Annotated in this window: 47 protein-coding genes and 1 tRNA gene (1 of these 48 running past the window's edge); 32 read left to right on the top strand and 16 right to left on the bottom strand. The window is 66.0% G+C overall.

Translation table 11 applies throughout. From position 1 onward, the window contains the following. Window positions 1–235, bottom strand: the 5' portion of a protein-coding gene (locus G9E11_RS21480) for a DUF3311 domain-containing protein (RefSeq protein ID WP_311764342.1). It extends 137 nt beyond the left edge of the window; the window shows 235 of its 372 coding nt (coding positions 1–235); its start codon is at window positions 233–235; its stop codon lies beyond the left edge, outside the window. 333 nt (window positions 236–568) lie between these two features. Here G9E11_RS21480 and G9E11_RS10575 point away from each other — a divergent pair, with 333 nt between their 5' ends. Continuing rightward, window positions 569–6,547 (top strand): Ig-like domain-containing protein, encoded by a 5,979-nt coding sequence (locus G9E11_RS10575; protein ID WP_190605394.1) that lies wholly within the window; start codon window positions 569–571, stop codon window positions 6,545–6,547. 373 nt (window positions 6,548–6,920) lie between these two features. Here G9E11_RS10575 and G9E11_RS10570 read toward each other — a convergent pair. Next, window positions 6,921–7,003: transfer RNA gene (locus G9E11_RS10570), tRNA-Leu, on the bottom strand. A 194-nt stretch (window positions 7,004–7,197) separates the two neighbouring features. Between G9E11_RS10570 and G9E11_RS10565 the strand changes: the two genes are divergently transcribed. Further along, window positions 7,198–8,502 (top strand): M20/M25/M40 family metallo-hydrolase, encoded by a 1,305-nt coding sequence (locus tag G9E11_RS10565; protein ID WP_190605392.1) that lies wholly within the window; start codon window positions 7,198–7,200, stop codon window positions 8,500–8,502. 26 nt (window positions 8,503–8,528) lie between these two features. Further along, window positions 8,529–9,689 carry an acyl-CoA dehydrogenase family protein gene (locus G9E11_RS10560; protein ID WP_190605995.1) on the top strand — a complete coding sequence of 387 codons (1,161 nt, stop codon included), beginning with the start codon at window positions 8,529–8,531 and terminating at the stop codon, window positions 9,687–9,689. A 90-nt stretch (window positions 9,690–9,779) separates the two neighbouring features. On the opposite strand, the gene G9E11_RS10555 is transcribed toward G9E11_RS10560, so the two are convergent. Then, the gene (locus G9E11_RS10555; RefSeq protein WP_102973612.1) at window positions 9,780–10,013 is read right to left on the bottom strand and encodes a DUF5703 family protein; all 234 of its coding nucleotides are present in this window, start codon (window positions 10,011–10,013) and stop codon (window positions 9,780–9,782) included. Between the two features lie 39 nt (window positions 10,014–10,052). Here G9E11_RS10555 and G9E11_RS10550 point away from each other — a divergent pair, with 39 nt between their 5' ends. After that, window positions 10,053–10,313, top strand: coding sequence for a hypothetical protein (locus G9E11_RS10550; protein WP_102973613.1), 261 nt, complete (start codon window positions 10,053–10,055; stop codon window positions 10,311–10,313). Between the two features lie 42 nt (window positions 10,314–10,355). On the opposite strand, the gene G9E11_RS10545 is transcribed toward G9E11_RS10550, so the two are convergent. After that, entirely contained in the window at window positions 10,356–11,294 is a 939-nt protein-coding gene (locus tag G9E11_RS10545) for an aldo/keto reductase (RefSeq protein ID WP_190605390.1), read from the bottom strand. Window positions 11,295–11,344: 50 nt separating this feature from the next. Here G9E11_RS10545 and G9E11_RS10540 point away from each other — a divergent pair, with 50 nt between their 5' ends. Both G9E11_RS10540 and mshC read left to right on the top strand, forming a co-directional pair. After that, window positions 11,345–12,178, top strand: coding sequence for an undecaprenyl-diphosphate phosphatase (locus tag G9E11_RS10540; RefSeq protein WP_190605388.1), 834 nt, complete (start codon window positions 11,345–11,347; stop codon window positions 12,176–12,178). Window positions 12,179–12,193: 15 nt separating this feature from the next. Beyond that, window positions 12,194–13,486, top strand: coding sequence for a cysteine--1-D-myo-inosityl 2-amino-2-deoxy-alpha-D-glucopyranoside ligase (mshC, locus tag G9E11_RS10535; protein WP_190605386.1), 1,293 nt, complete (start codon window positions 12,194–12,196; stop codon window positions 13,484–13,486). Window positions 13,487–13,580: 94 nt separating this feature from the next. Here mshC and G9E11_RS10530 read toward each other — a convergent pair whose 3' ends face one another. Further along, window positions 13,581–14,486, bottom strand: coding sequence for a PAC2 family protein (locus tag G9E11_RS10530; RefSeq protein WP_190605384.1), 906 nt, complete (start codon window positions 14,484–14,486; stop codon window positions 13,581–13,583). A 173-nt stretch (window positions 14,487–14,659) separates the two neighbouring features. Here G9E11_RS10530 and G9E11_RS10525 point away from each other — a divergent pair, with 173 nt between their 5' ends. The 18 genes from G9E11_RS10525 to G9E11_RS10440 all read left to right on the top strand — a co-directional run bounded on the left by G9E11_RS10525 (window position 14,660) and on the right by G9E11_RS10440 (window position 35,564). Further along, window positions 14,660–15,388: an HAD family hydrolase gene (locus G9E11_RS10525; RefSeq protein WP_190605381.1), complete on the top strand. Its 729-nt coding sequence runs from the start codon at window positions 14,660–14,662 to the stop codon at window positions 15,386–15,388. Between the two features lie 12 nt (window positions 15,389–15,400). Beyond that, entirely contained in the window at window positions 15,401–16,588 is a 1,188-nt protein-coding gene (locus tag G9E11_RS10520) for a site-2 protease family protein (RefSeq protein ID WP_414635187.1), read from the top strand. 130 nt (window positions 16,589–16,718) lie between these two features. Beyond that, window positions 16,719–17,786, top strand: a complete 1,068-nt coding sequence (locus G9E11_RS10515; protein ID WP_246468846.1) for a tRNA (adenine-N1)-methyltransferase — start codon at window positions 16,719–16,721, stop codon at window positions 17,784–17,786. An 82-nt stretch (window positions 17,787–17,868) separates the two neighbouring features. Next, on the top strand, window positions 17,869–19,614 hold the full coding sequence (arc, locus tag G9E11_RS10510) for a proteasome ATPase (protein ID WP_190605379.1): 1,746 nt from the start codon (window positions 17,869–17,871) through the stop codon (window positions 19,612–19,614). A 50-nt stretch (window positions 19,615–19,664) separates the two neighbouring features. Beyond that, window positions 19,665–21,284: a depupylase/deamidase Dop gene (gene dop, locus G9E11_RS10505; RefSeq protein ID WP_190605989.1), complete on the top strand. Its 1,620-nt coding sequence runs from the start codon at window positions 19,665–19,667 to the stop codon at window positions 21,282–21,284. A gap of 84 nt (window positions 21,285–21,368) precedes the next feature. Further along, window positions 21,369–21,569, top strand: coding sequence for a ubiquitin-like protein Pup (locus tag G9E11_RS10500; protein ID WP_076802936.1), 201 nt, complete (start codon window positions 21,369–21,371; stop codon window positions 21,567–21,569). A gap of 84 nt (window positions 21,570–21,653) precedes the next feature. Beyond that, window positions 21,654–22,475, top strand: coding sequence for a proteasome subunit beta (gene prcB, locus G9E11_RS10495; protein WP_190605377.1), 822 nt, complete (start codon window positions 21,654–21,656; stop codon window positions 22,473–22,475). Between the two features lies 1 nt (window position 22,476). Continuing rightward, window positions 22,477–23,184 (top strand): proteasome subunit alpha, encoded by a 708-nt coding sequence (gene prcA, locus G9E11_RS10490; RefSeq protein WP_190605376.1) that lies wholly within the window; start codon window positions 22,477–22,479, stop codon window positions 23,182–23,184. Between the two features lies 1 nt (window position 23,185). Further along, window positions 23,186–24,550: a Pup--protein ligase gene (pafA, locus tag G9E11_RS10485; protein WP_190605374.1), complete on the top strand. Its 1,365-nt coding sequence runs from the start codon at window positions 23,186–23,188 to the stop codon at window positions 24,548–24,550. Between the two features lie 113 nt (window positions 24,551–24,663). Continuing rightward, a complete protein-coding gene (locus G9E11_RS10480) occupies window positions 24,664–25,578 on the top strand; it encodes an FKBP-type peptidyl-prolyl cis-trans isomerase (RefSeq protein WP_190605372.1) in 915 nt (304 codons plus the stop codon). A 35-nt stretch (window positions 25,579–25,613) separates the two neighbouring features. After that, a complete protein-coding gene (locus G9E11_RS10475; RefSeq protein WP_190605370.1) occupies window positions 25,614–26,009 on the top strand; it encodes an FKBP-type peptidyl-prolyl cis-trans isomerase in 396 nt (131 codons plus the stop codon). A 189-nt stretch (window positions 26,010–26,198) separates the two neighbouring features. Then, window positions 26,199–28,196 (top strand): helix-turn-helix transcriptional regulator, encoded by a 1,998-nt coding sequence (locus tag G9E11_RS10470; RefSeq protein WP_190605368.1) that lies wholly within the window; start codon window positions 26,199–26,201, stop codon window positions 28,194–28,196. A gap of 42 nt (window positions 28,197–28,238) precedes the next feature. Next, a complete protein-coding gene (locus G9E11_RS10465) occupies window positions 28,239–28,598 on the top strand; it encodes a hypothetical protein (protein ID WP_190605366.1) in 360 nt (119 codons plus the stop codon). Window positions 28,599–28,632: 34 nt separating this feature from the next. Beyond that, a complete protein-coding gene (gene tatA / locus G9E11_RS10460; protein WP_111904819.1) occupies window positions 28,633–28,902 on the top strand; it encodes a Sec-independent protein translocase subunit TatA in 270 nt (89 codons plus the stop codon). 48 nt (window positions 28,903–28,950) lie between these two features. Further along, entirely contained in the window at window positions 28,951–29,745 is a 795-nt protein-coding gene (gene tatC, locus G9E11_RS10455) for a twin-arginine translocase subunit TatC (RefSeq protein ID WP_190605987.1), read from the top strand. 24 nt (window positions 29,746–29,769) lie between these two features. Beyond that, window positions 29,770–32,664 (top strand): DEAD/DEAH box helicase, encoded by a 2,895-nt coding sequence (locus tag G9E11_RS10450; protein WP_190605364.1) that lies wholly within the window; start codon window positions 29,770–29,772, stop codon window positions 32,662–32,664. 68 nt (window positions 32,665–32,732) lie between these two features. Then, window positions 32,733–34,394, top strand: a complete 1,662-nt coding sequence (locus G9E11_RS10445) for an amidohydrolase (RefSeq protein ID WP_190605362.1) — start codon at window positions 32,733–32,735, stop codon at window positions 34,392–34,394. 432 nt (window positions 34,395–34,826) lie between these two features. Next, complete coding sequence (locus G9E11_RS10440; protein WP_190605360.1) at window positions 34,827–35,564, top strand: polyprenol monophosphomannose synthase; 738 nt, start codon at window positions 34,827–34,829, stop codon at window positions 35,562–35,564. Window positions 35,565–35,665: 101 nt separating this feature from the next. On the opposite strand, the gene G9E11_RS10435 is transcribed toward G9E11_RS10440, so the two are convergent. From G9E11_RS10435 to G9E11_RS10420, 4 genes are all read right to left on the bottom strand, one after another. Further along, window positions 35,666–36,013 (bottom strand): RNA polymerase-binding protein RbpA, encoded by a 348-nt coding sequence (locus tag G9E11_RS10435; RefSeq protein ID WP_003802221.1) that lies wholly within the window; start codon window positions 36,011–36,013, stop codon window positions 35,666–35,668. Between the two features lie 306 nt (window positions 36,014–36,319). Then, window positions 36,320–37,318 (bottom strand): SPFH domain-containing protein, encoded by a 999-nt coding sequence (locus G9E11_RS10430; protein WP_190605358.1) that lies wholly within the window; start codon window positions 37,316–37,318, stop codon window positions 36,320–36,322. Between the two features lie 104 nt (window positions 37,319–37,422). Continuing rightward, window positions 37,423–37,884 (bottom strand): NfeD family protein, encoded by a 462-nt coding sequence (locus tag G9E11_RS10425; RefSeq protein WP_190605356.1) that lies wholly within the window; start codon window positions 37,882–37,884, stop codon window positions 37,423–37,425. Window positions 37,885–38,005: 121 nt separating this feature from the next. Continuing rightward, window positions 38,006–38,935: a putative RNA methyltransferase gene (locus tag G9E11_RS10420; protein ID WP_190605354.1), complete on the bottom strand. Its 930-nt coding sequence runs from the start codon at window positions 38,933–38,935 to the stop codon at window positions 38,006–38,008. 74 nt (window positions 38,936–39,009) lie between these two features. Between G9E11_RS10420 and G9E11_RS10415 the strand changes: the two genes are divergently transcribed. After that, window positions 39,010–41,112, top strand: a complete 2,103-nt coding sequence (locus tag G9E11_RS10415) for a S9 family peptidase (protein ID WP_190605352.1) — start codon at window positions 39,010–39,012, stop codon at window positions 41,110–41,112. Here the strand turns inward: G9E11_RS10415 and G9E11_RS10410 are convergent. The 4 genes from G9E11_RS10410 to G9E11_RS10395 form a co-directional block, all read right to left on the bottom strand. Beyond that, window positions 41,109–41,813 (bottom strand): peptide deformylase, encoded by a 705-nt coding sequence (locus G9E11_RS10410; RefSeq protein WP_190605351.1) that lies wholly within the window; start codon window positions 41,811–41,813, stop codon window positions 41,109–41,111. The genes G9E11_RS10415 and G9E11_RS10410 overlap by 4 nt on opposite strands. An 89-nt stretch (window positions 41,814–41,902) precedes the next feature. After that, a complete protein-coding gene (locus tag G9E11_RS10405; protein ID WP_190605349.1) occupies window positions 41,903–43,036 on the bottom strand; it encodes an FAD-dependent oxidoreductase in 1,134 nt (377 codons plus the stop codon). Next, a complete protein-coding gene (locus G9E11_RS10400; RefSeq protein WP_190605985.1) occupies window positions 43,033–43,704 on the bottom strand; it encodes a class I SAM-dependent methyltransferase in 672 nt (223 codons plus the stop codon). Before G9E11_RS10400 ends, G9E11_RS10405 begins: the two co-directional genes overlap by 4 nt. A gap of 68 nt (window positions 43,705–43,772) precedes the next feature. After that, complete coding sequence (locus G9E11_RS10395; protein WP_190605347.1) at window positions 43,773–44,954, bottom strand: type III polyketide synthase; 1,182 nt, start codon at window positions 44,952–44,954, stop codon at window positions 43,773–43,775. Window positions 44,955–45,076: 122 nt separating this feature from the next. On the opposite strand from G9E11_RS10395, the gene G9E11_RS10390 reads away from it, so the two are divergent. Genes G9E11_RS10390 through G9E11_RS10380 form a run of 3 tightly spaced genes read left to right on the top strand, consistent with a single transcriptional unit; the run spans window position 45,077 to window position 48,366 of the window. Further along, a complete protein-coding gene (locus tag G9E11_RS10390; RefSeq protein ID WP_190605346.1) occupies window positions 45,077–45,520 on the top strand; it encodes a helix-turn-helix transcriptional regulator in 444 nt (147 codons plus the stop codon). A 9-nt stretch (window positions 45,521–45,529) separates the two neighbouring features. Then, on the top strand, window positions 45,530–45,940 hold the full coding sequence (locus tag G9E11_RS10385; RefSeq protein WP_190605344.1) for a VOC family protein: 411 nt from the start codon (window positions 45,530–45,532) through the stop codon (window positions 45,938–45,940). Window positions 45,941–45,975: 35 nt separating this feature from the next. Continuing rightward, complete coding sequence (locus tag G9E11_RS10380) at window positions 45,976–48,366, top strand: ATP-binding cassette domain-containing protein (protein WP_190605342.1); 2,391 nt, start codon at window positions 45,976–45,978, stop codon at window positions 48,364–48,366. Window positions 48,367–50,444: 2,078 nt separating this feature from the next. Here the strand turns inward: G9E11_RS10380 and G9E11_RS10370 are convergent. Beyond that, a complete protein-coding gene (locus G9E11_RS10370; RefSeq protein WP_190605337.1) occupies window positions 50,445–51,263 on the bottom strand; it encodes an alpha/beta fold hydrolase in 819 nt (272 codons plus the stop codon). 45 nt (window positions 51,264–51,308) lie between these two features. Continuing rightward, window positions 51,309–51,941, bottom strand: a complete 633-nt coding sequence (locus G9E11_RS10365; RefSeq protein ID WP_190605336.1) for a dihydrofolate reductase family protein — start codon at window positions 51,939–51,941, stop codon at window positions 51,309–51,311. Between the two features lie 136 nt (window positions 51,942–52,077). Between G9E11_RS10365 and G9E11_RS10360 the strand changes: the two genes are divergently transcribed. After that, complete coding sequence (locus G9E11_RS10360) at window positions 52,078–52,677, top strand: MBL fold metallo-hydrolase (protein ID WP_311764341.1); 600 nt, start codon at window positions 52,078–52,080, stop codon at window positions 52,675–52,677. Between the two features lie 428 nt (window positions 52,678–53,105). Here the strand turns inward: G9E11_RS10360 and G9E11_RS10355 are convergent, their stop codons facing one another. Then, window positions 53,106–53,771, bottom strand: a complete 666-nt coding sequence (locus G9E11_RS10355; protein WP_190605334.1) for a cyclodeaminase/cyclohydrolase family protein — start codon at window positions 53,769–53,771, stop codon at window positions 53,106–53,108. Between the two features lie 191 nt (window positions 53,772–53,962). Here G9E11_RS10355 and G9E11_RS10350 point away from each other — a divergent pair, with 191 nt between their 5' ends. The 3 genes from G9E11_RS10350 to G9E11_RS10340 all read left to right on the top strand — a co-directional run. Next, window positions 53,963–55,561: a PucR family transcriptional regulator gene (locus tag G9E11_RS10350; RefSeq protein ID WP_190605332.1), complete on the top strand. Its 1,599-nt coding sequence runs from the start codon at window positions 53,963–53,965 to the stop codon at window positions 55,559–55,561. Further along, complete coding sequence (locus G9E11_RS10345; protein WP_190605331.1) at window positions 55,558–56,490, top strand: glutaminase; 933 nt, start codon at window positions 55,558–55,560, stop codon at window positions 56,488–56,490. Before G9E11_RS10350 ends, G9E11_RS10345 begins: the two co-directional genes overlap by 4 nt. 97 nt (window positions 56,491–56,587) lie before the next feature. Next, the coding region (locus G9E11_RS10340) for an amino acid permease (protein ID WP_190605981.1) at window positions 56,588–57,671 on the top strand (1,084 nt) is incomplete at its 3' end.

Raw genomic sequence — 57,671 nt, 5'->3', positions numbered from 1 at the left:
ATAGCAGCTGGTACCAGTAGAAGAACGGCATGCCGCCCAAGGTCGGCGCGTTAAAGGAATAAGTCTGCGGCATGAGCGGGAGCAGGATCGCAGCGGAAAGCAGTACGCCAGCGATGACATACCGCCCCCGCCGCGCCGGGCCGCGGGTTGCAGTGCTGCGGGTCGGCTGTCCACTCCCCGGGGGAACCCCTGGGATGGGGCGCTGCCTCGGGCCAGGACCATCTTGATGGGACACCCCACGACCTCCTTGTCAGCCCGTCTCCCGGACTCCGGGTCCCCGGAGGGCGGTGAGGCGGAGGTTACAAACGTTGCCCTCCAGTTCCTTTGTACGCCCGTCCGGCCCCCTCGGGAAGAGAGTGGTTCCTGCTGAGGCAGGCGGGGCAGGGACCGGCGCCGTTAGTGCTCCCGACGCCGGCGTTGGCTCGGGAACCGCCGGCATGTCCGCGTATATTAGCTTGGGGCTTATCACGAGACTGGGGGACGGATGCCGCTTCGTTTATTGACGCGTGCAAAACAACGCGCACTGGCGTCGGCAACGACGTTTTCCGCAATTGGACTGCTTGTGGCGGTGGCTGTCATCCATCCGGGATTCCGGACCACGCAGATCGACCTGAATGACGGCGGCGTCTGGGTAACCAATTCCGACATGAACCTCGTGGGGCACCTGAACTTCCAGTCGAAAACCTTGGACGGCGGCCTCACGGCAGCCAGCGCCGACTTCGACGTCCTCCAACACGGCAGCAGTGTGCTCATGTCCGACCGCGGCAACGCCTCCCTGGGCAGGGTCAAGGTCTCAGAGGTCACCCTTGAACCGCCGCAGCAGCTTCCGGGATCGGCGGTCCCGGCTTTCGGGGAAAAAGCGGTGGCGCTGGCTGATCCGAACTCCGGCCGTCTCTGGGTGACGCAGAGCAGCATGCTCGGCTCTGTCGACTTCGATTCACAGGAGCCCGTCCTGAGCGATGCCAAAGGCATCGTCGCGACGGTAGGAGCCGACGACGTCGTTTACGCCGCGGACCCTGCGCGCGGGGAGGTGACTTCCCTTCGTGTGAATGCGACCGGCGGAGTGGATTCCCGCAACACCGTTCAATACCAGTCGATCCGCAATAAGGAAAACGTCCAGGTCGCCGCCGTCGGGGATCGGCCCGTTATATTCGACGCCGACGCCGGGACCCTTCACCTTCCTTCCGGCCGGCTGGCGCAGTTGCCGGACGCGGCGGACGCCAAACTGCAGCAAAGCGGTCCCGCCTCGGACTTTGTCGCCGTCTCCACAAAGAAGGGCCTCATCAAGCAACCCCTGGACGGTTCGGCGGCGACGGTCGTGGAGCTCGGAACATCGGGAACACCTGCCACTCCGGTCCATGTCAACGGCTGCGTCTACGCAGCCTGGTCCGGGGCAGGCAAATATCTGCGGGATTGCGCCAACGCCTCTGATAGCCGGAGGGCTGACATTCCCGGTGCAGGCGCCCGCTCCAACCTGGTCTTTCGAGTCAACCGGGACATCGTTGTCCTTAACGACGTCACGTCCGGAAACGTCTGGCTGGTCACCGAGAACATGAGGCTCGTAGCCAACTGGGACGAGATCATTCCGCCTCCGAACAAGACCGAGGACCAGGACGACCCCGCCGCGGAAGACAACCTGGTGGACACTCTCCCGGACCGCACCAAAGAGAACCGGCCGCCCTCCGCCGCTGATGACCAGTTCGGAGTGCGGCCCGGCCGGACAACGCTCCTGCCAGTGCTGGACAACGACTCGGACCCCGACGGAGACGTCCTCACCGTCCAGCTTCAGGGCGACAACCCCGACGCCGGCAGCGTGCAGGCCGTCTACAACGGAACCGGCCTGCAAGTGAAGGTGCCGGCCAGTGCGACCGGAACGTCACAGTTCCGGTACCTGGCCAGTGACGGCCGTGGCGGCACCGCCGGAGCCACGGTCACCTTGACCGTAAGGGACCCCGCCAGCAACGGGGCGCCGACACAGAAACGTGTCCCCACGATCATCCTGGAGCAGGGCAAAAGCATCTCCCAGAACATCCTCAGCGACTGGACCGATCCCGACGGCGACGACCTGCTGCTTCTGGGAGCACGCACTTCCAGTGACGGCGACCAGGTGCGTACCCGGGCGGACGGTCTTTTGACCTTCAAGGACGTGGGATCAACCCTGGGCAAGAAGGACGTCGTGATCACTGTCTCCGACGGCCGGGACCAGGTCGAGGGCACGGTGGTGGTGGATGTCCGCGCCAAAGGCGACCTTCCGCCGAAGGCCAACGCGGACCACGTTTCGGGTACCGCCGGGCAGGACATTCTGGTTTCTCCGCTGAAGAATGACAGCGACCCCACCGGCGAAGGACTGCGGCTGACACGTGTGGCAGGCGCAAAGGATCAGGCGATCACCCCCGACTACCAGGCGGGAACCTTCACCTTCCGTGCACCCAACGCCGGAACGTATTACGTGACGTATCTGGTCACCAATGGACCGGACAGCTCTGAGGGACTTGTGCGGATCGATGTCAGTGCAGCCGGGGCCGGGCGGGGTGAACCGGTGGCCGTCGCTGATACAGCGCTGCTGCCGGTGGGCGGAGAAGTGCTGCTGGACGCGCTCGCCAACGACTCTGACCCGGCCGGGGGCGTTCTTGTCATCCAGTCCGTCGGGCTTCCCCGGAATACGGCAGTGGCCGTCGCCGTCGTCAATCACCAGATCCTGCGCATTACCGACGTCCGTGGCCTGACTGCGCCCACCAGCCTGACGTACACAGTGTCCAATGGCGTGGCCAGCGCATCCGGGCAGGTAACCATCCTGCCCATTCCGGCGCCCGCCAAACTGCTGCCGCCCGTCGCGGCCCCGGATGAAATCACAGTGCGGGCCAACGACGTCGCCACCATCGCCGTGCTGGCCAATGACGCCCACCCCAATGGCGCCAAGCTGAAGCTCAAGCCGGTGCTCGTTCAGGGAATCGGTCCCGCCCAAGGCCTCCTCGCCGTGTCGGGGGACGTGCTTCGCTTCAAGCCAGGCAGGGCGGGAGGAACGGTGCACGCGATCTACGCCGTTGCCGGCCCGGACGGGCAGGAAGACTCGGCGCAGGTGACCATTCACATTCGCGGCGAGGGCACGAACTCCAGGCCGCTTCCCCACAATGTCACCGGCCGGGTCGTCGCAGGCAACACGACCAGGATCGCCATTCCCCTGGACGGCATTGATCCCGACGGCGACTCTGTCACCTTGGTGGGGCTGGAGCAGGCCCCGCGCAAGGGAACAGTGGTGGTGGGTGCCCACTATGTCGAATACACGGCGCCAGCGCACGCCGCCGGACAGGACACCTTCACCTACGTGGTGGAGGACCGGTTCGGGGCACGTTCCACAGCCCGCGTGGCCGTAGGCATCGCACCCGCGCCTGGATCAAACCAGCGTCCGAGGGCCGTTGAGGACAGCATCACCGTTCTCCCGGGGCGGCACGTGGCAGTGGACGTGCTGGCCAATGATTCCGACCCCGACGGCGACAATGTCACCCTTGCAGCCAACCGGCTGGAAGCTGCCCCGGAACTGAAGGCCGAGGTCATCGACGGACGGGTGCAGCTCACCGCCCCATCGCCTTCCGAAGCCTCCGCCACAGCGATCGTCCGGTACGAGATCAGCGATGGCCGCGGCGGCACCGCCGTCGGTACCCTCAAGATCCAGGTGCGCAAGGACGCTGCCACGTTGGCGCCCGTCGCCCGGGATGACCGGGTGGCGTTCGCAGAGACCCTGGGCAAGGCCGTCGTCGAAGTCCCCGTCCTGAAGAACGACGAAGACCCGGACGGTGTGGCCGCGGAACTGAAGATAACCTTCCCCGAGGCGGCACCCACTGCCAGCATCCCGGCGCCCGGCAAGGTTTCGGTGCGGCTGGAGAGCCAGCCGCAGATCATCGCGTACACCATCACCGACGTGGACAAGCTCAGCTCGACGGCGTTCATCGTGGTACCTGGCCTGCAGGGGCAGGCTCCCGCCCTGCGCAGCTCCGCACCGCTGGAAGTGGTCAGCGGACAGCAGCTGACCATGAACCTGCGGGACCTGGTGGTGGTCCGTGACGGCAAGAGCCCCCGGATCACCCAGGACACCAAGGTCCAGGCGGTCGCCTCCAATGGAGCGCCGCTGGTGAAGGACGCGACCACCATCGTGTTCACTTCCGCCGACGACTACACAGGCCCGGCAGCAGTTTCCCTCGAGGTCACCGACGGCGTGAGCGTTGATGACCCTGATGGGCGGACGGCGGTCCTGACCATTGGCATCAGGGTCCTGCCCGACCCGGGGCGCAACCATCCTCCGACTTTCCCCTCCAGCACCGTGGACGCTGCGGTAGGCGAGGAATCCACCCTGGACCTGCGCCAGGTGGCCACCGACGTCGACAAGGCAGACAAGGACAAGCTCACCTTTGCGCTGCAAGGGACACCGCCCGCCGGGCTCAAGGCCTCCCTGGACGGCAGCCTCTTTAAAGCCACCGTGGGCAGCGCAGCCAAGGGGAGCACGCTGACCGTGCGCGTCACCGTCTCGGACGGCCGCAGCGCGCCGGTTGCAGGTGCCGTGGACGTCCGTGTGGTCGCGTCGAAGCGTCCGCTTGCCGCAGCGAATGACGACGTCATCGCCAGCGCCCGGGCCGGGCAATCACAGCCGGTACCGGTGCTGGACAACGACATCAACCCGTTCCCGGAATCACCGCTGAAAATCCTCAGCGCCGCCGTCGAAACCGGAAGGGGCACGGCCGCGGTGGAGGGCGGCGTCGTCGTCGTGACGCCCGCCGAGGAGTTCGTGGGCACAATGGTGGTCCGCTACCGGGTCCAGGACAAAACGCGGGACGCGGAACGCGAAGTTGACGGCCGTGTCCGGCTCACCGTCAAGGACAAGCCGGATGCTCCGTCGACGCCGACTGTCGGGGAGGTGCGTGACCGTACCGTCGTCCTGAACTGGTCGCCTCCGGCCAACAACGGAGCAGCGATCACCGGTTACAAGGTCAGCGGCAGCGGAGGGTTCTCGCAGCAGTGTCCTGCCACCACGTGCGCGCTCACGGGCCTGACCAACAACGTGGAGTACACCTTCACTGTGGTAGCCACGAACGAGCTGGGGGACTCGGCACCGTCTCCCGCTTCCGCACCTGCCCGTCCCGACGCGAAGCCGGATACCCCGGCAGCGCCTGGGCTGGTTTTTGGCGACAGATCCCTCACCGTGAACTGGGTACCTCCAAAGAGCAACGGCTCACCGGTGGAGAGCTACAACCTGGAGATCTCACCGGCACCTCCGGCAGGAAACATCAGGGCAAGCAAGGTCACGGGAACGTCCTACCGGTGGACGGGCCTCCAGAACGGGACGCCGTACCAGGTCAGGATCCAGGCTTCCAACAAGGCGCCGGAGCCGTCGGAGTGGAGCGCCTATTCAGCCAGCGCCATCCCGGCCGGCGCACCGGGTGCCCCCGGCAAGCCCAGCACTACCCGGACCACCTCCGGCGGGACGGAATCGATCATGGTGGTGTCGTGGACGCCCGCGGCGGACAACGGCGCCTCCATCGACACCTACACCGTCAATGCAATGCAGGGTGGGTCCACGGTGGCGAGCAGCACCGTGTCCGGCAGTCAGCTGAGCGTGCCTGTGACCGTCGGCAACTCCGCCACCGATTACACCTTCACGGTTGTGGCCAAAAATAAGGCAGGTACGTCAGCCGCCAGTGCGCCGTCGGACCCCCGCCGCGCTTTCGGCGCGCCTGGTGCCGTTCCAGGCGTCCGGGCCGAACCACTGGACAACGCGGTGCAGCTTTCCTTTGGTGCGGCCGCCGGCAACGGTGCGACACCGGGCTACCAGTACCAGGTCAACGGAAGCAGCTTCATGGCAGTGCCGTCTGACAGGGTCATCCGGTCCGGTGTCCCCAACAACGGCAACTACACCATCGGGGTGCGCGCCGTGAACAGCGCGGACGGTGCCACCTACGAAGGGCCGGTCACCAACTCCAACCCGGTGGCGCCGTACGGCAAACCGCATGCGGCGAGCATCAACCCCGTTACCGTGACCACGACGGTGAGGTTCGACGTCGGTGCCGTGGTCAACAACGGACGCCGGGTCGTGGCACTGGAGTACCAGTCAACGGACGGGAAGTCAGGCACGCTGAGTGCCGGGGGAGGATCCGTCACCACCGGCAACGGGTACGACCAATCCATCTCCATCACCGTGACAGTCGTGGATGACCTCGGCCAGCGCACAGCCGTCTCGGCGACCGGAAGGACAGCCCCGGCAAAGTACCTCGTGGTGGACAACGGTACGGCGAGTCCCGGCACCTGCGAATGGCCCACCAACGGCACTTCTTCTCCGGACACCGCGGCCAATTGTGCCGCCGGTGGCGGAACCTTCGTGGCGGAGGGCACGCGGGTGCAGGTCCAGTGCGTGACCACCGGGGCCGCGTACACCATCTACGACGGCGCCACGGGCCGCCCCACCGGGTCCACCAGCAACGTTTGGTACAAGGTGATCAACAACCTCTGGATCCGTCCGACCGACGGGCCTGTGGATTCGGGGGTTCCGGCCTGCTGACGCGGCCTTCGGTCCGTCCCCGGACTTTTCCCGTGAAGGCTGAACGTCCCGCCGCTTATGCGGCCGGGACGTTCAGCGTTTCGGGGCAGCATGACAATTACGGAGAGGTGCAGCCGGCGCTTACATTCGCAAACGAATGGCACGTCGAACATACCGAAGACGGAAGTCTGTATAAGCGCTGTTTGAGGTGCGGCAAGGATGACCACAGCGGCGGCGGCGGAACCGGCACTTTCGGCGCGTGGGCTGGACCGGCAGGAGGGTGAGGTCGCGAGTACAGAAAAGTGTCAGCGCGGTGAAGTTGGAAATGCATCCCGTAGTTCTGGAGAAACGAAAAAACCCCGGGAATCCAATAGATTCCCGGGGTTTCCCTTTGTGCGCGGAGGGGGACTTGAACCCCCACCCCCTTTCGAGGACTAGCACCTCAAGCTAGCGCGTCTGCCATTCCGCCACCCGCGCAGGTGGTATTTCGAAGGACTATCTCCGCCTTTCAGCGGTTCGCATCTCTCCGAAGCAGCGAGAAAAACTCTAACACGAACTTTCCGGAAAGATGGAATCGAGCCGACTGGGTAGGCTGAACCTGGGTGTTCCGGTGGCCAAAATCCGCCACAACCCGCATGAATCCGCGTTTTTCCCGCATATAGGAGTGATCAATGACACAGATCCGGCCAGAGGATGAAGTCGTCAGCATCTGCCAGGAGCTCATCCGCATCGATTCATCCAACTACGGGGACGGCTCAGGTCCCGGCGAACGTGCCGCGGCCGAATACACCGCCGGCCTGATCAGCGAGGTGGGGCTGGACGCGGAAATCTTCGAGTCGGAGCCGGGCCGGGCCAGCGTGATCACCCGCATGGCGGGGGAGGACCCCGCTGCAGGCGCCCTCGTGGTCCACGGCCACCTGGACGTGGTGCCCGCCCTACGTGAGCAGTGGTCTGTGGACCCCTTTGGCGCCGAACTCAAGGACGGGCTGATCTGGGGCCGCGGCGCGGTGGACATGAAGGACATGGACGCCATGATCCTGTCCGTCCTGAGGGACTTTGCCCGCACCGGCCGCAAGCCGAAGCGGGACATCATCTTCGCGTTCTTCGCCGACGAGGAAGCCGGCGGCGTGCACGGTTCCCAGTTCGCGGTGAAGCATCGGCCTGAGCTGTTCGAGGGTGCCACCGAGGCGATCTCGGAGGTGGGCGGATTCTCCGCCACCATCGGGGGCCAGCGCACATACCTCCTCCAGACGGCGGAGAAGGGCATCTCGTGGCTGCGCCTCGTGGCTCATGGCCGCGCCGGCCACGGGTCCCAGATCAGCACGGACAACGCCATTACGCGGCTCGCCGCCGCCGTGACCCGTATCGGCGAGTACGAGTGGCCGATCGAGCTGACGGCCACCACACGCCAGTTCCTCGACGGCGTAACTGAACTGACCGGCGTCGAGTTTGATCCCGACAACCCCGACAGGCTGCTGAAGGAACTGGGCACTGTGGCACGCTTCGTGGGCGCCACGCTGCAGAACACCTCCAACCCGACGCTCCTGAGGGGCGGCTACAAGCACAACGTCATTCCCGAATCGGCCGAAGCGCTGGTGGACTGCCGGACCCTGCCGGGGCAGCAGGAGCACGTCCTGGAGATCGTCCGTGAGCTGGCGGGAAGCGGCGTGGACGTCAGCTATGTCCATCAGGACGTCTCCCTGGAAGTGCCGTTCTCCGGCAACCTCGTTGACTCGATGATCGACGCCCTGCACTCCGAGGATCCCGGCGCGAAGGTCCTGCCCTACACGCTGTCCGGCGGCACCGACAACAAGGCGCTCAGCAAGCTCGGCATCACGGGCTATGGCTTCGCGCCGCTGCAGCTGCCGGACGACCTCGACTTCACCGGCATGTTCCACGGAGTTGACGAGCGCGTCCCGGCCCATTCGTTGAAGTTCGGGGCACGCGTCCTGAACACGCTGCTCACCAACTACTGAGGACGCGAGTGGACCTCCAAACACCCCTGGACCCCGAACGGCTGCTGCCTGACGACCTGCTCGAACGGATCCGGGGGAGAGCGGCGGGATACGACGAGCGGAACAGCTTCTTCACCGAGGACCTCGAGGAACTGGCAGCCGCCGGCTACCTGAAGCTATTCGTGCCGGAGGCCGACGGCGGGGCCGGCCTTGGTCTGGAGGCTGCGGTCCGCTGCCAGCGCCGGCTGGCGACGGCGGCCCCGGCCACCGCGCTGGCCGTCAACATGCACCTGGTGTGGACAGGGGTGGCGCGCGTCCTGGCCGAACGCGGCGACTCTTCCCTGGACTTCGTGCTGCAGGAGGCGGCGGCGGGGGAGATCTTCGCCTTCGGCAACTCCGAGCCCGGCAACGACTCCGTTCTTTTCGATTCGCTGACGGAGGCCAAGCCCCTGCCGGACGGCAGCTACTCTTTCACGGGCACCAAGATCTTCACGAGCCTCTCGCCGGCCTGGACGCGCCTGGGCATCTTCGGCAAGGACCCGGCTGCACGGGACGGTGAAGGTGAACTGGTGCACGGCTTCATCCGGCAGGACACCGCCGGTTACCGGATCATGGAGGACTGGAACACGCTGGGCATGCGCGCCAGCCAGTCCAACACCACCATTCTGGACGGCGCAGTTGTCCCGCCCGGCCGCATCTTCAGAACGCTTCCGGTGGGGCCCAACGCGGATCCGCTGATTTTCGCAATCTTCGCGTGCTTTGAAACGCTGCTTGCCGGCGTCTACGCGGGCATCGGGGAGCGGGCCCTGGTGCTGGCCGTTGAAGCCGCCAAGCGCAGGACATCATTCAAAAATGGAGGCCGGAGCCTGGCCCAGGACCCTGACATCCGCTGGAAGGTGGCCGAGGCCGCCCTCGCCATGGATGCCCTGTACCCCCAGCTTTCGGTGGTGGCCGGCGATGTGGACCACCTGGCGGATCACGGCAGCCAATGGTTTCCGAAGCTCGTGGGCGTCAAGATCCGGGCGACGGAAACGGCGCGGACGGTGGTGGACCTTGCCATCCGGGTCTCCGGGGGATCCAGCTACTTCAGGGGCTCGGAACTGGAACGCCTCTACCGTGACGTCCTGGCCGGCATGTTCCACCCCTCCGACGACGAGTCGGCGCACAACACCATTGCCAACGCCTGGCTGGGCCCGCTCGAAGAGTAACTGCGGAGGTCACCCGCACGGGCAACTGGAGCAGGCGGCAGGAAGTGGGCGCACGCCATCCGAGGCGCGCGCCCTCCCGACCGGGGCGGCCTAGACGGTGCGCTGCACCTGGGTGACCCGGCGACGTAGCCAGAAGCGCCTGCCGCCGCCCACGTAGAGCCTGCTGCGCTCGAGTTCCCACTTGCCGTATTCGGAGTGTTCCACGAGCCGGCGCCGGGCTTCGGGCAGGGAATCCTCAGGACCGACGGTCAATACGAGGTACTCGTATTGCCGGGCATAGTCCCGTTCCCGCAGGACCGAGCTGGTCAGAAAATGTTCCTTCATTGCTCTCCATTTTCGTCCTTTTCCCGCTAACGTGAAGGCATGAGCATCGATCCGCGTGTCGCGCTTCAGTCCCTGACTGCCGCCTTGGAAGAACATCTTGCAGCCGCCTCAGCCCGCCGCGGGGATGGTGACCCTTCAGTGGAGGCGGCGTTCTTTGCAGTTGCCGATGCCTTCGAAGTCTACGAGGACGCCCTCTATGAGGCCTACAACGAAGTTACGCCGCTCCAGGTGTTCGATGACGAGGAAGACGAGGAGGAAGACAGCGAAGTCGACGAGGATCTGGAAATCGTCGAGGAGTGACGCGGGCCGCGAAGTAACCCGCCCGGTGGGATCCGGGCCCGGCTAAGCCAGGCTGCTGGAGACATCTTCCAGGGCACGTGCTATTTCCGCCGGCAGCGGCGTGAGCTGGGCATCCAGAATTTCCTTGAGCTGGACCGGCGTTCGCGCGCCCACGATGGCCGTCGCCACCCCGTGCCGGGACAGCAGCCAGCTCAGCGCAACATCCAGGGATGACCGCCCCAGGCCGCGGGCGGCCATGGCAACAGCTTCAACCACCTGCGACGCGGGCTGCTCAAGGTAGGGCTCCACATACGTGGCCAGCCGTGTACCCGCTGCCCGGGAATCGGAAGGCACATGCCCGCGATACTTGCCCGTGAGCACGCCACGGCCCAGCGGCGCCCACGCCATGAGTCCCAAGCCCGCATCCTCGACGGCGGGAACCAGTTCCGCCTCGGGCTTGCGGCGCAGCAGTGAATACTCGGACTGGTTGGCGACGAGCGGGAACCCGGCGACCGCTGCCGCCTTGGCGGTCTGCCAGCCGTTGTAGTTGGCGATTCCCGCATAGCGCGCCCGTCCGCTGCGGACGGCGAAGTCAAGCGCGGACAACGTCTCCTCGAGCGGGACGTTGGGGTCCCACGCCTGTGCGAGCCAGAGGTCGACGTAGTCGGTGCCAAGGCGCGCCAGGCTGGCTTCCAGACCGGACAGCATCGCGTTGCGGGATGCGTCCACCCGCTGCCGCCCGTCCGACGGCGAAACCCCGGCTTTGGTGGAGATGACCACTTCCGTGCGGGAGACGACGTCCCCGAGCATCGACCCGAGCATGGCTTCGGCCTGGCCGTCGGCGTAGGAGGCCGCGGTGTCCACGAGGGTTCCGCCGGCGTCCACGAAGGCGCGCAGCAGCTCCGAGGCATCCTGTTCGTCCGTTTCACGCGACCACGACATTGTGCCCAGGGAGAGGGATGAGGCGCGGAGCCCGCTGTTGCCTATGTAACGCTGCTGCATAGCAGTTAGCTTACGGGGAAACCACCCGCATCATGACGTAGGGTCTTAGCGTGAACTGGATTGAAGCGGCCCTGCTGGGTCTTGTGCAGGGACTGACCGAATTCCTACCTATTTCATCGAGCGCCCACCTCCGGATCGTGGGCTCTTTCCTGCCAAACGCGGCTGACCCCGGCGCGGCGTTCACCGCCATCACGCAGCTCGGCACGGAGACCGCCGTGATCGTCTACTTCTGGCGGGACATCGTCCGGATCGTGAAGGCCTGGTTCGGCTCCCTGTCCGGACGGGTCTCCCGCCAGGACCCCGACGTCCGGATGGGCTGGCTGGTGATCCTGGGCAGCCTGCCCATCATCGTCCTGGGTCTCCTGTTCCAGGACCAGATCGAATCCGTCCTGCGCAGCCTCTGGATCGTGGCCACAATGCTCATCGTCTTCGGCCTCATCCTGGCCGTGGCCGACGCCGTCGGCAAGCAGGACCGCGACCTTTCCGGGCTCACCTACAAGCACGGCATCCTCTATGGCTTCGCGCAGGCCATGGCCCTGATTCCCGGGGTTTCCCGCTCCGGCGGCACCATCACCGCGGGACTCCTTATGGGGTACACCCGTGAAGCGGCAGCCCGGTACTCCTTCCTCCTCGCCATCCCCGCGGTCTTCGGCAGCGGCCTCTACCAGCTGTTCAAGGTGGTCGCCAAGGACGGAGCGAGCGGCCCGTTCGGGCTGGGGGAGACGGCCCTGGCTACTGTGATCGCCTTCGTCGTCGGCTACGTCATCATCGGGTGGTTCCTGAAGTTCATTTCAACGCGCAGCTACCGGCTGTTTGTCTGGTACCGCATCTTCCTTGGCCTGGCCCTGTACCTCCTGCTCGGTTTCAATGTCATCAGCGCCTAGCACTAGGCTTGGTCTGTGAAGTCCTGGATCTCCCGCCCCGTGCCTGTCCTGCCGGGGAAAATGCCCGCGCTCCGACTGTTCGACACAACCGCGCAGCGCGCTGTAACCCTGAATGCCGATGGCGAAAAGTCGATGTATGTCTGCGGGATCACCCCGTATGACGCCACCCATATGGGACACGCCGCCAGCTACGTAGCGTTCGACCTGCTGAACCGTGCGTGGCGCGACGGCGGCCAGCAGGTTGCGTACGTCCAGAACGTCACCGACGTCGATGACCCGCTGCTGGAACGTGCCAACGCTACCGGCGTTGACTGGCGCGAGCTGGCGGAGAGCCAAATCCAACTTTTCCGCACTGACATGGAGGCCCTCAACGTCATCGCCCCCGATCACTACGTGGGCGCCGTCGAAGCCATGCCGCTGATCGTCCCGGCGATTGAACGGCTCCTGCGCCAGGGCCTGGCCTACCGCGTTAACGGCACCCCGGGTGAGCCCGACGGCGATGTCTACTACGACGTCGAGGCAGCCGGCAAGCACGCCGTCGGAGTGGACGCCTGGACCCTCGGAGCCGTCTCGGGACTGCCGGAAGCCGAAATGCTGGAACTGTTCGCCGAACGGGGCGGCGACCCCGGCAGGGCCGGCAAGCGCCAGGCCCTCGACCCGCTGCTGTGGCGCGTGGCCCGCAACGGCGAGCCCAGCTGGCCCGGCGGTGAACTGGGGGAGGGCCGGCCCGGCTGGCACATTGAATGCACCGTCATCGCCCAGAAGTACCTGCCCGCGCCCTTCACCGTGCAGGGTGGCGGCTCGGACCTGGTTTTCCCGCACCACGAGATGGGCGCCGGGCACGCGTACTCGCTCTCCGGTGTCCCGCTCGCCGAGCACTTCGCCCACGCGGGCATGGTGGGACTGGACGGCGAAAAGATGTCCAAGTCCAAGGGCAACCTGGTCCTGGTCTCCAAGCTGCGCGCGGCGGGTGAAGAACCCGCGGCCATCCGCCTGGCCATCCTGGCGCACCACTACCGGTCCGACTGGTCCTGGACGGCGGAAGGCTTCGAGGAGGCCAAGGCACGCCTGGAACGGTGGCGCTCCGCACTCGCAGCGGCGCCGGCCGGAACCGCCACGGGACTGATCGGGCAGATGCGCGACGCCCTGGCCGATGACCTGGACGCGCCCGCAGCCCTTGCCGCCGTGGACAAGTGGGCAGACGCCGCCGTCAACAGTAGTGGCGTTAACAACACGGACAGCGCGTCTGAAGCAGACCAGGCCCTGGTGCGCGACGCCGTCAACGCTCTTCTCGGCGTCGAACTCTAAAGCCCGTTTCGACGGTTCCCCGCCCACTCGACGTTCCGCAACGTCTAGCCGGCAGGGAACCGTCGAAACGGCGGAGCACCCGGTGTACGAACCCCTAAGGCTTGTCCTTGCCCCGCCGCTTCAGGTAGCGCTCAAACTCCCGCGCAATGGATTCGCCGCTGGCCTCGGGCAGGTCGGCGGTGTCCTTCGCTTCCTCCAGCTGCCGCACATAGGCGGCAATTTCGGGATCCTCGGTGGCCAGCTCGTTGACGCCGCGCTCCCACGCCTCGGCCTCCTCAGCCAGCTCGTGCGTGTCCAGCGGAACCTGGAGCAGCTCCTCGATGCGGTGCAGGAGCGCCAGCTGCGCCTTGGGTGACGGAGCCTGCGCAACGTAATGCGGCACCGCCGCCCAGAGGGAGACCGTGGGAATGCCGGCAAGCAGGGATACCTCGGATAGCACGCCGACGATCCCCACGGGTCCCTCATACTGCGAGGCTTCGAGATTCAGCCGTTCCCGCAGCACGCTGTCGTCAGTGGATGTGCTGACCGGGATGGGACGGCTGTGCGGCACGTCCGCCAGCAGCGCACCGACGAGGACCACGTAATCCACATGAAGCGCCTCGGCGTGGACAAGCAGCTCCGCTGTATATGCACGCCACTTATAGGACGGTTCGGTGCCCTGGATGAAAATCACATCCACGTTGGTGCCGGGGGCGCTGGCCTTGTAGATCCGCGTGGACGGCCACTTGATCTTGCGTTCTCCGGAGGCCGTCCGGCGGACCGTAGGCCTGGTGAACTGGAAGTCGTAGTACTCGTCGGCATCTATGGAGGCGACTTTCTTCCCGCCCCACAGTTTGTTGAGGTAACGGAGCGCATCGCTGGCGGCTTCCCCCGCGTCATTCCAGCCCTCGAACGCAGCCAGCATCACAGTAATACGCTGGCCCTCAGGAACAGGCTGCAGCAGCTGCTCCGTCTCAGGCGCTGTGCCCGGTTCGTTGGTGTCTCCGTCGAAGCTATTCATCCCTTCACCCTACGTCCACAAGCGTTGCTGTTGCATAGAACGAACCGCCGCAGATCAGGACAAACCCTCGTCCCTGCTGATCATCCCTGCGGGTGCGGCGCGGATATTCGCCGACGGCGTACGGCCGGGGCCCGCGGCAGGGCGCCGCCGGGCGGCCCGGTACAGTGGAAAGCATGGAATCTGCCGCCACTCAGCCCTCGCTCAAAGCCGTTTTATGGGACATGGACGGCACCATCGTTGACACGGAACCGTACTGGATCGAAGCCGAACACAACCTTGTCGAGTCGTACGGGGGGACATGGTCGCACGAACAGGCCATGCAGCTCGTAGGGCAATCACTGGTCCACTCGGCCGGCATCCTCCAGCGGGCCGGCGTGCGCCTGGAAATCCGCGAGATCATCGATACGCTGACGGGCCAGGTCATCAGCCGCGTCCGGGAGAACGTGCCGTGGCGCCCGGGGGCCCGGGAACTGCTGGATGAACTTTTCACCGCCGGCGTGCGTTGTGCCCTTGTGACCATGTCAGAGGCACCGCTGGCCCGCGAGATTGTGGCGAGCCTTCCCCGGCCCTACTTCGAGTTCCTCGTTACCGGTGACACGGTAACGAAGGGCAAGCCGCACCCGGAGGCATACCTCAAGGCTGTGGACCTGCTGAAGCAGCAGGACCCTGAGCTCACCGTCGACCACTGCGTGGCGCTGGAGGACTCCGCCCCGGGCGCCGCGGCGGCCGTGGCTTCGGGTGCCGTGACCGTGGCCATTCCGCACCTCGTGCCGCTGCCGGACGACGCCCGCAGGACCACATGGGATACCCTCGCGGACCGCACCGTGGCCGAACTCGAGGAGCTGGTCAAGCTCCGCCTCGGCGCGCGCGAACCGGCGGCAACCTTCGAAAACGTCAACTAAGGAGCCCGGAACGTGTCTGATCCCGCGGGATCCGGTCAGCAGAACCCGAACCAGCCGCCGCCCACCAACGCGCAGACCAAGAACAGCCGCCGCGAGGGCATCCCGCTCGGCAGGATCGCCGGCATACCCATCGTGCTGGCCTACTCGTGGTTCATCATCGCCGCCTTCACGGTGATTGCGTACGGGCCGGTGCTGCAGCATGGCACCCCTTCTTTGGGCATCGGGGCGTACTACGTGGCATTTGCCTACGCGGTCCTGCTTCTGCTGTCGGTGCTCGTCCATGAGCTCGCGCATGCACTGACGGCCAAGATCTACGGCTGGCCCAGCGAGAAAATCGTACTCAATCTCTGGGGCGGCCACACCCAGTTTGAAAGCTTCACCGCCACACCCGGACGGTCCGTGCTGGTGGCCATGGCCGGGCCCGCCGCCAACTTCGTGCTGGCCGGGGCGGCCTGGCTGGTGATCTCCTCGGGCGGCTTGTCCGGCGTAGCGGACACCCTCCTGAACATCTTCTTCTGGGCGAACCTCGTGATCGGCATCTTCAACGTGCTGCCCGGGCTGCCGCTGGACGGCGGCCGCCTGGTGGAATCCGCTGTCTGGAAGGCCACCGGCAGCCACGCCAAAGGCACCATCGCGGCGGGCTGGGGCGGGCGCATCATCGTCATCGCCCTGGGCCTGTGGTTCATCGTCCGGCCACTGCTCAGCGGAGGCGTCCCGGACACCAGCATGCTGCTCATTACCGTCCTGGTCGGCGGTTTCCTCTGGATGGGCGCATCAGCGTCCATCCAGCAGGGGCGCCTGCGCAGCCGGCTCCACCTGGTGAGCGCCGCCGCACTGGCCGAACCCGCCGTCGGGCTTTCCGACGCGGGGAGCGTCAGCGACGTCCTCCGGGTATCAGCAGGCGGACCGACCGCCGTCGTGCTCTGCGATCCTGACGGCAGGCCCAGTGGCGTGGTTGACCCCACGGCCCTGGCTGCGGTACCCGCCGCCGTGGCGGGCACCACCCCCGCCGGAGCGGTGGCGTACCCGCTCGGTGCCGGCGCGTATGTGCCGGAATGGTCCAAGGGCCAGGAGCTGCTCCAGTACCTGGCACAGCTCGAGGGACACGACTACGCGGTGGTTGACCACAACGGCCGGGTCACCGGCCTGCTGCGGCAGTCCACCGTGGTGACCGCCATAACAGGCAAGGCCCCCCGCTAAAACACGCGCCGGCAGGGCCAGAACCGGTAGAGTTACGTGCCGGTCGTGAAATCGGCAGCGGGTGCACGGCGCCCTGCCGGACCGCCACGGTGCACGCCAAGACAGCTTTCACAGGAGCGAGGACACAGTCATGAGCAGCGAATCTGCCGCCAACGCAACCAGCACGGGCCTTTCCTCCGGCACTGCAGCCGGGATGGTGGACCAGCCGGTGGGCGCTGCCCGGCGGCGCGGCCCCTTCCGCGAAGGCGAACGGGTCCAGCTGACGGACGAGCGTGGGCGCATGAACACTATCAGCCTCGAGGCCGGCGGAGCCTTCCACACCCACCGCGGCTTCCTGAACCACGATGACATCATCGGCAAGGTGGACGGTTCGGTGGTGGTCAACAACGTCGGCCAGCAGTACCAGACGCTCCGCCCGCTGCTGTCCGACTTCGTCCTGTCCATGCCCCGCGGCGCCGCCGTGGTCTACCCGAAGGACGCCGGCCAGATCGTCACCATGGCTGACATCTTCCCCGGCGCCCGCGTGGTGGAGGCCGGTGTGGGCTCGGGCGCCCTCTCCATCTCGCTGCTCCGTGCGGTGGGGGACCAGGGCTACCTGCACTCCTTCGAACGGCGCGAGGAATTCGCCGCCATTGCCCGCGGCAACGTGGAAACCATCTTCGGCGGCCCGCACCCGGCCTGGCAGATCTCCCTCGGAGACTTCCAGGAGGAAGTGGTCCGTGCCGAAGAGCCCGGCTCCATCGACCGCGTGGTCCTCGACATGCTGGCGCCCTGGGAATGCCTCGACGCCGTGGCCACCGTCCTGGCCCCCGGCGGCGTCTGGATCAACTACGTCGCCACCGTCACCCAGCTCTCCCGCACGGCCGAAGCCATCCGCGCCGACGGCCGCTTCACCGAACCGGACGCCTGGGAATCAATGGTCCGCGGCTGGCACCTCGAAGGCCTCGCCGTGCGCCCCGACCACCGCATGGTCGCCCACACAGGCTTCCTGCTGGTCACCCGGCGGCTCGCCGACGGCGTCACCGGCATCTCCGTTAAGCGGCGGCCGTCCAAGACCGAGTTCAACGAAGAGGACGTCAACGCCTGGACACCGGGCGCCGTGGGGGAACGCGCGGTCTCGGACAAAAAGCTGCGCCGGGCGGCGCGGGACGCGATCGCCGGCACGAACGTGAAGGACGACCCGGAGATCACAAACTAGTCCGTATTTCGGATGTCGTCGGCTCTACCAGCCAACTTGGGGCTATCGTCTTAAGAAGAGCGCAGGAAGGGGCTGATGCATCATGGAGACGCCAAACAAGGACTCCGTGCCTACGCCGGCTGAACAGGCTGGCGCCAACGAACTGTCTGTCGCGGACCGGCAGGTCAATATCCTCAGGGACAAACTGAGGCATATCGACCGCCAGCTGGCAGCTGCCACGCAGAACAACACCAAGCTCGTGGCAATGCTGGAAACTGCCAAGGCCGAAATACTCCGGCTGAAGAACGCCCTGGACCAGGAGGGGCAGCCGCCGTACAGCTTCGGCACCGTCCTCCAGCTGAACCCGCGGCGGCAGGCTGCCGGCAGCGGCCAGGCGGCCACCGAGGAATCGGTGGACATCTTCAACGCCGGACGCAAAATGCGGGTTGGCATCAGCCCCCTGGTCAACATCAACCAGCTGGCCGTGGGCCAGGAGGTCCTCCTCAACGAGGCGCTCCTGGTGGTGGCGGGCCTCGGCTACGAGCGCGCGGGCGAGCTGGTCACGCTCAAGGAACTGCTCGGTCCGGACCGCGCACTGGTGCTGGGCCGTGCCGACGAGGAGCGCGTCATCAGGCTCTCCGGCCCGCTCCTGAGCGAAAAGCTGCGGGTGGGTGACGCCCTCTCCATCGATTCGCGCACCGGGTATGCCCTCGAGAAGGTCCCGCGGTCCGAAGTTGAGAACCTCGTCCTGGAGGAAGTCCCGGACATCACCTACGAGGACATCGGCGGCCTCGGCCCGCAGATCGAACAGATCCGCGACGCCATCGAGCTGCCGTTCCTGCATCCGGACCTGTACCGCGAGCACGGCCTGAAGGCTCCCAAGGGCATCCTGCTCTACGGCCCTCCGGGCTGCGGCAAGACCCTCATCGCCAAGGCGGTGGCCAACTCCCTGGCCGCGCGGGCCGCGGAACGCTCGGGCAATATCGACTTGAAGAGCTACTTCCTCAATATCAAGGGACCCGAACTCCTCGACAAGTACGTCGGCGAGACCGAACGCCACATCCGGCTGATCTTCTCGCGGGCCCGCGAAAAGGCCTCGGACGGCAGCCCCGTTGTGGTCTTCTTCGACGAGATGGATTCGCTCTTCCGCACCCGCGGCACGGGCATCTCCTCCGACGTCGAAACTACGATTGTGCCCCAGTTGCTGAGTGAGATCGACGGCGTGGAGCGGCTGGACAACGTGATTGTCATCGGCGCGTCCAACCGTGAAGACATGATCGACCCCGCCATCCTGCGCCCCGGCCGCCTGGACGTGAAGGTCAAGATCCAGCGTCCTGACGCCGAGGCCGCGGCGGACATCTTCAGGAAGTACATCACCACGGACCTGCCGTTCCACGAGGATGACCTGGTGGAGCACGACGGCGATGTCCAGGAGACTGTCGACGCCATGGTCCAGCGCACCGTGGAGTCGATGTACTCGACGGAGAAATCCAACGAGTTCCTGGAAGTCACCTACGCCAACGGCGACACCGAGATGCTGTACTTCAAGGACTTCAACTCCGGGGCCGTGGTCCAGAATGTCGTGGACCGTGCCAAGAAGTACGCCATCAAGGACCTCCTGACCACACAGCAGAAGGGCCTGCGCATCGACCACCTGCTGCGCGCCGTCGTCGATGAGTTCCGCGAGCACGAGGACATGCCCAACACCACCAACCCGGATGACTGGGCACGCATCTCCGGCAAGAAGGGTGAGCGCATCACCTACATCCGCACCATCGTGCAGGGCAAGGCCGGCCAGGAGCCCGGCAAATCCATCGAGACCATGCCCAGCACGGGCCAGTACCTGTGACGGCCGGCTCCGACCCAGTGCTGGGAGGTGGCCTGCCGGCTGGCGGCGCCATGCGGGTCATGGGTTCGGAAACCGAGTACGGTATTCACGCGCCGTCCGCTCCGGGGGCCAACGCCACCATGATGTCCGCCCGGGTGGTCCAGGCATACGCCCAGGTCACCCGGCTCCGGGCCGCGGGCGGCGCCGAGACCCGCTGGGACTACACGGACGAGGAGCCGCTGCACGACGCCCGCGGCTGGACGCTCGAGCGCGGACAGGCCCACCCGAGCCAGCTGACGGACCAGCCGCCTGTGCTGGACGCCGAGGCGGTGGCGCTTGCCTACGGCCGTGACGAGCTTGAGCTGGACGGCGAGGACGAATCGGGCTCGCTGCTGATGAACATGGTGCTCGGCAACGGGGCACGGCTCTACGTGGACCACGCCCATCCCGAGTACTCCAGCCCGGAGGTCACCAACCCCGCGGCTGCAGTGGCCTGGGACGCGGCCGGGGACCTCGTGGGCCTGGCCGCGGTGCGCAGGCTGGCCAGCGACACGGAACTGCCCGCCGTCAACCTCTACAAGAACAACACCGACAACAAGTCCGTGTCCTACGGCTCCCACGAAAACTACCTGATGCCGCGGTCGGTCCCGTTCGGCGACATAGTCCGCGGGCTGACCCCGTTTTTCGTGTCGAGGCAGATCATCTGCGGTTCGGGGCGGGTGGGCCGGGGCCAGGACAGTTCCCGGTCCGGTTATCAGATCAGCCAGCGGGCGGATTTCTTCGAGGCGGAGGTGGGACTCGAAACCACTATCCGGCGTCCCATCATCAATACCCGCGACGAGCCGCATGCAACGGCGGACAAGTACCGCCGGCTGCACGTCATCATCGGCGACGCGAACCTGAGCCAGGTGTCCAACTACCTGAAGTTCGGCACCACCGCCATGGTGCTGAGCCTGATCGAGGCGGGCCTCGCGCCGCGGATCGAGGTGCACGAGCCGGTGGCCGCGCTGCAGGCCATCAGCCACGACACCACCCTGACCGCCAAGGTCAGGCTGCAGGACGGCCGCCGGGTGACAGCGCTGGATCTGCAGTGGATGTACCACGAGGCCGCCGCCAAGCTGGCACAGGACACAGGAGTCTCGGACGCCGTGGACGGCGACGGCCACACGAACGCCGTGCTGGAGCGGTGGGCCACCACCCTGACGCAGCTGGACAGCGACCGGCCCGCCGCCGCCACGTCGGTGGAGTGGCTGGCCAAGCTGTCCATCCTGGAGGGCTACCGCCAGCGCGACGGGCTCCAGTGGGATGACGCCCGGCTGGGCCTGGTCGATCTGCAGTGGGCTGACCTCCGGCCCGAAAAAGGGCTCTACTACCGCATGCTCTCCCGGAACCGGATGCAGCGGATCGTGGACGACGCCGACATCGCCGCCGCGGTGACGGAACCGCCGTCGGACACCCGGGCGTACTTCCGGGGACGCTGCGTCAGCAGCTTCAGTAAGGACGTGGTGGGGGCCAGTTGGGACTCGGTGATCTTCGACGTACCGGGTTACGGAAGGCTCCAGCGCGTGCCCACCCGGGAGCCGCTGCGCGGCACGAAAGCGCTGACAGGAGGGCTGTTTGCCCGGCACCGCGAGGCGGGGTCGTTCCTTGCGGAACTCCTCGGAACGGCACCGGCTCCGCCACCGGCATAATGCACCCCGCAACGGCCCTTTGCGTGGCAATATGGGCATACAGGATGTCCCTCCGGAGTGGGGGACTGGATGAAGGAGAAGGACATGGCAGGCCAGGAGCAGCAGCAGCCGCAGCCACGCGACACCGAGGTCGAGGAAGAGGTCCCCGTACCGCCGGCGCCCGCAGAAGGACAGGCATCCGCCTCGACGCAGGGCGTTGACGATCTCCTCGACGAGATCGACGGCGTCCTGGAGTCCAACGCGGAGGAATTCGTCCGGGCATTCGTGCAAAAGGGCGGCCAGTAAACCGGCAGCCACGCCACCCGCACGGGGCACGGAAGCCACAGCTGCCGGACAGCCGCTGAATTTTGACGTTGAAGGAGTGCACCAGTGCAGGAGACAACAGCCAACAAGGTAGCCGCCCACGCGACGTCGTCGTTCACTGAGCATCTCCAACGAGACCGTCCGGAACTGCTTCCCCAATACACACCATTCACTGCGGGCACGTCCGCCGGGCAGCCGCTAGCCGTGCCCCACGCCACCACCATCGTGGCCATGACCTATGCCGGCGGCATCGTCATGGCCGGCGACCGCCGCGCCACCATGGGCAACATCATCGCCAGCCGGCACATCGAGAAGGTCTTCCCCGCCGACCAGTATTCAGTCCTCGGCATCGCCGGCACGGCAGGCATCGCAATCGACCTGACACGCCTGTTCCAGGTGGAACTCGAGCACTACGAGAAGATCGAAGGCACCCTGCTGAGTTTGGACGGCAAGGCGAACCGGCTCGGCGCCATGATCCGCGGCAACCTGCCAATGGCGCTGCAGGGTCTCGCAGTGGTCCCGCTGTTCGCGGGCTTCGACACCGCCGCCGGGGTTGGCCGGCTCTTCTCCTATGACGTGACCGGCGGCCGCTATGAGGAACAGGAACACCACGCTGTGGGCTCCGGATCAATGTTTGCCCGCGGCGCACTAAAGAAGCTTTGGCGGCCCAACCTGCCCGAGGACGAAGCCATCTCCGTCGCCGTGGAGTCCCTCTACGATGCCGCCGACGACGACTCCGCCACCGGCGGCCCCGACCCCGTGCGGCAACTGTGGCCGGTGGTGTATGCCGTCAACCGGGCCGGCGCCCGGCGGGTCTCGGAGCGCGAGCTCGCCGCCATGGCCGGAAACATCATCGAGTCACGGGCAGCTGCCCGGAGGGAGGCCTGATATGACACAGCAGTTCTATGTCTCTCCCGAACAGCTGATGAAGGACCGTGCGGATTTCGCACGGAAAGGCATCGCCCGCGGACGGTCCGTGATCGTGGTCAGCTGCGAGGACGGCATTGCCTTGGTGGCCGAGAACCCGTCACCCTCGCTGCACAAGATCGGCGAGATCTACGACAAGATCGCCTTCGCCGCGGTAGGCAAGTACAACGAGTTTGAGAGCCTCCGCCAGGCCGGGGTGCGCTATGCCGACGTCCGCGGCTATTCCTACGACCGCGATGACGTCACGGCCAGGGGGCTGGCCAGCGTCTACGCCCAGAGCCTGGGTGCCGTCTTCACCGCGGAACAGAAGCCGTTCGAGGTGGAACTGGCCGTGGCAGAGGTAGGAGCCAGCCAGGACCTCGACCACCTCTACCGCCTCACGTTTGACGGCTCGATCGCGGACGAGCACAACTTCATTGTGATGGGCGGCCAGGCGGACAAGGTGTCCGGGGCGATCGAGGGCGGCTGGCAGCGCGACCTTTCGTTCGCCGCAGCGATTCGGCTCGCCGTCAGGGGACTCGTGACGGACAACGAGGCACCCGACCTGCCGGCCAAGGCCTTGGAAGTGGCGGTGCTGGACCGCGGTTCGGAAAGCAACAGGGGGACGCGCAGGGCTTTCCGCAGATTGTCCGACCAGGACGTTGTGGAACTGCTGGCTGAGGAGAGCTGACATGGACAAGAGGATCTTCGGCATTGAAACCGAATTCGGGATTTCCTACTCGAGCCCGGATTCCCGGCCCCTCGCACCGGAGGAAGTGGCCCGCTACCTGTTCCGCAAGGTGGTCAGCTGGGGCCGGTCCTCCAACGTGTTCCTCACCAACGGGTCCCGGCTCTACCTCGACGTGGGCTCGCATCCTGAATACGCCACCGCCGAATGTGACGACCTCGCCCAACTAATCGCCCATGACCGCGCCGGGGAGCTCATCCTGGACGACCTCGTGGACGAGGCCCAGTCCAGGCTCGCCGCCGAGGGCTTCAACGGGACGGTGTACCTGTTTAAGAACAACACCGATTCCGCAGGCAACTCCTACGGGAGCCACGAGAACTACCTCATTCCGCGTCGCGGCGAGTTCACCCGGCTGGCCGAGATCCTGATCCCCTTCCTGGTGACGCGCCAGCTTATTGCCGGTGCCGGCAAGATCCTGAAGACGCCGCACGGGGCCACCTACGCGTTTTCGCAGCGGGCAGACCACATCTGGGAGGGCGTGTCCTCCGCCACCACCCGTTCCCGGCCCATCATCAACACCCGTGACGAGCCGCATGCGGATGCCGAGTTCTACCGGCGCCTGCACGTGATCGTCGGGGACTCCAACATGTCCGAGACCACGGCGCTGCTCAAGGTGGGCACCGTCGACCTCATTCTGCGGATGATCGAGGCCGGTGTGATCATGCGGGACATGCGGATGGAAAACCCCATCCGCAGCATCCGGGAGATCTCCCATGACCTGAGCGGCCGGGCTTTGGTCCGGCTCGCCAACGGCCGCCAGCTCACCGCGCTTGAAATTCAGCAGGAGTACCTGACCAAGGTCACCGCATTCGTCGAGGAGAACGGCGCCCACAACGCGCATGTGCCACTGATTTTGGACCTGTGGGGACGGACGCTGCGCGCGATCGAGAGCGGCGACACCAGCACCATTGACACCGAAATCGACTGGGCCATCAAGAAGAAGCTCATGGACAGTTACCGCAGGCGCCACGGCCTGGGCTTGGACGCCCCCAGGATCGCGCAGCTGGACCTCACTTATCACGACATCTCCCGTTCCCGCGGCCTGTACTACCTGCTCCAGTCCCGCGACGCCGTTCGCCGGGTGACCGAGGAGACCGCCATCAAGGACGCAGTGGACGCCCCGCCGCAGACCACCCGGGCCAAGTTGCGTGGCGATTTCGTCCGCAAGGCGCAGGAACTGGGCCGGGACTACACCGTGGACTGGGTCCACCTGAAGCTCAACGACCGCGCGCACCAGACCATTTTGTGCAAGGACCCGTTCCGGAGCGTTGACGAGCGGGTTGATGCGCTTCTGGACTCTATGGGCTGATACCCAGCTTTCCGCGTTACTCTGGAAGAGGCCGTTCTGCGGTCCTGACTGCCTTGCCGTGTGCGGCACCTCCACCGGCAGGGCATCCACCTTGCCCCGACGAAAGTTCTTACGTGCGCCGACTACTAGCAATCCTTCTTCCCGCACTGCTCCTGCTGACCGCCTGCGGTGGCCAGGAGCCAGCAGCCCCGGAACCGACCAGCCAGTCCGCGGGTGACACCGCCAAGTTCGACTCGCTCAAGCTGACTGACAACGGTGACAAGAAAGCCCCCAAGGTCGAGTTCACCAAGCCGCTGGAGGTTACCGAACCCACCGTCAAGGTTGTCACGGAAGGCGGCGGGGACCGCGTCAAGGCCAACCAGATTGCCGAGATTTCCGTCCTTGCCCTCAACGCCAAGGACGGTTCCACGCTGGACGACGGCTTCCCCAGGGAGCCTCAGTCCATCGAACTGACCGATGAAGTCAAGACGAGCAGCCCTGTTATCTACAACGCATTTGTCGGGGCGAAGGTCGGCTCTCAACTCGCCCTCGCCGCCCCCGCGCAGGCCGCCTCACAGGGTGCCGCCGCCCAGCCGGCCCAGCTTCTGATCATCAAGGTAATCTCGGCGAAGGATGCCCCGAAGGTCCTGGAGAAGCCTGAAGGCGATCCGGTCACCCCGCCGGCGGGCCTTCCGACCGTCACCGAGAAGGACGGCATCCCGGAGATCTCGGTCAAGGGAGTGGCCGCCCCCAAGAAGCTCATCGCCCAGGACCTGATCAGGGGCAAGGGCGCCGCCGTAAAGGCCACGGACACCCTGACGGTCAACTACGTGTTGTACTCGATGAAAGACAAAAAGCAGCTTGAATCGTCCTTCGAATCGGGAAAACCGCTGGAGCAGCCCTTGAGCGGACTGATCGAAGGCTGGAAGCAAGGGCTTGTGGGCAAGACAGTGGGTTCAAGGGTGCTGCTCGTCGTTCCAGCCAAACTTGCCTATGGTGACGCCAAAGGCGACCTCGTGTTCGTCGTCGATGTCCTCCGCGCCAAGTAAGCAACCCAAACACCCCACCATCAGAAGGAGCAACCATGTCATTTGGCCAGCGCAAAATCGACCGCGAAAAGCCGGAAATCGACTTTCCTGAAGGCCCGGTGCCCACGGAACTCGTCATCACGGACATCATTGAGGGCGACGGCCCCGAGGCCAAGGCCGGCGACACCGTGTCCACGCACTACGTCGGCGTGGCCTGGTCCACCGGCGAAGAGTTCGACGCATCCTGGGGCCGCGGCGCCCCGCTCGACTTCCGCGTCGGCGTCGGCCAGGTCATCCAGGGCTGGGACCAGGGGCTGCTCGGCATGAAGGTCGGCGGACGCCGCCGCCTTGAGATCCCCTCGGAGCTGGCTTACGGCTCACGCGGTGCCGGCGGAGCCATCGGCCCGAACGAGGCTCTGATCTTCGTCGTGGACCTGATGGGCGTCCGCTAGTCCCCACCGGCTCCCTGCCCTCGCAGGCTCGGGCTGGGGCCCTCGCCGGCGTGGGCCCATCCACCCGCCCCCTGCGGGCTTCCGCCGACGCGCGGTAACTGCGCAAGCGCGGTAACAATCGGAAGGATTTTCCGGATTGTTGCCGCGCTTTCGCGTTTTTGCCGGAGGGGCTTTAGTAACGTAACGAGAGTGTCCGCCCAACGTACTGAACGCCTGCTGAACCTCCTGATCGCCCTGCTGAACTCGCGGTATGGTCTCCGGCGCAGTGAGCTGCGGGAGAAAATCTATGCCGGCGGCGCGGCCAGCGACGCCGCCTTTGGCCGCATGTTCGAACGCGACAAGAACGACCTGCGCGACTTCGGCTTCGACGTCGAGACGGTCACGGACCTCGGCTGGAGTTCGGACGATCCCGGCACCACGCGATACCGGATCGGCAAGGAGTCCAACCGCCTGCCGGATGTGGAACTCACCCCGGACGAATGGGCGGTCCTGCTGCTGGCTTCGCAGCTGTGGGAGCAGGCGGCGCTGGGCACGGCGGCGGGCAACGCCCTGCGCAAGCTCCAGGCAGCAGGCGGCCTGGCCGACGTCGAACTTCCGGCCGGCGTGCAGCCGCGCATCAAGCCGGCGGGCCAGGCGTTTGAAGACCTTGTGGCCGCCATGCACGCCCAGCACGCCGTCCGCTTCCTCTACCTGGCCGGCAGCACGGGCCGGGAAGAGGAGCGCGTCGTTGAACCCTGGGGCCTGGGCAGCCGCTTCGGCCAGTGGTACCTCGTCGGCTTCGACCGGGGCCGCGGCGCCAAGCGCTTCTACCGGCTGTCGCGCTTCACGTCCGCCGTCACAATTCTGGAGCGGGAGGCCTTCACACCGCCCGCCGGCTTCAACGTGCGTGCCGAGCTGAACAGCCTTCCGGAGCTTCCGGTCAGGGCCGCCGTCGTGGACGTCCGCAGCGGCAAGCTTTTGGGGCTGCGCAAGCGGGCCGCCGACCCCACCGCGGACCGGGACGCCTCCCAGGATAAGGAGGCCGACGCCGGGTGGGACCGTCTGTCCGTCCCCTACCGTGACGCTGAGGTGCTCGGCGAGGAGCTGGCCTCCTACGGGCCGAACGTCAGGGTGGTGGGCCCCCCGGAACTGTCCGCCGCCGTGCAGCGCCGCCTGGCGAATGCCGCCGCCTTCATCGACACTCCGGTGCCCCCTTATTCGTTCGCGCATGCCGGGTCGGCAAAACGGACCCGCAAGCGCACGTCGGAAGACCAGCTCAAGCGGATGCTGCAGCTGGTCCCGTTCCTGGTCCGCAACCAGGGCCTGCCCATCGAGGAGGTCGCCGACCGGTTCGGGGTGACCCGCCAGGAACTGGAGAGCGATCTGCTGATTCTGATCTGTTCCGGCCTGCCGCAGGGATACCCGGACGAGCTGCTGGACATCCAGTGGGAGGAGGGGCACGTTTTCATCAGTCAGTCCATGGAGCTGAACCGGCCGGTCCGCTTCACCGTGGACGAGGCCTGCGCGCTGCTCACGGGCCTCGAGACCCTGAACGGCCTGCCGGAGCTGGCCGAAGGAAGCGCCCTGGAATCGGTGACGCTCAAGCTGATGGCGGCCGCGGGGGAGGAGGGGCTTCGTGCCGCTGCCCTCTCCGGGCCGGAGGTGGGACCCGGCAACTCGGCCAACCTCGAGGTTATCCGGGACGCGATTGAATCAGGGTCCCAATTGCACCTCGTCTACCTTTCCGCGCAGAAGGACACCCTGTCGGAGCGGGACGTGGATCCGCTCCGGCTCTACTCCATGGACAACACCTGGTACTTCGAGGCCTACTGCCATTCGGCGGCCGGCCTGCGGAATTTCCGGCTGGACCGGATCGAGGACCTCACTCCCACCGGAAAGCCGGTCTCGTCCGGGATGAAGCCCGACGGCGGGTTCCCGGCAAAGCTGTTCACCCCCAACGACGACGACACCCTGGTCACCGTGCAGCTCACCGCCCGCGGTGCCGGGCTCGCGGACGATTACTATGCCGAGCGGACAGCGCCGCTGCCGGACGGCGGCCTGGTGGCCGAGATCCGGTTCGGCAACACGGCATGGCTGCCCATGTTTGTGGCCCAGCACGGCGGCACGGCACGGATCCTGGAACCTGAGGCCCTTGCCCGCGCCTCGCGGGACTGGATCGGGGCGGCCCTGGCCCAGTACAAGGACTAGCCAGTACAAGGGCTGGCCTGTCCGGCAGTTAGACTACTCAGCATGCCTTGGTGGTCCTGGATCCTTATTTGGGTGGCGCTTGTGTCACTGTCGCTGCTGTTCTTCGTGCTCATGGGCGTCCGCCTGTTCCGCCAGTTCATGGCAACGGTCAAGGAGCTCGGCGAAGCGGGCGACAAACTCACCAGCCTTCCGGTGGCAGCGTCCGCGGGCGCCGCCGGCCCGGTGGCCCCGGACGTCGCCGGGGTTTCGCCCGGAATGGCGCCTTTTGCCTCGCCGCACCAGGTGCAGCATGATTACCATGCGTCCAAAGAGGCGCGCAGGGAGGCCCGGCGCCAGCGCCGGGTCCGCCGGAAGACCGAACGGGGCCAGCCCCAGTCGCTGCGCGACATCGAATTCAGATAAACGTAGGATGTAGCTAAACGAAAGGAACACCCACATGAGGCTTGAAGGCTGGCATCTCATCATCATCATCGTCCTGGCTTTGGTGCTCTTCGCTGCACCGAAACTTCCCGGCATGGCCCGGAGCCTCGGCCAGTCGATGCGCATTTTCAAGTCGGAAGTCCGCGAAATGAAGAAGGACGGTGCCCCTGAAGCCAAGGACGGCTCGGATCCCGTCGAAGGCACCGTCGTCAACCACCCGCGTTCCGCCGCGACGGACAACCGTCCCGCAGACGGGAACGACGTTCCGCCGCCCAACCGCGCCTAGGATTTCGTGGCACTGACCATGAGTCGTCAATCCAACCCTGAGGGACGGATGGCTCTGCTGGACCATCTGCGCGAACTCAGGAACAGGCTGTTCAAGTCCGCCATCGCCGTTGTGCTCGCCACGGTGGCCGGATTCCTGGTGTACCAGCCGATGCTCGCGGCCCTGATCAAACCGATCAAGGACCTCAACAACAGCGCGGGCCGGCAGGCGTCCCTCAACTTCGACGGCGTGGCGAGCTCCTTCGACCTCATGATCCAGGTCTCCGTCTTCCTGGGCGTCCTTCTGGCCAGCCCGGTCTGGCTGTACCAGCTGTGGGCGTTCATCGTCCCCGGCCTGCACAAGAAGGAACGCCGGCTGGCGCTGTCCTTCGTGGCGGCTGCGGTACCGCTCTTTATCGGCGGCGTGACGATGGCGTGGCTTGTCCTGCCCAATGCCGTAAGGGTCCTTACCGACTTCACGCCCTCCGGCGGTTCAAATTACATCAGCGCGCAGGTCTACCTGTCCTTCGTGCTGCGGCTGCTGCTCGCCTTTGGCATAGCTTTCCTGCTCCCGGTTGTACTGGTTGGGCTGAACCTCGCCGGTATCCTCCGCGGGGAGCAGCTCCTGAAGAGCTGGCGCATTACGGTGTTCCTCGTTTGCCTGTTTGCGGCAATGGCGGCCCCCGGCGGCGACGCGATGAGCATGTTCTATCTTGCCGGTCCCATGCTCGTGCTCTTCTTCGTGGCCATCGGGTTGTGTGTCCTGAACGACCGCCGTCGCGCGCGCCGGGCGGAGAAGCGGGCCGCTGAGACAGAGGCCACAGCCGATGTCGGGACTCCGAGCAGTGAGCTGAAGAATCTCTAGGCGCACCACCGCTAGGCTTGAGGAATGTCCACCACCACTCCGTCGCCCTCCGAACGGTACCGCGCCAGCGCCGAACGGGCCGCGGAAGCGAAGACCCACCTGGGCGCGTTTTCCCGCACACTGAGCTTTGAACTGGACGACTTCCAGCGGCAGGCGTGCAAGTCCCTCCAGGAAGGCCGCGGGGTACTTGTCGCTGCGCCCACCGGTGCCGGCAAGACCATCGTGGGCGAGTTCGCCGTCTACCTGGCACTCCAGCGCGGGCTGAAGGCCTTTTATACAACGCCCATCAAGGCGCTCAGCAACCAGAAATTCACTGAGCTGACGGAAAAATACGGCGAGGCGAACGTCGGACTCCTGACCGGCGACACCAGCATCAACGGCGACGCACCGGTGGTGGTCATGACCACCGAGGTCCTCCGCAACATGCTGTACGCCGACTCCGACACCCTGTTCGACCTGGGCTTTGTGGTCATGGACGAGGTCCACTACCTGGCCGACCGCTTCCGCGGGGCAGTCTGGGAGGAAGTGATCATCCACTTGCCCAGCGAGGTGCAGGTGGCCTCCCTTAGCGCCACAGTGTCCAACGCGGAGGAGTTCGGCGCCTGGCTGGACACCGTCCGCGGTGACACCGACGTGATCGTCTCCGAGCACCGTCCCGTGCCGCTCTGGCAGCACGTCATGGTGGGCCGGGACATTGTGGATCTTTTCGCGGGCGAGACCACCTTCGACGAAATCGCGCCCGCCGGCAGCACTGCGGCGGCGGCTGCCCTGCCGCTGGCGCCGACAACTGCCGACGCCGGACAGCGCGGTTTCGAGGTCAACCCGGAGCTGCTGACCCTGTCGAGGGCCGAAAGCCAGCTCAACTTCCAGGGCCGCTTCGGCCACGGCGGCCGGAGCCAGCGGCGGCAGCAGCGCCAGCGCTATGGTGACAAGCCCCAGCAGGAGACCCGGAGCGCCGTGCGGCGGGCCAGCCGGCCGCAGGTCATCGCCAGCCTTGACCGGCAGGACCTGCTGCCCGCCATCACCTTCATCTTTTCCCGGGCCGGCTGCGACGCCGCCGTCGCCCAGTGCGTAGCCTCCGGGCTGTGGCTCACCACGGAGCGGGAGCAGGGCATCATCGCCCAGCGGGTGGACGAGGCCGGCCAGGACATTCCGACCGACGACCTTGAAGTGCTCGGCTTCTGGAGCTGGCGCGAGGGGCTCCTGCGCGGCATCGCGGCCCACCACGCCGGCATGCTTCCCACGTTCAAGGAAGTGGTTGAGAAACTTTTTGCGGACGGCCTCGTGAAGGCGGTTTTTGCGACCGAGACACTGGCCCTCGGGGTCAATATGCCGGCCCGGTCCGTGGTGCTGGAGAAGCTGGACAAGTTCAACGGCGAAGCCCACGTGGACATCACGGCGGGGGAGTACACCCAGCTCACCGGCCGGGCTGGCCGGCGCGGGATCGACGTCGAAGGCCATGCCGTGGTCCTGTGGCAGCCGGGCACAGACCCAGCTGCCGTGGCCGGCCTTGCCTCCCGCCGGACGTATCCGCTGAATTCCAGCTTCCAGCCCACGTACAACATGAGCATCAATCTCCTGGCCCAGTTCGGCCGGCCGCGGGCCAGGGAGATCCTGGAGTCCTCCTTCGCCCAGTTCCAGGCTGACCGCTCGGTGGTCGGGCTGGCCCGGCAGGTCCGCAGCCGTGAGGAATCGCTGGCCGGCTACGCCAAGTCGATGACGTGCCATTTGGGCGACTTCACCGAATACGCGCGGCTGCGGCGGGAACTTTCCGACGCCGAGAATTTCACTTCGCGGAGCAAGACGAGGGCGCGCAAGTCCCTCAACGAGGATTCCCTGAGCCGGCTCCTGCCGGGTGATGTTGTGGATGTCCCGGCCGGCAGGGCCCCCGGTTTTGCCGTGGTGCTGAGTTCGGACCACAGCTCCCGCGAGCCCAGGCCCGCGATCCTGACGCTGGAAAGCCAGCTGCGCCGGATCGGCGTCGATGACCTTGAGGGGCCCATTGCGCCACTGACCCGGGTCAGGATCCCCAAGTCCTTCAACGCCAAGGTTCCGAAGTCGCGGCGGGACTTGGCCTCGTCCGTCCGGAACGCGCTGCGGGAGAACCGGCCGCCGGCCCGGGGAAGCAGCCGCAACACCGATTTCGGGCTGGGTTCTGCCATGCAGAACCAGGAAAAGAAGATCGCTGATCTGCGGCGTGCCCTGCGCGCCCACCCGTGCCACGGTTGCAGCGAACGCGAGGACCACGCCAGGTGGTCCGAACGCTGGTGGAAGCTGCGCAAGGAAACCGACGGCCTGGTCCGCCAGATCCAGGGTCGCACCAACACCATCGCCAAGACGTTTGACCGGGTCTGCGATGTCCTGTCGGCCTACGGCTACCTCGAGTCCACCGAGGACGGGCAGCACCGCATCAGCACTGACGGCCAGCGGCTCCGCCGGATCTACGGCGAGAAGGACCTGCTCATCTCCCAGGCACTGCGGCAGGGCGCGTTCGATGACCTCGACGCCGTGGAGGTGGCTGCCTTCGCCAGCGTGCTGGTGTACCAGGCCAAGCGCGAGGACCGCGGCCTGCGCCCGCGCATGCCCAGCGTCTCACTCGAGTCGGCGGTGGATATCGTGGTTCGTGAGTGGTCTGCACTCGAGGACGTGGAGGAACAGAACAAGCTGCCGCTCACCGGCGAGCCCGAACTTGGACTGTTCTGGCCCATGTACAAGTGGGCCCGCGGCCGGCATCTGCAGGAGGTACTCAGCGGCACCGACCTGGCCGCGGGCGACTTCGTCCGGTGGGTGAAGCAGGTGATCGACCTCCTCGACCAGCTTGCCAAGATTCCCGGGCTGGACCCCCGGCTGGCCCGGCTCTGCGCCGAGGCCATCAAGCTGATCAGGCGGGGCGTCGTCGCCTACTCCACGGTGGGCTGACGGCCCGACCTCCGTACTGAACACCCCCGCACCGAACACCAAGATTGCACACCCCAAGGAGCGCCCCCATGGCCGATGCCCCCGCCCACCCGCAGGAGGGAACCGGACCGTCAAAGGTCACGCTGTACCGCAACGGTTCCGTCTACACCGCGTCTGATCCCTTCGCCACGGCCATGCTCGTGGACGGCGACACCATCGCGTGGGTCGGTTCGGAGCAGGCCGCTGCTTCCATCGCAGACAGCTCCATGGAGATTATCGATCTGCGCGGCGCCCTCGTCGCCCCGGGTTTTGTCGATTCCCACGCCCACCTGACGGAGACAGGCATCGCCCTGGACTCACTGCAGCTGGGCGGTGTCCGGTCCGCCCGCGAACTGCTGGACGCCGTCGCGGCCTCGGGCGGCAACGGTGCAGTGCTGGGGCACGGCTGGGATGAGTCCCTCTGGGACAACCCCACGCTCCCGGATGCCGGAGAACTGGAGCGGGCCGCCGCTGGCCGTCCGGTATATCTTTCCCGCGTTGATGTGCACTCGGCCCTCGTCTCGCCGTCACTCGTGGCCAGTGCCGGGCTGGCGGGGCTGGACGGCTACGCGCCCGGCGGTCACGTCAAGCGCCAGGCCCACAGTGCTGCCCGGCAGGCTACCCGCCGCCTGTCATCCGCTGCGCTTCAGGAATACCAGCGGCGTGCGCTGGACGAGGCTGCGGCCAACGGATATGTGGCGCTGGCCGAGATGGGTGCACCAAAGATCAGCAGCATTGACGACCTGCGGCTGGCGGACGGATGGAATGGCGCGGCGGGCTCCCGTCCGGCGCCGGAGGTGCTCCCGTACTGGGGGCAACTGACGTCGACGGCGGCCGACGCTGAGGCGCTGCTTGCCGAGCTCGGCGTCCGGGTCCGCGGATTTGCCGGGGACCTGAACATCGACGGATCAATCGGCTCCCGCACGGCGTCCCTGCGGGAACCGTACGCCGACGCACCGGAGGAGAGCGGTACGGCCTACCTTTCCGTCGCTGAGGCGGCCGCGCATCTGGCGGCCTGTTCCGAGCTGGGAATCCAGGGCGGATTCCACGTCATTGGCGACGCCGGCCTCGATGCTGCCCTGCAGGCCCTCGAGGAGGCAGCCGCCGAGGTGGGGGAGCAGCAGGTCCGCGCCGCGGGGCACCGCTTCGAGCACGTCGAAATGGCCGACGCCGACGCCATCGCCCGTTTGGCGAAGTACTCCGTGACGGTCAGCACGCAGCCCGCCTTCGACGCCGCATGGGGCGGCCGGGGACGCCTCTATGAGCAGCGCCTCGGCACCCGCAGCCGGGGCATGAACCCGTTCGCCTCGTTCTACTCGGCGGGTGTCCCGATCTGCTTCGGCAGCGACACCCCGGTGACGCCGCTCCGTCCCTGGTCCAGCGTGCGGGCCTGCCTCGAACACCACGACGCCGACCAGCGGATCTCTGCCCGTGCAGCCTTCCTGGGCCACACACGGGCAGGCTGGCGCGCCGCCCGGTACGAAAACCCCATGGCCGGCCAGCTGGTACCGGGTGCACCCGCCACCTTCGCCGTCTGGGAAGTGGATGAGCTCATGGTCCAGGTGGCAGACGGCAGGGTCCAGTCCTGGAGCACGGATCCCCGTGCCCGCACGCCGCTGCTGCCGGCATTGGACACAGGCACGGATCCCCGGTGCCTGCAGACCGTGCGGAACGGGCTGGAGCTGTTCTCCGCAGGGGCCCTGCGCGCCTGACCAGCAGGCGGGCCTGACGTCGACATATTGCGCCATCCGTCCGCCATCTGACGACACATCATCCGTCGAGAAGTGCCACTGACCTGCGGCGATACATGAACTGGCAGGTCAGAGGGCTGTTGACACCCCCCAGCCAGTCCGTAGCATTGAGCTTCCGGGGCGGGTCCAAAGCGCAGCAGAAAACAGTTCCTCCATCCGCTTATCGCGGCATCAGCAACTGGCCCGTGGCGCGTGGACCCGCCCGTGGCGGAGTCGGCCCCGGCCACCCGTGCTGCTGATGAGCAAGCGCGAACGGGCACTTGCGGCCCCGATGCCGGCCATGCGGACGGAAGCCCTGTCCGGGGCCCGTATAATGGGGAGTTGCGCTTTGCGAGCCGGCGTTCCCGCCAGGCTCCCGCGTGCTGACCGCTCCCATCCAGGAAAGGCCTCCCTGTGCGTGTCCTCACCATCATCCCGACCTACAACGAGCTGGAGTCGCTTCCCAAGACTCTGGGACGCCTGCGCGCCGCCGTGCCGGCTTCCGACGTCCTCGTTGTGGACGACAACAGCCCTGACGGCACCGGACAACTTGCTGACAGCATCGCTGCCGGGGACAACCAGGTCCACGTCCTGCACCGGAAGGGCAAGGAAGGCCTGGGCGCCGCTTACATCGCGGGCTTCAAGTGGGGACTGGACGCCGGCTATGACGTCCTGGTGGAGATGGATGCCGACGGTTCGCACCAGCCCGAACAACTGCCGTCCCTGCTGGAGGCCGTGGACCAAGGTGCAGACCTCGCCATGGGTTCCCGCTGGGTGAAGGGCGGAAGCGTCGTGAACTGGCCGCTGTACCGCCAGGCCATCTCCCGGACCGGGAGCACCTATGCGCGCATCATGCTCGGCCTCAAGATCAAGGACGTGACCGGCGGGTACCGGGCGTTCCGCCGCACCACACTCGAGAAGCTGAACCTGGACCAGGTCGATTCCGTGGGTTACGGCTTCCAGGTGGACCTCGCGTGGCGCGTGGCGAAGATGGGGCTGAACATCGTGGAGCGCCCCATCACGTTCGTGGAGCGTGAACTGGGGGCTTCCAAGATGAGCGGCAATATCGTAGTTGAGGCCATGATCAACGTGACGAAGTGGGGCCTGACCGCCCGCTGGAAGAAGCTGACCCGCAAGACCCCGCGCGACTAGCGGCACAAAGCGGATACGCAAAAGGCCGGATCGGCTGCAACCAAGTGGTGCAGCGGATCCGGCCTTTTTGGCTGTAGCGCCTGCCTGCCGGCTAGCGGCGGTTAGGCTGAACGCCGTTCGCCGCGACGCTCACGCAGGATGGTGAGGCGGTCTTCGAGGATCTGCTCAAGCTCGGGAAGCGAGCGGCGCTCCAACAGCATGTCCCAGTGTGTACGGACTGCTTTTTCGTTGCTGGTGTCCGGGCGTTCGCCATCAACGAGCAGCGCTTCCTTGCCGGTCTTGGAAACCCAGACAGGGGGAATTTCGGCTTCGGAGGAAAAGGTTACGAAAACCTGTTCGCCGTCCTCGCACCGGTACTCAACCCGCTGACGCGGAGCCGGCTCCACGCCGGATTCGGTCTCCATGCTTTGGGCGCCAAGACGCATGCCTCGCAGGCTGCGATCGCTCATGATTTCTCCCTCTAATCGGTTCGCGGAGCGGACTCCGCGCTAGCCGGAGGCCCTGATAAGGGTGCCTCCGGACTACGGTGTGGTTCACGTAGCATCACTAGGTGAAACGCTTCGCCAAGCATTGTTGTTCCGCACGGACTGATCCGGCCGGACAAATATCCCATTATACGGATTCCGGCAGGGCGCAGCAATCCGGCGTAACGCAGTAACGGGCTGCAGCAACGCTCGGGCGCAGCGACGCGGCCTGCTGCGCAAGCAAAAGGGAGGCAGGCCAATCGGCCTGCCTCCCTTTGCTTGCCCCGAAGGCTACGCCTGGGTCCGGACCGGCGCCTCGCCGGGGTGGCCGCCGGACTGGTCGGACTGGCCGCCGGGCTGGCCGCCGTCCTGGCCCCCGAACAGGTCGCCGGACCGCGGATCCGGATTGGTTCCGCCCAAAGCACTGCCGATGCCTTTCAGTGCCTCGCCGACTTCGCTGGGAATGATCCACAGCTTGTTGGAGGAGCCTTCCGCGAGCTTCGGGAGTGTCTGCAGGTACTGGTAGGCCAGCAGCTTCTGGTCCGGGTTGCCCTTGTGGATGGCGTCGAACACCTTCTGGATGGCCTGCGACTCGCCGTCTGCACGCAGGATTGCAGCCTTGGCGTCACCCTCAGCCTTGAGGATGGCGGCCTGCCGCTGTCCTTCCGCTGTCAGGATCTGCGACTGCTTGGTTCCCTCGGCCGTCAGGATCGCGGCGCGGCGGTCACGTTCTGCCCGCATCTGCTTTTCCATCGAGTCCTGGATGGAGTGCGGCGGGTCGATGGCCTTAAGTTCCACCCGGGAGACGCGGATGCCCCAGCGGCCGGTGGCTTCGTCCAGGACTCCGCGGAGCTGGCCGTTGATCTGGTCGCGGGACGTGAGTGCCTCTTCCAGGTTCAGGCCGCCTACCACGTTACGCAGGGTGGTGGTGGTCAGCTGCTCCACGGCCTGGATGTAGTTGGCAATCTCGTAGGTGGCAGCGCGCGGATCGGTGACCTGGAAGTAGACCACGGTATCGATGGACACCACGAGGTTGTCCTCCGTGATTACGGGCTGCGGCGGAAAGGACACCACCTGCTCGCGCAGGTCCAGAAGAGGCAGGAGCCGGTCAACAAAGGGGATGAGGAGGGTCAGGCCCGGATTGAGGGTCCGCTGGTACTTTCCCAGCCGTTCCACGACGCCGGCGCGGGCCTGCGGCACGATCCGCACCGAGCGGACGAGCACGATGATGACGAAAATGATCAGAACCACCAGCACGAACGTGAGTGCGATTCCTCCTGGGCTATCCATACTTCTCCTTTGTCCCCAACTTTCAGTGAAGCTCTAACCTGGCGAAAACTCGCCGCAATCTGCTGCTCCGCCGAGGCGGGAGCAGAAACCCACGGGGGAGCCGCCTACTGGACGGCGGTCTCAGCCTGAGGCGACACGACCGCCGTCGCGCCTTCAATAGCCGAGACGATGACGCGCTGGCCTTCGGGCAGGACCCCGGACTGCGACCGGGCGCTCCAAATGTCGCCGCCGATCTTCACGCGTCCACCGGTGGCCGTAACTGCCTCCAGGACGAGCGCTGATTCGCCGATCAGGCGGTCGATGTTGGTGCGCTGTTCGGGCGGGCCCTTGTGCAGGTGCTTGAGTGTTACGGGGCGGACGAACGCGATCATCAGCAGCGAGACGACGCAGAACACCACGATCTGCAGCCAGAGGTCAGCGCCGGCGAAGTCGGCCACCAGGCCGGCCAGGGCGCCTCCGCCCAGCATGATGAAAAACAGGTCAAGGGTCAGCATCTCCACGGCGGCGAACACCAGGAAGAGGGTGAGCCACAGCGCCCACCAGTTTTGGCCAAGCCATTCGAACATCGCGTTCCCCCTTGATCCCGAGGGCTGCGGGGCAGACCCTCAGTAGCTTTCTTCCATCGTAGACCGAAGCCGGAGCGCCCGGCAGGGGAATGGCAGGCAGCGGAGGAACGTGGCCAAGCCGTTATGGAGCAGGGATTTCCGAGGGAACAAAGATACTGATCCGGAACCGGGCGGAGACCCTGGTGGTTTCCGGAAGGCCGGCCAGCCGTTCGGTCAGTGTGGCGCGGTCCGTGTGGTGGCCGGCAGGGCCCATGAGCGCCAGGTTGGCCACGTCCTCGGGCGAAAGCGACAGGTCCACGTCGATGTCCTGCGTCGACAGCGGCGAGAAGCGGCCTGCGAGCGCGTCGGCCAGGCGCTCGTCCTTGCCGGGGTCGATGCCCAGCATTCCTGCCCGGCTGGCGATTTCCCCGAGGTGGCCGGCCCGCGGCGTCACTACGATGAGCCTGCCCGTGGGTTTGAGTACGCGGGCGAACTCGGCCGCGTTGCGGGGCGCGAACACCACGGTGACGACGTCAACGGCGGCGTCCGGGAGCGGCAGTGGCTGCCAGACGTCACCCACCAGGTTGATGGCTTCCGGGTTGAGTTTGGCGGCCCGGCGCAGGGCGAACTTGGAGATGTCCAGCCCGACGGCGGCCACGCCCGCGGCTCCGTCCATGCCGCCGGCACCGTCCCCATGTTCCCTGTGCGTCAAGTGATCGCCCAGATAATCAAGGACCGCCCGCAGGTAGTGGCCCGTTCCTGTCCCCGAGTCGAGGACCGTTGGGGCGGGGCCGTTCAACGCCGGCTCGGCGGCCCGGGCCAGCGCCTGGGCCAGGGGCCGGTAATGGCCGGCGTCGAGGAAGGCTGACCGTGCCGCCACCATCTCGGCGGTATCCGCCTCGAAGGCGGTTCCCTTGCCCACCAGCATGTTGAAGTACCCCTGCCGGGCGGCGTCGAAGCTGTGCCGCTCCCGGCACGCCAGCGCCCGGACCCGGCCGGTGCCGCCATCGCCGACGGGTTGAAGGTCCTGGCGGCAGACGGGACAAAGCAGAACGGGCAGGCGGGAGAGCATGAGGTCAATCCTAGGGCAGGTGTTTTCCGCACTTGCCGTTCCGTGCCCTTGCCCGACCCGCTAGGCTCACGTGGATGAAGCCTGAACATCTGCCGCTGCTCAACTCCGTCTCCGCCCCCGCCGTGCACCCCGACGGCACCAGGGCCGTTGTGTCCGTCGTACGGCCGGACTTCGACTCAGATTCCTATGTCGGCCAGCTGTGGAGTGTGCCCCGGGACCCGGAAAGGCTTCCCCGCCGTGTGACCCGGGGCTTCCGCGACACCGCGCCGGCTTTTTCGCCCGATGGCCGCGTGCTGGCTTTCCTCCGTGCCGCCCCGGGCTCCCCGCCCCAGCTCCACGTGGTGGAGGCCGCCGGCGGGGAGCCGCAGGCCCTGACCGACAGAAAGATGGGTGTCAGCTCCTTCGCCTGGTCGCCGGATTCGAACCGCATCGTGTTCGGTTCAAGGGAACCGGAGGCGGGCCGTTATGGAACGCTCGACGGCGTGGGGTCCGGCGCCGAGGACGCCCGGTTCATCCAGGACTACAAGTACCGGATGAACGGTGAGGGCTACACCCGGGACAAGCCGCTGCAGCTTTTCCTGCTCGATGTTCCGGAGCTGGGCGGGGAACCCTGGGTCAAGCCAGTGGGGCGCGCCGCCAAGCGGAGCCACAGTGCGCGCAGCAAGAGCGACGGCGAGGGTGAGAGTACGGTGCAGCCCGGTGAGGATTCCGGCGGCTTCCCGGAGGCGCGGAAACTCACGACGTCGGCAACCGACCACAGCGGCGCAACCTTCAGCAGCGACGGCAGCGCCATTTACTTCGTCGCGGCGCTCCACGAGGATGCGGACCAGGACCTGGTATCCGGGATCTACCGCATAGCAGCCGACGGCGGCACCCCGGCTTTGGTGCCGGTCCCCAACGTGGGCGCCCAGACCGTTTCCGACGTCCGGGAGTCGGCGGACGGCCGCTGGCTGTTCTTCACTGGCCAGGACCTGGGCAGCACCCGCCAGGACTTCGTTGCCAAGAACACGGTCCTGTACGTCATGCCCACAGCCGGCGGCGACGCCACGGCCCTGAGCGACGCGGAGAACATGGACGTCGAAGCGCCCGGTGCCACCATCGGCCTCCGCGGCAAAGACAGTGCGCTGGTGCTCAACAATGCCCAGGGAACGGTGGAGCTGCTCGAATTCAGCGCCACGGGAGACCACTCCCTCCTCGTGCATGGTGACCTCGTGGTCGCCGGGGCCGGAGACGGTGCGGGCACGGTGTTCCTCAGCTACAGCGACGCCGCCACGGCGGGTGATGTGGGGGTCCTCGAAGACGGCCAGCTCCGCCTGCTCAGCGATTTCTCGGCCGCCCTGCGGACAGAAGCAGGCATTATCGAACCGCAGGAGCTGACCTTCCCGGCCCCTGACGGCTACCCGGTCCACGGCTGGCTGGTTCTGCCGCCGGGCAAGGGTCCCCACCCCGTGCTGCTGAACATCCACGGCGGACCGTTCGCGCAGTACACCACCGCGTTCTTTGATGAGGCGCAGGTCTATGCCGAGGCCGGATACGCCGTTTTGATGTGCAACCCGCGCGGCTCGGCCGGTTACGGCCAGGCCCACGGCCGGAGCATCAAGGAGCGGATGGGCACCGTGGACATGCAGGACGTGCTCGCCTTCCTGGACGGAAGCCTCGAGAAGTTCTCTTCCCTCGACGCCGGCGCCCTGGGAATCATGGGCGGTTCCTACGGCGGCTACCTCACGGCGTGGACCATCAGCCAGGACCACCGGTTCCAGGCAGCCATCGTGGAGCGGGGCTTCCTGGATCCCGTGAGCTTCACGGGCTCGTCAGACATCGGCTGGTTCTTTGGCGGTGAATATGTTGGCTCGGCGGCCGAGCAGGTGGCCGCACAAAGCCCCATGGCAACGGTAGCCGCGGTCCGGACACCCACGCTGGTAATCCACAGCGAAGATGACCTGCGCTGCCCGGTGGAGCAGGGCCAACGCTACTTCACGGCCCTCAAGCAGCAGGGAGTCGACTCCGCGTTTCTCGTGTTCCCGGGCGAGGACCACGAGTTGTCGCGCTCGGGAACACCGCATCACCGGCGGCAGCGGTTCGAACACATCCTGGCCTGGTGGGCGAAGTACCTGCCGACGGACAGCAACCGCATTGGCACCCTGGAGAACGAGTCCGCCAAATCCGCGTCCGCCTAAACCGCCTCTGCCTGATCCGCCTCGGCTTCCCGGCCGGCCTGCGCGCCGGCAGGGAAGCCGAGCTCCCGGCTGGCCAAACCAATGCCCGGTTCGGCCCAGCGCGCGGCGTACTCGCTGTTGGTGCTGAGCGACCGGAGCTCAGCCCGGTCGATGTAGAGCCTGCCGTGGAGGTGGTCGGTTTCGTGCTGCACGATCCGCGCCTGCCAGCCGCTGAAGTCTTTGGTGACCTGACCGCCGTCGGGCGTTACATACTCCAGCCGCACGCTTTCGGGACGCTCCACCACAGCCTGCAGTCCGGACAGCGACAGGCAGCCTTCGAAGAAGGCGGCGGTCCCGTTGCCAAGGCGGGAGTACGACGGATTCAGCATGGCGAAGAACTCCAGCGGCGTCCTGCCCCGGGCCGCGGCCGTGGCCTCGTCGATCTCGAACTGGTCCTCGAGGACAGCCAGCTGCAGCGGAACACCCAGCTGCGGCGCCGCCAGGCCGACACCGGGCGCGGCGTGCATGACCTTCCTCATCAGGACGATCAGCTGGCTGAGTTCGTCAGGCTCCAACTGGCCCTCGAAGGAAGCGGCATGCTGCCGCAGGACCGGGTGCCCGGCCTGCACGATGGGCGGCAAGTCCTCTCCGGCCAGCAGTTCCTGCACTGTTTCCCTGATGCGGGCGGGGCTGTAGGACGTGGGCGGCGAAGCGTGGGTCATGGGGACAGCCTAATGCTGTCCAGTCTTGTGCAGTGCTGTGCAGCGCCGTGCCGTCTTGTGCCGTGCCGTCCGGCGATGTGCAGCGCGCGCTACTGCATGGTAAAGCGCCGGGCCACGAGGGCATTGAAGGCCGGTATAGCGGCGGCACGGACAATCACCGCATTCCGGGGCCGCAACAGACCTACCGGAAGCGGCCGGCCAAGCGCCATGTTCACCTCGGCCTGGCGTTTGGCCGCGGCTGCCGCCCGGCGTCGTGACGCATCGTAACGCATCAGCGCTTCCGCGGAAGGTTCACCGCGCGCGATGGCGAGGATCCCCGGCAGCAGCGCTTCGGCATCCAGCCAGCCAAGGTTCATTCCCTGTCCGCCGATGGGGCTGATCTCGTGCGCCGCATCCCCGATCAGCGCCGTCCGGCCGGACACCATGCGCGCGGCCAAGCGCGAACGGACACTGAAGCTGCTGAGCATCGTGTTCGCACCGGGGTCCAGCGCCACACCGGTTCTGCGGGCAACGAGCGCGGCCAACTGCTCCGCGTTCGGGCTGGCCGGCGGGCTGCCCAGCCGTACCACCCAGCGGCGGACGCCGCCGGGGAGCGGGAAGGACTCGACGATGCCGTCGCTTTCCAGGAACAGCGCAGCATCGCAGCCATAGGGGCTGGACTCGGGATAGTCGCCCATCAGGTAGTGGTCCGGATACTGTTTCTCCGGCGCCGCGACCCCCAGAAGGGACCGCATTGCCGAGTAGGCGCCGTCGGCACCCACCGCGAACGCGGCGGAGTGGTTGGACACTGCCCGGGCAGTGGTGACGCTGAGCGTGACCCGGGCGCCGTCGTCGTGCATTCCCGTAACGCGCGTGTCCCGGAGCAGCGCGCAGCCGTCCAGCTCCCGGAGCCGCCGCTCCAGGACCTCCTCCGTCACGGGCTGCGGCACGGCGAGGACGAACGGGTAACGGTCGGAGACCGGGGCGAACGGCATGTGCGCAATCCTCCGGCCGTTGCTCACGGCGAAGCCCTGGCGGATTGGAACGCCCCGGCCGATCAGCTCCTGGGCGACGCCGATGCGTTCGAGGGCGGCGAGCGCCGGCGGATGGATCCCGATGGCCCTGGTGTGGGCATTCCGTCCGGTCCGCCTTTCCAGGACCCGCACCGCGACGCCGTGCTGCAGCAGCAGTGAACCCAGGAAGAGCCCAACCGGACCGCCGCCCACGATCAGCACATCGGTCATGCCTGGCGCTGCCGGTAAGTATCGTGCCGCCGGTAGGTGAGCAGGCAGTGGAAGGGGGAGTGCGGTTCCACCGTCCAGCCGGCTGGGACCACGGCGGCCAGCTCCGGCACGGTGTAGCTGCGCCTGATCGACGTCAGTCCGTCGCCGCGGATGTAGGAGCCGGTGAGCGGCAGGGCACCGGCACTGAACAGCGCATAGGCGGCTGCACTCCGGCTGAGATCGTTGTGCAGGGCCAGGCGGCGGGCCAGCCCGGCGGAATCGTCCAGGAATGACTGCAGCTCCAGCGCGGTCAGGTGGTGCAGCACGTGGTTGGAGATCACGACGTCGTAGGACCTGCCCTCGGCGAGCAGGTCGCCGCTGCTTGCCTGGCGGAATTCGACGCCGGGGACGGGCTTGCGGTTGGCCGCGAAATGAAAGGCCCTTTCGTCCGGGTCAATCCCCGTCACCTGGAGCTGAATCCCGTCCCGGGCCGCCCAGCGGGCGAGCATCACGGCGAGGTCGCCGCCGCCGCAGCCAACGTCCAGCAGCGTTGCCGGGCCCACGCCTGCCAGCTGCTCGCGGACTCTGGTGCGGTACAGCCGGCGCCAGCCGGAGACCACGCGGTTCACCAGTGCGAACTGCTCGTAGGTACGCTGCAGCCGTTCCGGATCGCAGTCCGGCCGGTCCATGTCCTCGACGGCGTCCGTGTCCCGTAGGCCGAGGACGCCCGGGCCACTTCCTGGGATCCTCACGGCCGTCAGGCCAGCGACGGCTCGGCCTCGCCGGCCACGGCGTCAAGCTCACCGGCCGGCTGCTTGACCTTGGTGAACAGCCCGGTTTCCACGGTCAGCCCGGGGCCGAAGGCCATGGAACAGATTCGTTCTGCACCCTCCCGCGACGGAAGATCCAGAATGTGCTTGAGGACGAAAAGCACCGTGGCGCTGCTCATGTTGCCGTAGTTCCGCAGCGTTTCGCGGGCCGGACGCAGCTGCTCGTCGGTGAGGTCCAGCCGGGACTGGACCTTGTCCAGGATGCTGCGGCCGCCCGGGTGGATGGCCCAGTGGGTAATGTCGCGGTAGGCGAGGTCCCGCAGGGAGGGGTCGCGTGCCAGCAACGGCTCGAGCGCGCCCACGATGTGCTCGTCGATGATGTGCGGCACATAGTTGCCGAGCACCATCTCAAAGCCCTCATCGCCGATGTTCCAGGCCATGGAGTCCTCGCCCACGGGGGTCAGGACCGTCTCGAAGAGGTCCAGTTGGAGCAGCGGCGGAGACTCCAGATCCACGCGGGCTGTCACGACGGCGGCCGCCGCGCCATCCGCAAACAATGCAGATCCCATGATCGTGTCGGGATCGTTGGAGGTCCGGACGTGCAGGGAGCAGAGCTCGGCGCACACGACGAGCACAACCGCCGTCGGGTCCGCCTCGCAGAATGACTTGGCCGCACGGAGCGCCGGAAACGCTGCGTAGCAGCCCATGAAGCCAAGGTGGTAGCGCTGCACTGCTGGGTTGAGGCCCAGGGCGCGGACGATCTTGTAATCCGGCCCGGGGTTGAAAAAGCCGGTGCAGGAGACCGTGATGAGGTGGGTGATGTCCAGCGGATCAATACCGTCGCATTTGGCAACGGCCGCGTCCGCCGCATCGATGAAAAGCTTCGTTGCTTCCTCGGCGAAGAGGTTGTTGCGTGCCTTGGTGCTGGGGCTGCGCAGCAGGCCGGTCTGCGGATCAAAAAACTGGGGATTTTCGGCGGTGGAGTCCAGGGTCAGTTCGCGGACCGCCGTGTACCGGGTGTCGATGGCGGCGGAATCAAAGCACGTGGACACGAGCCGTGAGCCAAGGCGTGTCAGGCCGGGCTGGGCTGCGAACACGTCACGGGCCTCGTGCTGGATGAGCAGAGTAGGCGGAACTGCGGTTTCGAGGGCTCTCACATAGACCGTCATTCGTTCATTCTTAACGAGACCGCAGGTTAAGACAATGGATTGGACTGACCTATGGCGGGCAGCTCCGGACTGGACAAGGCGCGGACTGGACAACTCCCGCCGGACGTAGCACCATCGCGACTGTGACCAGCAAACCCGCCGCAGCACAGCGCCTGGACGATCTGGCGCTGCTGCGCCGCGTCCGTGACCGCATCGACAGGGAATACGCCCAGCCGCTGGACGTCGAGGCGCTGGCCCGTGGCGTGAACATGTCGGCCGGGCACCTCAGCCGGCAGTTCCGGGAGGCCTACGGCGAGCCCCCGTACAGCTACTTGATGACGCGGCGCATCGAGCGGGCGATGGCGCTGCTGCGGCGCGGCGACCTCAGCGTCACGGAGGTGTGCTTCGCCGTCGGCTGTTCCTCGCTGGGGACGTTCAGCAGCCGCTTCACCGAACTGGTCGGCATGCCGCCGAGCGCGTACCGGACACAGGCCGCGGGGGAGGCGGCAGGCATGCCGTCATGCGTGGTGAAACAAGTGAGCAGACCGGTCAGGAATCGAGAAGCCGTCCCGTCCGGCCGCACCTAGACTGGCGGCATGAACCTCACCATTCACTGGACATTCCTTCCGCATAACGACGCCGACGCCTCCCTGGCGTTCTATCGCGACACCCTTGGGTTCGAGCTCCGCAACGATGTGGGATACGGCGGAATGCGCTGGCTCACCATCGGTCCTCCGGATCAGCCCGGCACGTCCATAGTCCTGGAACCGCCGGCCGCCGACCCGGGGATCACCGAGGATGAGCGGCGCATCATCACCGAAATGATGGCCAAGGGCACCTACGCCCGCCTCGTGCTCGGCACTCCGGACCTGGACGGCACGTTCGAGAAGGTGCAGGCCAGCGGCGCCGAGGTGGTCCAGGAGCCCACCCAACAGCCGTACGGTGTCCGCGACTGCGCCTTCCGCGATCCGGCCGGGAACCTGATCCGCATCAACGAGGTTAGCTAAACCCCGCTACTATCCGTTTAACAGATGGAGACACGATGACGATAACGACGAAGACGGACACGCAGTCATTACGACCGCACACCGCCGACGGCCATGACCTGATCCGCGTGCAGGGCGCCCGCGTCAACAACCTCAAGGATGTCAGCGTCGAGATCCCGAAGCGCCGCCTGACCGTGTTCACCGGTGTCTCCGGCTCGGGGAAGAGCTCCCTGGTGTTCGGCACGATCGCCGCAGAGTCGCAGCGGATGATCAATGAGACCTACAGTGCGTTCGTGCAGGGCTTCATGCCGACGCTGTCGCGGCCCGAGGTCGATGTGCTGGAGGGCCTGACGACGGCCATCATCGTGGACCAGGAACGGATGGGGGCCAACCCGCGCTCCACTGTGGGTACCGCAACGGACGCCAACGCGATGCTGCGGATCCTGTTCAGCAGGCTGGGCCAGCCCCACATCGGATCGCCCAACGCCTACTCCTTCAACATCCCGACGGTAAAGGCCAGCGGCGCCATCACCGTCGAACGCGGCAACAAGACCAAGGCCGAGAAGGCGACATTCAACCGGCTCGGCGGCATGTGCCCGCGCTGCGAGGGCATGGGCAATGTCAGCGATTTCGACCTCACGGCGCTGTACGACGACAGCAAGTCGCTGAGCGGGGGCGCCCTGACCATTCCGGGCTACAGCATGGACGGCTGGTACGGGCGCATCTTCAGCGGAGCCGGCTTCAACATGGACAAGCCGATCAGCAAGTTCACGAAGAAGGAGCTCCACGACCTGCTCTACAAGGAGCCGACGAAGATCAAGGTCGAGGGCATCAACCTGACATACGAGGGCCTTATCCCCAAGATTCAGAAGTCGATGCTGTCCAAGGACGTGGACTCGCTGCAGCCGCACGTCCGCGCTTTCGTGGAGCGGGCCATCACGTTCACGACGTGTCCGGACTGCGGCGGCACGCGCCTCAGCCAGGAAGCGCTGTCGTCGAAGATCAGGGGCAAGAACATCGCCGACGTCTGCACGATGCAGATCACCGACCTCGCCGACTGGGTCCGGGGTTTGGACGAGCCGTCCGTGGCCCCGCTGCTCGCCGGGCTGCAGCACCTTCTGGATTCGTTTGCGGAAATCGGGCTGGGCTACCTCTCCCTGGACCGGCCGTCCGGCACACTGTCCGGTGGAGAGTCGCAGCGCACCAAGATGATCCGCCACCTGGGCTCATCCCTCACAGACGTCACCTACGTCTTCGACGAGCCCACGATCGGCCTGCACCCGCACGACATCGAGCGCATGAACTCCCTGCTGCTGCAGCTGCGCGACAAGGGCAACACGGTGCTCGTCGTGGAGCACAAGCCGGAGAGCATCGCCATCGCCGACCACATCGTCGACCTCGGACCCGGCGCCGGCACCGGCGGCGGCACCGTCTGCTTCGAAGGCACCGTCGACGGGCTGCGGGGGAGTGACACCATCACCGGCCGCCACCTCGATGACCGGGCGAAGCTCAAGGATTCAGTGCGCTCCGCTTCCGGCGCGTTGGAGATCCGCGGCGCGTCAACCAACAACCTCAAGGATGTCGACGTCGACATCCCGCTCGGCGTGCTGTGCGTCCTGACCGGCGTTGCCGGGTCCGGAAAGAGCTCGCTGATCCGCGGCTCGGTGGCCAAGCGCGAGGGTGTGGTGGTGATCGACCAGGCCGGCATCCGGGGCTCACGGCGCAGCAACCCGGCCACCTACACGGGGCTGCTCGAGCCGATCCGTAAGGCGTTTGCCAAGGCCAACGGCGTGAAGCCCGCACTGTTCAGCTCCAACTCCGAGGGTGCCTGCCCCACATGCAACGGCGCCGGCGTCATCTACACGGACCTGGGTGTCATGGCCACGGTCGAGACCACCTGCGAGGAGTGCGACGGCAAACGGTTCCAGGCAGCGGTGCTGGAGTTCACGCTGGGCGGCAAGAACATCGCCGAGGTGCTGGCGATGTCGGTGGCCGAGGCCGAGGAGTTCTTTGAGGAGGGCGATGCGCGCACGCCGGCCGCCCACAAGATCCTCGACCGGCTGGCCGACGTCGGGCTCGGTTACCTGACCCTCGGCCAGCCGCTCACAACGCTGTCCGGCGGTGAGCGGCAGCGGCTCAAGCTGGCCGCACAGATGGCAGACAAGGGCGACGTGTACATCCTCGACGAACCGACCACGGGCCTGCACCTGGCCGACGTCGAAAATTTGCTGGGCCTGCTTGACCGGCTGGTCGACTCGGGCAAGTCGGTGATCGTCATCGAGCATCACCAGGCGGTCATGGCGCACGCCGACTGGATCATCGACCTCGGACCCGGCGCCGGCCACGACGGCGGCAAGATCGTTTTCGAGGGATCGCCGGCTGACCTTGTTGCCGGCCGTTCAACGCTGACCGGCGAGCACCTCTCCGCCTACGTCGGCGCCAGCTGACTTAGTAAGCCACCTTATTGAAGGCTCAACCAAACGAGTGGTATACCTAGGACATCGGGGCAGGGATTCAGCCTTGCCACCGAAACATTGGGGGATCCACGTGAATATGCAGCAGAGGGACGAGCCTCGGTACCAGCACCTGAAGAAGATTGCTGATCTTCTGGACTGGGCGGGCGATCTTGCAGGTGCGGAGTTCACGGACGAGTCCCGTGAGGCCTACGCATTGGCGCGGAAATTCCACGACCGCGCTGACGTGCTTGGCGCAGCAGCCTCTAACATTCACGCACCGAATTAGGCCGGGGAAGCGCCCGAATCAACTGTCCTAAGGCAGGGGATGGATCGGTTGGGCGACATTATGTCAAGTAATCCTGTGGAGGTGACGCGACCCTGGCGAACTGGCAGGACGATGTGATCGTCCGATGACCATCCATCAGGACATCGGCGCAGACACATGGTTCGAATCCTGTGGGCGTGAAGTCGACGCCGGCCGAGTCCGCGCGCCAAACTGCGGCCGAACGCCCGTATTTCGCCGACATGCTGCGGGCCGGAAGGCATCGGACTTGGACTTGGCCATCCAGGGAAGCCTTCACACCCACTTCTGAGCCCGCACTCATAACGCCGATAATCAGCATTATGTAAAGTAGAACAGTGATTATTGCATCCGATGCAAGATCATCCCTCCTCCTCCGGTACGTCGGCCGTTACGCAGCCTGGTTGGGATCAAACAGCTGCCAAGTCACGCAAAACACGCCACCGCAGCAGCAGACCCCTGGTCCCGCTATCCAGGAACCAAGCCGACACGGATAATGACTGGCACCAGAGGAAGGGAACGGTAACTGCCGCTTGAGGCAGGTCGTTTTTCGGAGAACTTCAAGTCGGCACAAATCGCCCAGGGACAGCGACTAGCTCAATGGAGGCAACAGTGGCAACGACTGAAGACGTGCAACGGAGACTCAAACGGGTCCTCTACTGGACGTTTCCAATTACGGTCGCCATGTTGGTCTCCTCCATCCTCAGCATCCTCGGAATCGACTCGGAACCCTGGCGTTGGACGCGAACCATCCTCTTCGCAATTGCCGCCGTCGTGATGATCGTCCTAATAACCCGTTTCTCGCTATGGCAACGGGACGAGTACTGGCGGGAAAGAGGAAGGGACCCCAAGCATCCGGAGCGATTTCCCTCCGATGACGCCTGAATAGTTCGACAGTGAATATGCACTGTTACCAGTAACCCCCGATCATGGCATCCGATGCCCGATCGCCCCTCCTCCGTCCTGTCCTCTCGGCAGCCCGGTCAAATCACCCGAGCCGTGATGCACAAGGCGCAGTAGTGCAAAGTGTTGGCAGGACGGGCTCGTGAGCACCAGCGCCGCGCACGTCAGCGCCGTTGGCCGTGAAATCCTCAAGAATCAAGAAGTCTGGACGGTTCGTGCTGTGACCGGTTATCCGGCTCCTGTCGGGCCCGAGGATTACCGAAGCATGCCGTTTTGGTCGCTGCCCAGCCGCGTCCAGCGAGCCCTTGGCGGGGTATGGCAACTTTCCGGTCCGGGACAATGCGCTACGACCGCTTGGGAGCAGGATCCCCTCCCCCGTCGCCCGATTGGCATTTCCCCCCAGCGATCCGATCCGCACGCCATGATGACGGAACCTCGGCGTCGAGCCTCGCGAGCAAACCTGTGACCAATCCTTTGCCGGCAACATCGCCGGCATGCGGGCCGCGCAGGTCCGATTACCGTGAGGGAACTGCTCAGCAACACTTCAGGGATGCCCGAGGTCAATGACGCGCTGCCGCACGACGTTGACTTCCGCCCTGTTCTCTCCCAGCGGATGACGAAGGAGCGGGGCGTTAGGCTGGCCGGAACGCTCCCCTGGCCCGCGTCAGTGTCGGGTCCTTCAAGTCCTCGATCTCGAATTACCTCGCTCTCGGTCTCCTGATCCACTGAGTTCGAGGACGGGTCCAGCCAGAACAAGCGTGACCTCCTGAATGGCCAGATCGAGTCCACCCTCAACGAGACCCTGGACAGACTCTGCTAACCGGCCGCCCGTGGCGAACGGCAATCACGGCTCAACCGCTTCGACTCACGAATCAGCGCCAAAGCGACGTTCGCGCACGCGGTCGAGCCACTCCGCGATCAGCGCCTTGGTGAGGGCGGGCTGTTCGTGCGGCAACGCATGACCGGCGCCGTCGAGCACGGCGAATGTAGCCCGCGGATAGAGCTCGAGCAGATCCCATTGCGCGGCGTACCCCACCACGGAGTCCTGGCGGCCGGAAACTATGAGGACGGGGCCGGAGTACGGCGTGCCCCCTTCGGGACCGGCACTGAACAGCCAGTGTTGGCCGATCCGCTCGAGTCCGGCTTCGTCAACCAGACCAAGGGCGGGGAGGACGTACTCCTTGTATCGCTCCAACGTGGCCTGCGTCTGCACGACAAAGTAGTCGCGGAACACCCTCTCGTCGGCCGGGCCGAGAGTCTCGCCCGGATCGACCGACGCGTGCAAGACCTGGTGCACAGGAAGATTCCGGGCGTTCTCACCCAACGGACAGATCAACGCGAGCCCCGTCACCTGCTCCGGACGCCTCCCGGCGATGGCTCGGGCATAGTACGCTCCGGCGGAATGGCCCATAAGCCGGAACTGCCCGTCACCGATGACGCCATCGACAAACGTGAGCAGGAGGTCAAGAACGTCGTCGGCACTGTCCAGCGCGCCGGCCGGCGTGTGCCCCATGCCCGGCAGATCAAGATAAACGCGCCGACACTCAGCTAGCTCGCTGAAGATCGGCTCCATGGCACCGACCATCTCCCGGTGATCCACGCCGGCACCGTGTAACACCAGGATCGGCACCCCGTTGCCGTGCTCGACATAATGGACTGGTATTCCGCGGGCGTTGTACTCCACAGCGTCAGCCTAATCTGCGCACCTGGTCGCTGCGGGTCGGCGCAGCTAGAACACTTCTTCGGGGTCCACAGTGGACGTCGCGTACTCCGGCCGGCCGCGGGGCCGATATGTCTGGATGGTGATGCCCCGGGACGTGTTGCGCGAGCTGACCAGCTCGAGCGCGAGGTCGGGACCGGAATCGGGGAACAGCCGTGCGCCCTGGCCGACGACGACGGGATAGGTGACCAGGTCGAGCCGGTCAACCAGGTCGTTGGCCAGCAGCCACCTGACGAGGACACCGCTGCCCGGCACCAGCAGTTCGCCGTCGTGATTCGCCTTCAGATCACCGATGGCCGTGGCGAGGTCGCCCTGAAGGACAGTCGTACCTGCCCACCGCGGATCGGCGAGGCTGGCCGAAACCACATATTTCGGCCGGCTGTTCAGCGCGGCGGCAATCGGGTTCGCCTCCGGGTTGGGCATCACTCCCCAGTAGCCGGCAAAGATTTCGTACGTCCGGCGGCCAAAGAGGAACGCGTCCGAGCCTCCGTAAACCTGGTTGAGGTAGTCCCCTGCTTCGGCGTCGAGAAGCGGAATGGCCCAGCCGCCGCGGTCAAAGCCGCCGCTGCGGTCCTCGTCCGGTCCGCCCAACCCCTGCATGACGCCGTCAACCGAAACGTTGGTGGTGGTGGTCAGCCTCATGTCATTTCACCTCGTCGAACCACGGCCGCTGACCCCCGCTGGATCTGCGCTACCTGCTTCAGACAAGCACACTTGCAGTAGCCACGCGAGGGCGAAATGGCGCCCGGCGCCGCGGACCGGTATCTAGGATGTGCATGTGAAGCAGCAGAAAACTATGTGGCAGCCCTCCTCCAGCACATCGGAACCGTGCCCCGGCGTCTTTTTTGTCGAGGGGCCCGCGTCAAACTGGATCATTGTCCGCGACGAGAGCGGATTCATGATTATCGACAGCGGATATCCCTCCGACCGCGCCCTGGTCCTTGAGTCCATCCGCCATATGGGCCTGCGGCCCGCCGACGCCCGCGCCATGCTCATCACGCACGGCCACGTCGACCACACCGGTTCAGCGGCCTACTTCTCCGAAACCTATGGAACCCCCATACTGTGTGCGCCGGAAGAGCTGGCTCATGTCCAAGGAAAGGAAAAGCACCAGGTCACGTTCGGCCAGGTCATCGTCCGCGCCTGGCGGCCCCGCGTTTTCCGCTGGATGGCCCACGTCATTGAAGCGGGTGCCCTCAAGGCGCAACCGGCTACCGCCGCCCAGGCCTGGAGCGCCGGTACGCTCAGTCGCCTTCCCGGCAAGCCTGAGGCCGTTCTGCTGCCAGGGCACACCCCGGGCCATGGCCCTGCACTCCGCATGCCTCTGGCGGACGCGCTCGCAGCGTTGCGCAGCCAGGCGTCCGCCTCGAGGCCGTAAAGCCGGCTGGGCCACTCCGCGCATCGCGGCTATGAAAACCTGCGCCCGTCGCATAAAATGAATGATGTTCATTTATCTAGGCCTGGGCTGTATGCAGGGTCAGGCTGACGCCGTTCAAATGCAAGGAGCCACCGACAGTGACGCCGGGGACAGTTTCAGGAAGTACACATGATGCGCGCGACCTCATAGGGACGAAGGTCAGGGTGGAACAGGGAGGAACGGTTATCCGCGTCGGGTACGTGGAAACTGTCACGCCCTCCGGGGAACTTTTTTGGATACGGGCCTCGGGGTGTGAGCCCCGTGAACTGTTCGGTTCGGCGCTGGGTCACACTGTTGTCCCTGTGTCGGAACCAGAGCCGGCCGGATAACTTCCCCGACTGCTTGTCGTCGCCAAACAGCTCGCATTCGGCTCCGGGAGGCCTTGCGTCCTACGAGCCGGAGCCAGCAGGAGGGGAGCGGTGATTCACCTCAGCGGTTAGCCGGTCGATCCGCTCAACTGCGGCGTCAAGATTTTCGACGGTGGACCACAGGGCCGGCTGGTCTTCGCGGATCTGCTCGGGCGTTCGGCCTGCGGAGGTGAGCGCCGCGAGGTCGAAACGCACGTTGGTCCGCGCCCCGGTCACCGCTGCCCGCAGGGCACCGCACGCGACGACGACGTCGGCAACAAGCGCCGGGTTCCCGTTCGACGCCAGCCACTCCAGATCTCCAATGGCATCGATGGCGCGCTCGCCGAGCACGGCAGAGGCTTTGGCGGCGTCCACCGATGCCCGGCGTATCGCATCCTCCCGCTCCGGCCCCGGATCCAGCCGGAAGGCGGCGCCGAAAGCCTGGGACGCTGAAGCATCCTCATCGGCCAGCCGAAGGGCGGCCTCCCGGAGCGAGCGGACCCGCGCGTGAACATCGGCCAGGTCCTGCCGCTGGTCCCCGTCGGCGTCCGTGTATCCCGCGACCATGGAAGCTAGTGACGCGGCGATGGCAAGCATCACGCCCGCCCCGGCGCCGCCGCCAGGGGAACCAACGGACTCTGCCAGCGCCTGCGTCCAGTCCTCAACTGTCGAACCCTGGGTCGTAACCGCCTTCGCATCATCATTCATGGCACCAGTCTGCCCTAAGTCGGAGCACGATCAGGGCTAGCCGCGTGAACCGAAAATCCCGGCGCATTGGGCCGGAACCCGAAAACCGGCAACCCCGTTTGGATTCCGTCACATATTTCGGGGGAAATCCGGTCGATACCATGAGGTGACCGGACAGAGCCGTCCGGACGGATCGACGCAGAAGGGAAACCATGGCCGCGGTTACGGTGGACGATATCCTTTCGGACTTCCCCCTGGGTTTCGCCACCCTCATCATGCGGCCCGCCCCCGAGCGTTCGGCAGTCGAAAGGTTCCTGATCGTTGATGCCGACGATGAAACGGCCGACGCCGGGGCAGCCTTTGTCCTGCTGATAGGCGTCCGTGGACGCTCGGCTTTGCCGGCGTTGCGCCGGCTCCTGAAGAACCCGCCGTCTGTTGTTGCGGTCAAGGGAAGCCGCGAAGAGCTGACCGACGCCGAGGAATTGCTGGGCACTGCGGGCACGGGGTTGCTGCTGGTGGACCCGGCTGCCGATTGGGACCGGCTCCTGTCGATCGCCAAGGACCGGATCCAGCCGCGCAGTTACCAGAGCGAAGTGCTGACGCTGCTGGAAGAAGACCTGTTTGCCATCGCTCAGACCACCGCACGCCTGACCTCGAGCCATGTGGTTATTGAGGATGCCGCCAACAAGGTCCTGGCCTACTCCACGGTCTCGAACGACATCGACGAATTGCGGACGGCGTCCATCCTGGCCCGGCGCGGACCGCGGAAATACGAACTGCTGCTTAAGGACCTCGGTGCCTACCGGGAACTGCACAGAACCCGGCTCCCTGTGCGTGTGCCGGCCAGGCCGCAGGACGGCCTGAGGGAACGCGTAGCAATCACGCTGTTCGCCGGTGACCGGATCATGGGGTATATCTGGCTTCAGGAAACCGGGGACGGCTTCACCGCCGATGTTGACTATGTGCTCACGGGATCCGCGGCCCGGGCCTCCGCCGAGCTAATCCGTTATCGCAATCAGCAGTCCGTGCACATGCGCGAGGACCGCATTGCCCGGATTCTGTCCGGAGCTGCCGAGGCCGCTGCGAGTGCCCGGAGCGGGAAAATCCCGGTGGAGCGTCCCGCCGCACTGATCCTGATAGGAATGTCCCGCGCAGACACCCAGGCCGACGATGCCGCATTGAAGCACGGTGAGCTCGCCAGTCTGGCGTCCATCCACGCCGCCGCTTACAAGGCGTCCGCGGTAGTCGGGCAATTCAAGGGCGACACTGCCGTCATCGTTCCAGGTCTGCTGTCCGCTGCGGCGGAACCCGGGCTCCGGAGCCTGGCCGAATCCATCGTCCGGGACGCAACCAGGCACCTGGGCATCAGCCCCTTCGCCGCCGTCGGCCCGGTGGCAGCGGATCTGTTGGCACTCCACTCGGTCACCCCCATCACCGAGGCCCTGCTGGACTGCATCGGCGCCTCCCCTGACACCTCCGTAGCCACAGTGACTGACTTCGAGCCCGAAATCCTATTCCAGGACGCCGTCCGGAGGTTCGTCTCCTCGTCTTTCCGCCACCGGAGCCTGTCCGCCCTTTTGCAGGACGACGCCGAACTCGCGGAAACCCTGCGCGTATATTTCGACTCCTCGCTCGACGTCGCTGAGTGCGCCAAACGCATGGCACTGCACAAAAACACTGTCTACTACCGGATCAGCAAGGCCGCCCGGGTTACCGGCCTTGATTTCGGCAAGCCCCGCGATGCGCTGGTGGCGCTGCTGCATGTCCAGGAGTGGGCCTGCTCTCACAACGAACTTCAAGGCAGGAAATGACCACAACACTCGATGCTCCGCCTTTGGGCCCGATGCTCGATGACATCGTCCGCAGTCACAGGCCACAGAAGGAAGCCGGCTCTGTCCCGGCAAACATCCCATCGCTGGCGGGGGTTCCCTTTAACCGATTCGGAATAGCTGTGGCCACCGCAGCCGGGGATGTTTTTGCCTCGGGTGACGCGGATGTCCCCTTTTCCATCCAAAGCATTTCCAAGGTGTTCACGCTGGCCATGGCGCTTCGCCTGAACAGCTCAGGAACACTGTGGTCCCGGGTGCTGCGCGAACCTTCCGGCACGGCCTTCAACTCCCTGGTCCAGCTGGAAGTGGAACACGGCATCCCGCGGAACCCGTTCATTAACGCTGGCGCCCTGGTGGTTACCGACCACCTGATGGAGGAGACCCCCGACGCCGCCGCCGCGCTCCTGAGCTTTCTCACCGGACAGACCGGACAGGCAGGGCCTTTCATCGACGCGGCGGCCGCGGCCAGCGAACTCTCGAATAGCAGCCGCAACCTGGCCCTGGCCCACTTCCTCAAGAATTTCGGCAACCTCCGGCAGTCCGCCGAGGCCGTGGTGGAAAACTATGTCCGCCAGTGCTCCATCATGATGACCTGTGTGGAACTGGCCAAGGCCGGCCTCTTCCTCGCCCATGACGGACGCGGAGCCTTTGGAACTGTGGTGTCCCGAAGCGAGGCGAAACGCATCGGATCCATTATGTTGACCTGCGGCATGTACGACGCCGCCGGCGAATTCGCCTACCGCGTGGGATTGCCCGGAAAGAGCGGCGTGGGCGGAGGCATCCTGGTCATCGTTCCCGGTCACTGCGCCATCTGCGTCTGGAGTCCCCGGCTGGACGCCAAAGGCAATTCCCTTGCTGGCAGCGCTGCGCTCGCCGATCTCTCCGACCGCACAGGTTGGTCGGTTTTTTAACGGACCGCCAAACCTTCCCCGCTGGCCTCAGACGGTCATCCATTCCTCCACCTCATTCCCCTAACCGGTCCGATCTTTCCGGCTCGAAAGGAATAACATGCCCCAGGACAACCCCAACGACGAGGTTGCTTTGCATCAGGCTGTCCCGCACCATTTGCATGCCACGCAAACCGCGCTCCATGCGGAGGACAAGGGCTACCACAAGAGCCTGAAGCCGCGGCAGATCCAGATGATCGCCATCGGCGGCGCGATCGGCACCGGCCTGTTCCTCGGCGCCGGCGGCCGGCTCAACGCTGCCGGGCCGTCCCTGGTCATCGCCTACGCCGTCTGCGGCTTCTTCGCCTTCCTGATCCTGCGCGCCCTCGGCGAACTGGTCCTCCACCGGCCCTCCTCGGGCTCGTTCGTCTCCTACGCCCGCGAATTCTTCGGCGAGAAAGCAGCCTTCGTCTCGGGCTGGTTCTACTGGATCAACTGGGCCACCACCACCATCGTGGACATCACCGCCGCCGCCCTCTACATGAACTTCTTCGGCAACTACATCCCCTGGATGGCCGACGTCCCCCAATGGGTCTGGGCACTGACCGCCCTCGTCGTCGTCCTCTGCCTGAACCTCGTTTCCGTCAAGGTCTTCGGCGAAATGGAATTCTGGTTCGCCATCATCAAGGTCGCCGCCCTCGTCGCCTTCCTCCTCATCGGCACCTACTTCGTCATCTTCGGCACCCCGGTCCCCGGCCAGGAAACCGGCTTCAGCCTCATCACCGATAACGGCGGCATCTTCCCCAACGGCCTGCTGCCCATGATCATCCTCATGCAGGGCGTCCTGTTCGCCTACGCCTCCATCGAACTCGTCGGCACCGCCGCCGGCGAAACCGAAAACCCCGAAAAAATCATGCCCAAAGCCATCAACTCCGTGGTCTTCCGCATCGCCGTGTTCTACGTCGGCTCCGTCATCCTGCTCGCCCTGCTCCTGCCCTTCACCTCCTACCAGAAGGGCGTCAGCCCCTTCGTGACATTCTTCGGCTCCATCGGCATCCAGGGCGTGGACGTCATCATGAACCTCGTGGTCCTCACCGCCGCCCTGTCCTCACTCAACGCCGGCCTCTACTCCACCGGCCGGATCCTGCGCTCCATGTCCGTGGCCGGCTCCGCCCCCAAGTTCGCCCAGCGCATGAACAAAGCCG

This window comes from Arthrobacter ipis (assembly GCF_014694315.1).
GTDB classification, from domain to species: Bacteria; Actinomycetota; Actinomycetes; order Actinomycetales; family Micrococcaceae; genus Arthrobacter; species Arthrobacter ipis.
This window is presented reverse-complemented; position numbering and strand designations above follow the sequence as displayed.

What these genes read in the sequence shown, in the direction of transcription:
- G9E11_RS10565 (WP_190605392.1), top strand. Translation starts at nt 7,198, where the DNA reads ATGACACAGATCCGGCCAGAGGATGAAGTCGTCAGCATCTGCCAGGAG.
- G9E11_RS10555 (WP_102973612.1), bottom strand. Translation starts at nt 10,013, where the DNA reads ATGAAGGAACATTTTCTGACCAGCTCGGTCCTGCGGGAACGGGACTAT.
- G9E11_RS10550 (WP_102973613.1), top strand. Translation starts at nt 10,053, where the DNA reads ATGAGCATCGATCCGCGTGTCGCGCTTCAGTCCCTGACTGCCGCCTTG.
- G9E11_RS10545 (WP_190605390.1), bottom strand. Translation starts at nt 11,294, where the DNA reads ATGCAGCAGCGTTACATAGGCAACAGCGGGCTCCGCGCCTCATCCCTC.
- G9E11_RS10530 (WP_190605384.1), bottom strand. Translation starts at nt 14,486, where the DNA reads ATGAATAGCTTCGACGGAGACACCAACGAACCGGGCACAGCGCCTGAG.
- G9E11_RS10525 (WP_190605381.1), top strand. Translation starts at nt 14,660, where the DNA reads ATGGAATCTGCCGCCACTCAGCCCTCGCTCAAAGCCGTTTTATGGGAC.
- G9E11_RS10515 (WP_246468846.1), top strand. Translation starts at nt 16,719, where the DNA reads ATGAGCAGCGAATCTGCCGCCAACGCAACCAGCACGGGCCTTTCCTCC.
- arc (WP_190605379.1), top strand. Translation starts at nt 17,869, where the DNA reads ATGGAGACGCCAAACAAGGACTCCGTGCCTACGCCGGCTGAACAGGCT.
- dop (WP_190605989.1), top strand. Translation starts at nt 19,665, where the DNA reads ATGCGGGTCATGGGTTCGGAAACCGAGTACGGTATTCACGCGCCGTCC.
- G9E11_RS10500 (WP_076802936.1), top strand. Translation starts at nt 21,369, where the DNA reads ATGGCAGGCCAGGAGCAGCAGCAGCCGCAGCCACGCGACACCGAGGTC.
- prcA (WP_190605376.1), top strand. Translation starts at nt 22,477, where the DNA reads ATGACACAGCAGTTCTATGTCTCTCCCGAACAGCTGATGAAGGACCGT.
- pafA (WP_190605374.1), top strand. Translation starts at nt 23,186, where the DNA reads ATGGACAAGAGGATCTTCGGCATTGAAACCGAATTCGGGATTTCCTAC.
- G9E11_RS10475 (WP_190605370.1), top strand. Translation starts at nt 25,614, where the DNA reads ATGTCATTTGGCCAGCGCAAAATCGACCGCGAAAAGCCGGAAATCGAC.
- G9E11_RS10465 (WP_190605366.1), top strand. Translation starts at nt 28,239, where the DNA reads ATGCCTTGGTGGTCCTGGATCCTTATTTGGGTGGCGCTTGTGTCACTG.
- tatA (WP_111904819.1), top strand. Translation starts at nt 28,633, where the DNA reads ATGAGGCTTGAAGGCTGGCATCTCATCATCATCATCGTCCTGGCTTTG.
- tatC (WP_190605987.1), top strand. Translation starts at nt 28,951, where the DNA reads ATGGCTCTGCTGGACCATCTGCGCGAACTCAGGAACAGGCTGTTCAAG.
- G9E11_RS10450 (WP_190605364.1), top strand. Translation starts at nt 29,770, where the DNA reads ATGTCCACCACCACTCCGTCGCCCTCCGAACGGTACCGCGCCAGCGCC.
- G9E11_RS10445 (WP_190605362.1), top strand. Translation starts at nt 32,733, where the DNA reads ATGGCCGATGCCCCCGCCCACCCGCAGGAGGGAACCGGACCGTCAAAG.
- G9E11_RS10435 (WP_003802221.1), bottom strand. Translation starts at nt 36,013, where the DNA reads ATGAGCGATCGCAGCCTGCGAGGCATGCGTCTTGGCGCCCAAAGCATG.
- G9E11_RS10430 (WP_190605358.1), bottom strand. Translation starts at nt 37,318, where the DNA reads ATGGATAGCCCAGGAGGAATCGCACTCACGTTCGTGCTGGTGGTTCTG.
- G9E11_RS10425 (WP_190605356.1), bottom strand. Translation starts at nt 37,884, where the DNA reads ATGTTCGAATGGCTTGGCCAAAACTGGTGGGCGCTGTGGCTCACCCTC.
- G9E11_RS10420 (WP_190605354.1), bottom strand. Translation starts at nt 38,935, where the DNA reads ATGCTCTCCCGCCTGCCCGTTCTGCTTTGTCCCGTCTGCCGCCAGGAC.
- G9E11_RS10415 (WP_190605352.1), top strand. Translation starts at nt 39,010, where the DNA reads ATGAAGCCTGAACATCTGCCGCTGCTCAACTCCGTCTCCGCCCCCGCC.
- G9E11_RS10410 (WP_190605351.1), bottom strand. Translation starts at nt 41,813, where the DNA reads ATGACCCACGCTTCGCCGCCCACGTCCTACAGCCCCGCCCGCATCAGG.
- G9E11_RS10405 (WP_190605349.1), bottom strand. Translation starts at nt 43,036, where the DNA reads ATGACCGATGTGCTGATCGTGGGCGGCGGTCCGGTTGGGCTCTTCCTG.
- G9E11_RS10400 (WP_190605985.1), bottom strand. Translation starts at nt 43,704, where the DNA reads ATGGACCGGCCGGACTGCGATCCGGAACGGCTGCAGCGTACCTACGAG.
- G9E11_RS10395 (WP_190605347.1), bottom strand. Translation starts at nt 44,954, where the DNA reads ATGACGGTCTATGTGAGAGCCCTCGAAACCGCAGTTCCGCCTACTCTG.
- G9E11_RS10385 (WP_190605344.1), top strand. Translation starts at nt 45,530, where the DNA reads ATGAACCTCACCATTCACTGGACATTCCTTCCGCATAACGACGCCGAC.
- G9E11_RS10380 (WP_190605342.1), top strand. Translation starts at nt 45,976, where the DNA reads ATGACGATAACGACGAAGACGGACACGCAGTCATTACGACCGCACACC.
- G9E11_RS10365 (WP_190605336.1), bottom strand. Translation starts at nt 51,941, where the DNA reads ATGAGGCTGACCACCACCACCAACGTTTCGGTTGACGGCGTCATGCAG.
- G9E11_RS10355 (WP_190605334.1), bottom strand. Translation starts at nt 53,771, where the DNA reads ATGAATGATGATGCGAAGGCGGTTACGACCCAGGGTTCGACAGTTGAG.
- G9E11_RS10350 (WP_190605332.1), top strand. Translation starts at nt 53,963, where the DNA reads ATGGCCGCGGTTACGGTGGACGATATCCTTTCGGACTTCCCCCTGGGT.
- G9E11_RS10345 (WP_190605331.1), top strand. Translation starts at nt 55,558, where the DNA reads ATGACCACAACACTCGATGCTCCGCCTTTGGGCCCGATGCTCGATGAC.